Below are 48,456 nucleotides of genomic sequence, written 5' to 3' on the forward strand. Positions count from 1 at the left end.
CTACGAGGAAAGCTCGGCCTCCGCCATGTTTGCCTATGCGCTGATCCGCGCCGCACGCCTTGGGCTCGTCGAACCTGATCGAGCGTCAGAGACAATCGCGGCCGGCCGCCGCGCACTCGACGCTCTGCTCTCTATGCGGCTCATTGCCGACGCCCAGGGCATAACCAGGCTGACGACGATCGTCGGCGTTGCAGGTCTCGGAGGCTTCGAAGGCACGTACAGGGACGGTACGCCCGGCTACTACCTCGCAGAACGGCTGGTGAGCGACGATCCCAAGGGCGTCGGTCCGCTGATGATGGCCTTCGCCGAAAGTGTCAGCAAACGTGTCGATCAGTCGCTCTCACCCGGGACGAGCGTCATGGGCCAGAGGAACCGCGCAGATCTCACCGGGTAAATGTCGGCAAAGGCCGGCATCGTACCAAGCAGGGATTCGGCAAGTGCTATGCCAAGATCGCGTAGGGACAGGCTGAAAGCCGTCAATCGGGGCGACAGGAATTGCGAATGCGGACTTTGACGACCGATGATCGCCATGTCCCGTCCGGGCTTTATGCTGGCTTCCACCAGTCCGCGATAAAGGCCGACAGTGATTGCTTCGTTGATGAGCACAATCGCCGTCGGACGGGTCTCAAGCGCACTCAGTTCCCGGGCGATTTGATACCCTCCCGCTTCGTTCGGGGTTGAGCGGAACACATGACGCTCGTCGAGGTGAAGCCCATGTCGGGCCAGGGTCGCGCGGCACTGATCTTCAAACACATAGCCCAGGTTCATGTCGTCATGCGGCCGCGTAATCGCTATTTGCTTGTGGCCGTGCGCAACCAGCCGATCGATCGATGCCTCAGCCATGCCCTCGAAATCCAGATCAAGCCAGGGTTGACCGACATCTGTCAGGCTACGTCCGAGCGTGATGAACGGGATCTTGCGTTTGGACAACAGCTCGAAGCGGGCATCGTGTCGCCTTGTTGCGGAAAGGATGATGCCGTCGGCAAAACCGCGCGCGACAACGCGCTTCAAGTAGTCGTTCGGATCCTCCTCAGAGGAGCAGAGCAGGGCGACGAGGTCGAGCTTGTGACGAGCAAAGACGGTCTGGACACCGTCGAAGACGCTCATGAAGAATGTGTCCCCCTGGCCGGTGATTTCGGAGCCGGTCTGCATCATGAAGCCGATGACGCCGGTCGCGCCCTTGCGGAGCGCACGGCCCGATTGGTTGGCGACATAACCAAGGGACTCGGCTGCTTCGAGCACCCTTTTTCTGGTCTCTTCGTTGACGTCGGGCTTACCGTTCAGCGCCCGGGATACTGTCCCGATCGAGATATCGAGGTGTTCGGCAAGCTCGCGAATCCCCTTCATTTTTCCGCGTTCCTCCCCAGACCCGCGACTGGTCATTTTCACACCTCTTGACATAAAAACCCTTTGCCGCATAGTATCGTAAACGTTTACGGAAGCCAATTGAGGAGTTGCTGCTTCCGTTTCTTGGAGGAAATCACGTGCGATACAGGGCCGTTTTGTGCGGGTGCGGAGCTATGGCCAAAGGCTGGCTGAGGGCGCTGACGGAGAGCGAACTTCTTCGCGTGAAAGTCGAGATCGTTGGCCTCGTCGATCTCGATCAGGCGACTGCTGAGGCGCTCGCTACCGAATTTAACCTTGGCGGCATCGTTATCGGAACGGACCTGCCGACCGTGCTTCGCGAGAGCCGCGCAGATCTTTTGTTCGACATCGTCGTTCCGGCCGCACGCCGTGCGGTGGTGGCCGCCGGACTTGCGCATGGTTGCCACGTTTTGAGTGAGAAGCCCATGGCCGCCTCGCTCGGCGAGGCACGCGAATTGCGTCGACTTGCTGCAGCGGCCTCGCGGATCCATGCGATCGTTCAAAACCGTCGCTTCATCAGCGGTGTTCGGCGCATACGCCGCCTCATCGAGTCGCTCGTTCTCGGTGAGCTGACGGCGTTGCATTGCGACTTCTTCCTCGGCCCGCATTTCGGAGGATTTCGCGAGCAGATGGACAATGTCTTGCTGCTCGACATGGCCATCCACACCTTCGATGCAGCGCGCTTCATGTCGGGCAAGGACCCGCTCGCGGTCTATTGCCACGAATACAATCCCAAGGGCTCCTGGTATCGCCATGGCGCGGCCGCCAATGCGATCTTCGAGTTCTCCGACAATGTCGCCTTCACCTATCGCGGTTCCTGGTGCGCTGAGGGTGCCAACACCAGTTGGGAGAGCGCGTGGCGCATCACCGGTTCGAAGGGCACCTTGCTTTGGGATGGCGGCGATCGCTTTGACGCCAAAGTCGTTACGGGTCAGGAGGGCTTCATGCGCACCGTTGAACCGGTTGCGGTGCCCGATACCGAAGATCTCGCCGATACGAACGGGCATGCCAGCGTGATCGAGAATTTCATCCGCGCGATCGACGCGGGAACCGTGCCGGAAACCGACGGCAGCGACAACATCAAGAGCCTTGCCATGGTCTTCGGCGCGATCGACAGCGCGCGGGATGGCAAACGCGTCACCATTGCAGCCTAGGGAGCCTATTTTGATCAACCCAAGCAAATCCATCCGTATTGGCACGATGATCTCTGCCACGAAGGGCGGTGCCGACAGGCGTATCGCCCAGATCGCGGGCATGGGCTTCGAGAGTTTCGAGCCCTTCTTCTGGCAAACGACGAATGGCCAGGACCTCGCCGACCTCGGCAAGCGTTGCGTGGCGGCGGTCGGCGATCGTGACATCACCATCTCCACGATCGGCATGTTCGGCAATCCGTTGGAGACGACCGCGATCGACGAAGAGACCTTGCAGGGCTGGCGAGACTGCATCGACAATGCCCACCACTTCGGCGCGACCTGCGTTGCCGGGTTCACCGGCCGCCTTCGCGGCAAGCCTTTGACCGACAGCCTGCCGCGTTACAGGAAAATCTGGTCCGAGCTGTCGAAACGTGCCGCCGACAAGGGCGTAAGGATTGCATTCGAGAACTGTGCCATGGACGGCAACTGGCATACCGGCGATTGGAACATCGCGCATAATCCGGATGCCTGGGAACTGATCTTCAACGAGACGCCAGACGACCACATCGGGCTCGAATGGGAGCCATGCCATCAAATGGTCTATCTGATCGATCCGCTGCCGCAGATCCGCAAATGGGCAAGCAAGATCTTCCACGTGCACGGCAAGGACGCGACCATCCGCTGGGACGTCATCCGTGAACACGGGATCTTCGGCAAAGAGAAATTCGTCTTCATGCGTACGCCCGGCTTTGGCGACACGAACTGGACCGACGTGATCTCCGAACTTCGGCTGGCTGGTTGGTCCGGCTCGATCGATATCGAAGGCTGGCATGACCCGGTCTATCGCGACGATCTGGAGATGACCGGCCAGGTTCACGGCCTGAATTACCTCAAAACGTGCCGGGGCGGCGACTTCGTCATCGATCCGGTCTGAGACGTGCATGTTGGCCGGCATGGAGGATGCCGGCTCGGGGATAATCAAAGGAGGAGAAAATGGCTATCCGCGGATCCGCAATCCTGGGCGCGCTCGCCCTTGCAGGTGTCTCTCTATTCGGCCTCACCGCCAAGGCGGAGGATGTCACGATCAGCGTCTGGTCGCTCGATCGCGATATTCAACCCGCACCGAACTTGATTTCGGACTTCAACAAGCTGAACACTGGCATCAAGGTCGAGTACCGCCAGATCCAGTTTGACGACGTCGTCAGCGAGGCGATGCGCGCCTATTCGACCGGGCAGGCACCCGACATCATCGCTATCGACAATCCTGAGCATGCGCTTTTTTCGTCGCGCGGCGCGTTCCTCGATCTCAGCGATATGATCGCCAAGTCGACGGTGGTCAAGACGTCGACCTATTTCCCTGGCCCGCTTGCCTCCACCATGTGGGATGGCAAGAATTACGGTCTTCCCAAGGCCACGAACACGATTGCGCTCTACTACAACAAGGACATGTTCAAGACGAAGGGCCTCGATCCTTCCAAGCCGCCGCAAACCTGGGACGAACTCGTCGATGCGGCTCGCAAGCTGACGGACCCTGCGGCCAACGTTTATGGGATCGCGTTTTCAGCTAAGGCGAACGAGGAGGGGACCTTCCAGTTTCTCCCCTGGGCCCAAATGGCCGGTGGTGGCTACGAGCACATCAATTCGGATGGCGCCGTCAAGGCGCTCGACATCTGGAAGACCATCATTACGGAGAAGCTGGCGTCGCCGGACACGCTCACCCGCGGACAGTGGGATTCGACCGGTACCTTCAACTCCGGCAACGCCGCCATGGTCATCTCCGGCCCGTGGGAGCTCGACCGGATGGTCAAGGAGGCGAAGTTCGACTGGGGTGTCGCTCTGTTGCCCGTGCCTGAGCTCGGTGCGGAGCGTTCGTCGGCCATGGGCGATTTCAACTGGGCGATATTCTCCAACACGCAACACCCTGCCGAAGCGTTCAAGGTGCTCGAGTACTTCGTCTCGCAGGACGATCGCATGTTCAAGGACTTCGGCCAGCTTCCCGCCCGTTCCGACATCGCTATTCCGGAGACTGGCGTGCCGCTCAAGGACGCGGCCCTTAAGGTCTTCAATGAGCAGTTGAAATACGCAAAGCCGCGCGGCCCGCACCCGGAATGGCCGAAGATCTCAAAGGCAATCCAGGATGCAATCCAGGCAGCGTTGACGGGACAGATGAGCTCGAAGGAAGCACTCGACCAGGCTGCTGAAAAGATAAAGGCAGTCCTGGGCTAAAGTCTTGGCCAAGGCGGCCTAGAGGCATCCCGCCTGAACCGGAGAGCCGGGCCGCCTTCCGCAAGCGCTCGATCGCATTGAGGCGCTGGGACGGAAACCCGCAAAAACCATGCCGGCTATGCCGGCGTGGTTCTGGTTGTCTAGTTTGCAGGCCAAGCTGCGTCAGCCCAAATGCGCTGAGGCCTTGGCGGCGGAGGAGCTCATGAAACGCCTTCTATCCAGCATCATCGACGGCCGCGGCTTCGATATCGGCCTCGTGAGCCTGCCGCTCGCCTTCCTGCTAACCCTGTCCGGCCTGCCACTGCTCTACAACATCGCCATGAGCTTCCAGGAGGTGGACATGTTCAGCCTCGGCAGCTTCTGGCGCCCGTTCGTCGGTCTCAAGAACTACCGCGATCTCTTCGCCCAGCCGGAAACCTGGCCGATCCTGGCCAATACCGCGACTTTCGTCGTCGCCTCGATCGCCGGTCAGTTCCTCGTCGGCTTTGGACTGGCGCTGTTCTTTTGGACAAATTTTCCAGGCGCCTCGTGGGTGCGGGGTCTGTTTCTGGTTTCCTGGGTGATGCCTGGCCTCGTGGTTGGCGCGATCTGGAATTGGATCCTGTCGGGTGATTTTGGCGTGCTCAACTTCATACTGAGGGAAACGGGCCTCATCGACAGTAATATCTTCTGGCGCTCGGATCCCGGTTACTCGCTCTGGGCCGTCATAATCGCGAATATCTGGCTCGGTACCTCCTTCAACATGATCCTGATGTCCGTCGGTCTGTCGGCCATTCCGCGGGACCTTTATGAGGCGTCCGAATTGGATGGTGCCAATGTCTGGCAACGCTTCTGGACGATCACGCTGCCGATGATGCGCTCGTCCATAGGGGCCATCATCGCGCTCGGGCTCATTTTCACGCTGCAGCAGTTCGATCTTTTCGCCTCGATCACCTCCGGAGGGCCGAACAATGCCTCCAACGTCACGCAATACTGGGCCTGGGATCTGTCTTTCCGGCAGTACGATTTCGCCAAGGGCGCGACGATCTCGGTGATCATGATCGTCTTTGTGATGATCGCTTCTGTCGTCTACGTGCGTTCGACACGGCATGAGGTGCGCGGATGAGCAATGTATCCCGGGATCGCCTGCTTCTCGCAATCGCGATCATTCTCGCCGGCCTTTATCTGTTCCCACTCTACTGGATGTACATCACCACGATCAAATCGGGGTCGGAGATGTTTGCCACTCCGCCGACCTTCTGGCCGAGCGATCCCCAGTGGCAAATCTTCGGCAACGTGTGGCAGAGCCGGAACATGGGCCGGTACATCTGGAACTCCTTGGTCATCGCCTGCGGAGCGGTCAGCGTCATCACCGTGCTTGGTGTTGGCTGCGCCTACGTGCTGGCGCGCTATCGCAACATCTGGATCGATATCGGGCTCTTCCTCATCCTCATGTTGCAGGTCCTTCCGGCGTCGCTGATGGTTACGCCGATTTTCGTGGGCTTTTCGCAAGTTGGGTTGCTCAACTATCCGCGGCTTGCCGTCATCCTGGCGATTGCGGCCAAGAGCATGCCGTTCTTCGTCGTCCTGGTGCGCGCGACCTTCATGAGCGTGCCACAGGAACTGGAGGAAGCAGCCCTTGTCGACGGCAACTCCAGGGTCGGCGCATTCTTCAATATCGTCCTGCCGCTCGCACGCAACGGCATCCTCGTCAGTGCGATCCTGATTTTCATGCAGGCCTTTGGCGAGTTCGTCTATTCGAAATCGATGATCCAGGCCGTCGAGCTGCAACCGGCAAGCGTGGGGTTGAACTCCTTCATGGGGCCAAACACCAATGAATGGAACAATATCATGGCCTACGCGGCGATCTACGTGACGCCGATCCTCGCCATTTTCGTCCTCCTGCAACGCCGCATCGTCTCTGGTCTTACCTCGGGAGCGCTCAAATGAATGCCCAGATCGAACTAAGGAACGTCAACAAGTATTATGGTGCCTACCATGCGCTGAAGGACATCGAGCTTTCGATCCGCAAAGGCAGCTTTACAGCTCTCGTCGGTCCGTCAGGTTGCGGGAAGTCGACGTTGTTGCGGTCTCTGGCGGGCCTGGAGAGCATATCGTCCGGTACGCTCAAGATCGCTGGCGAGGTGATGAATGCAGTGCCGCCGCGCAAGCGCGATGTGGCGATGGTGTTCCAGTCCTACGCGCTCTATCCGCACATGACGGTTGAGGAAAACCTGACTTATAGCCTACGCATCAGGGGCGTTGCCAAGGCCGAACGCAAGAAGGCGGCACATGAAGTTGCCGCCGTCACCGGGCTCACGCATCTCCTGGCGCGCTACCCGCGCGAGCTTTCCGGTGGTCAACGGCAGCGCGTGGCGATGAGCCGGGCGATTATCCGGCACCCCAAGGCGTTCCTGTTCGACGAGCCGCTTTCCAATCTTGATGCCGCACTTCGCGTTCATATGCGCAAAGAAATCCGCGCGCTGCACGATCGGCTGGGCGCCACGTCGGTCTATGTCACGCACGATCAGGTGGAAGCGATGACAATGGCGGACCATGTCGTCATCATGCGTGACGGCGTCATCGAACAACAGGGCAGTCCGCTTGAGCTTTATGACCGGCCGGCTAACAAGTTCGTGGCCGGCTTCATTGGATCTCCTGCCATGAATTTCCTGCCCGCGGTCGGCGGTCCGGACGGACGCTCGATCATCCTCGATGTCGGTACCAAACAAACGATCGCCCTTAACCGGACGGTGCAGCCAGGACAGGCCTTGAGCGTCGGCTTGCGTCCGGAGCATATCGAACTTGCGGCAGCCGATGAGGGCATTCTCTCAGCACCAGTGGCAATGATCGAATCGACCGGTGCGACGTGCTTTCTGACAATGGCGACCACGCCCGAGCTGTCGGTGGTCTTCAATGGCCGATCGGTAGCAAGAGCAGGCGACCGGGTCGGACTGAGCTTTGTTCCCGGAAGCATGCATCTTTTTGATGCCGATACCCAGCGCCGCCTTGCTGATTGAAGCCCGAACTATCCAGGCGCGCACCGCCAAAAAAGGAGCCTGTCGACGTCTCGGCCGCGCGTTCCCGGCCAACTCGTCGGTTCTCAGCGGTGGCTCGACCCGCTTCGAGGATCATGCTTTCCCGATCTGAGCGACACGGAGATTATTCGTGCTGCCTTCAGTCGCGAACGGGAGGCCGCTGACGATGACAGTTTGAAGGTCCGTCCGACGCCGGTGAGGAACAACGATTTGAGCGTTTCGGGCGAATTTGAAGCCGGCCCGACCGTCGCAACGATCTTGGCCTTGCGGTTGCTGCGTGGGAGCATGATTTCTATCCGATCAGGATTGCGCGTATGTCATTGACGTTTGTGAGTGTTGGCCCGGTGACGACAAGGTCGCCAATCGCCTTGAATGCGGTGTAGCTGTCATGTTGTGAAAGCGCGGTGCGCGGAGCAATGCCGACCTGCTGCAGACGGGTAAGGGTGTCAGGAGTGACGAAAGCACCCGCAGCGTCCTCGACACCGTCGATACCGTCTGTGTCTCCGGCAATTGCCCAGATCGAATTTGCACCACTCAAGCCAATCGCAAGGCTCAGCAGGAATTCGGTGTTGCGGCCGCCACGTCCGGTCGAGCCTTTCGGCAAGGACACGGACGTTTCTCCGCCCGACAGGAGCACGGCTGGTCCCGCAACCGGTAAGCCCTTGTCGCGCGCGGAGAGCGCGATGCCGGCAAAGACTGTACCGACTTCTCTCGCTTCTCCCTCAAGCGCATCGCCAAGGATCAAGGGGCGGATCCCGTGAGATTGCGCAACTTGTGCCGCCGCATGCAGGGCTGTGGACGGCGAGGCTATCAGCCGCGTTTCTGCGTTGATCGGGGCGCTCACCGCCGCGGAGCCGCCACCGTCGAGAACGGCGATCGCTTCCGGTGGAAGAGCGAGTTTGTAGCGCGCGACGATTTCGCGAGCCTCGACAACGCCCGTATCGTTGGAGACAGTGGGTCCCGAGGCAATTTCGGAAGAGTTGTCGCCCGGCACGTCGGAGATCACGAGCGTGACGACCCTTGCAGGATATGCTGCCTGCGCGAGCCGTCCGCCTTTTATGTTTGAAAGCTGCTTTCGAACGGTGTTCATCTCCGAGATCGTCGCACCGCTGGCAAGCAGCATCCGGTTGACCTCCTTCTTGTCGGCCAACGTCATGTTGCCGGCTGGAGCAACCAGCAAAGCGGAACCGCCGCCTGAAATCAGGGCAATGACCAGATCGTCCGGCCCAAGGTCGCGGACCTTCTCAAGGATACGTGTCGCCGCCTCAACGCTCATCGCGTCGGGGACCGGATGGGCCGCTTCGACGATTTCGATGCGCCCGGCAGGAACTGCATGGCCATACCTCGTCACGACTAGTCCGGAAAGTTCAACGTCGCTCCATGCGGCGTCGAGTGCCGCCGCCATCGCAGCCGAAGCCTTTCCGGCTCCGATCACGATGCAGCGGCCCTTGGGCGGATCGGGTAGGTGGTTTGACACCACTCTAACCGGATCCGCGCTGGTGACCGCTGCGTCGAACATTTGACGCAGCGCATCGCGGGCGGATGTATCGCTAAAGGTCATTCGGCAGCAACGAGGATGTTTGAGCCGGCGATCGCCTCGCAAACGGCATCGGTCACCTGCTGTGTGGTGGCGGTGCCGCCGACATCAGGGGTGAGGATGCCTGCCTCGGTGACGCGTTCGACAGCCGTCATCAGTCTTGTCGCAGCGTCTTTTTCTCCGAGATGTTCGAGCATCTGGGCGGCCGTCCAGAAGGTGGCGATGGGGTTGGCGATGCCCTTGCCGGTGATGTCGAAAGCTGAGCCGTGAATCGGCTCGAACATTGATGGGAAGCGACGCTCCGGGTCGATATTGGCAGTCGGTGCGACGCCGAGGGAACCAGCAAGGGCGCCGGCGAGATCCGACAGGATGTCGGCATGCAGGTTGGTCGCTACAATGGTGTCGAGACTTTCCGGCCTCAGCGTCATGCGCACCGTCATCGCGTCGACTAGCATCTTGTCCCAGGTCACATCCGGGAATTCCTTCGAAACTTCGGCTGCGATCTCGTCCCACATGACCATGCCATGCCGCTGCGCGTTCGACTTGGTGACGACGGTCAAGAGCTTGCGCGGCCGCGACTGGGCGAGTTTGAAGGCGTAGCGCATAATGCGGGTAACGCCGACGCGTGTGAAGATGGCAACCTCGGTGCCAACTTCCTCCGGCAGCCCCTTGTGGGCGCGACCGCCGTGGCCCGAGTATTCGCCTTCGGAATTTTCTCGAACGATGACCCAGTCCAGGTCGCCTGGCCCGCAGTTGCGCAGCGGCGGAGTAATTCCTGGGAGTATCTTGGTCGGTCGGACGTTGGCGTACTGGTCAAAGCCCTGGCAGATTGGAAGACGCAGGCCCCAGAGCGTGATGTGATCGGGGACATCCGGCGCACCAACCGCACCAAAGTAGATTGCGTCGAACTTCTTGAGTGTCTCCAAACCATCGGCCGGCATCATGACGCCATGTTTTTTGTAGTAATCCGAGCCCCAGTCAAAGGTTTCGGAGTGGATCTTGAAGTCGCCGCTACGCTTCTCCAGCGCCTCAAGGACCTGAAGACCCGCTGCGATCACTTCCGGGCCAATTCCGTCGGCCGGTATCGCTGCAATTTTGTACTCGCGCATTGTTGTTCTCCAATCTGGATTTCAATGTTGAATGGAAGCCGTCCGAGTGGCCTCGCGGGAGGCCCCGCGAGCAAGGATCAGAGTGACCACTGCCGAAATCACGAGCAGTGCCGCGACGAAGTAGAGACCACCGGCAAAACTCCCTGTCGTGTCCTTGATCCAGCCGATCATCGAGGGGCCGACGAAGCCGCCGAGGTTGCCCAATGAATTGATGGTGGCGATACCAGCGGCTGCGGCCGGGCCTGAGAGGAACATCGTCGGCATGCTCCACAGCGGCGGCTTGGAGGCGCTGATCCCGATGTTCACAAGCGTCAGGGCGATCATCACGGCAAACACAGTCGTCGCACCGGTTGCAAAGACAAGGCCCGCGGCAGCCAGCAGACAGGCACCGACAACGTGCCAAGTGCGTTCGCCGGTCCTGTCGGAATGGCGTGCCCAGACAATCATGCCGATCACAGCAAAAACAGCTGGAATGGAATTGATCAAACCAACGTGGAAAGACGAAAGGCCAAAGCTCTTGATGATCTGTGGTGCCCAGATTCCGAGCGTGTAGAGACCTGCTGACGTGCCAAAGTAGATGAGCGAAAGTGCAAGGACCCTTACATCAGCGAGCCCTGCCCAGATGCCGTGGCTTGCCTTCACCTTGCCGGCCTGTTCCTGCTCCATGGTCTTCACAAGCCAAGCACGCTCGTCGTCGGTAAGCCACTTTGCCTTTTCCGGTCGGTCCGTCAGGAAAAACAATACGACCACACCGAAGATTACCGCCGGAACAGCTTCGATGATGAACATCCACTGCCAGCCGGCCAGGCCCCAGATGCCGTGCATCTCAAGAAGGGCGCCAGAAATCGGCGACCCGATGGCTGTTGCAAGCGGAGCAGCTGCCATAAACATCGCGGTGACCGCCGCTCGGCGACGCGCAGGAAACCAATAGCTCAGATAAAGAATGATGCCTGGGAAGAACCCAGCTTCGGCCACGCCCAGCAAGAAGCGCAGGGTGTAGAAGCTCGTCGTGCCTTGGACCAGCGCCATCGCACCCGATACCAGGCCCCAAGTAATCATCACCCGGGCAATCCAGATGCGGGCGCCGACTTTGTGGAGAATGAGGTTCGACGGCACCTCGAAAAGAAAGTAGCCGAGAAAAAAGATGCCCGCGCCCACGCCGAAGACGGTCGATGAAAATCCAAGGTCCTGGTTCATCGTCAAAGACGCGAAGCCGATGTTCACGCGATCGATGAACGCGATCAGGTAGAGAACCATGATGAATGGCACGATGCGCCATGTGATTTTGCGCAATACGCGCGTCTCCAGGTCGCTCGTCAAAACAAGCTCCTCCCTATGTTCGAACCCGGCGCGTCCTCTCGCGCTTGTCGGGAAGGTTAGTTTCTCCTTTCCTGCGCATGAAGGTTCATGCAATTATATAATTTATTGATATAATGGAGGGCGTGGGGGTGGAGCTCGAACAGCTCAGGTGTTTTGTCGCGGTCGCCGAAGAACTGCACTTTGGAAGAGCTGCCCAGAAGACGGGCATGCTGCCTGCTTCGCTCGGCCGGCACATCCGGTTACTGGAAGAATCATTGCGAACGCAGTTGTTGAGTAGAACAACCCGAAGCGTGAGCCTGACCGATGACGGCGTGTCGCTTTTGCAAGAAGTGCGGCCGCTCCTGGGGCGGCTTGACGAAGTCGCCGAAAAATTTCGTGCAGCCCGACACAGGCCGTCCGCCATACTGCGCATCGGCGCGATCGATAGTGCTGCCGCCGGTCTCTTACCGTTGCTCTTGCAGGATTTTCGGGAGGCGGCGCCTGATGTCATTACCCAGATCATTGAAGACAAGTCTGTCCGGCTTATTCCGAAACTGCTGGCCGGGCGCCTCGACCTTGTTCTGATCCGTCCTCGCGATGGGATCAGCCGCACTCTGAATGTGCAGTTGCTGTTTCATGAAACGGCAGTTGTTGCGGTACCAATGGGGAGTGCTCTTGCTGGACGGTCCGAAATTACCGTCCAGGATCTGGCGGAAGAGCCATTGATCGTGCCAGAACGCCGCTCGCGACCGCACAGTCATGACCTCACAATGGGATTGTTCGCGGACTTTGACATGCGTCCCCGCGTCGCACAAATAGCCGATGAAAAGCAGACGATAATCAATCTGGTTGCCGCCGGAATCGGGTCCGCCATCGTTCCACGCTGGACCTCGAAACTTGCTGTATCAGGTGTGAGCTACATCCCGCTCGCTCATCCATCGGGATCGCCGATGCATCGACTACCCCTCTCAGCCGCCTGGATGAAAGCGGTGCGAGATCCGTTGCGCGACACGATGCTCGCGTTGTTGCAGCACAATGTCGCGCGATACGCGGAATTTGCGTGAACGCCACGAGCCTTAAAAGGCTGTCACGATCGCGATCCTCGGCCTGACGCTGCGCGGGGGGCCTTAGCCGGTCCACCGCATGGGTAGCTTGTTCACGACGACGTGCGGCGCGCCCTGAGCTCACATGTTGCGCTCTGAATGCGCAATGAGTGCATCGGTGTTCGCTAAAAGTCGCCTTACGGCGTTACGGGCCGCGTTCGGGCGTTGAAGCCGAATGCTTTTCTCGATGTTCTCATGGAGCCTAAGGGCATGGACGAGGGTGCTGTCGTTCCGGGTTACCAGCAGGAAAAGGTGGTTGAGTGCGGATTCGATCAACGTCCCGAGCGGAATGAGGAGGTCATTTCCGGAAGCGCGCAGGATCGCGAGGTGGAAGCGCGTGTCAGCTTGGGTGCGAGCCTGCAGCGTTGTCGCTTGCCCCATGTCTCTCAGTGCCTCGGTGATTTCGGCCATCTGTTCTTCGCTGCGGCGGATCGCTGCAAGGGCGGTGGCTTCCGGTTCGATGATGTGACGAAATTCCTGTACGGTCTTGAGGAACTGGATCCGATCCGGCGAGTGTGCGTACCAACTCAGGACGTCGCGGTCGAGCAGGTTCCAACGCTCCTTCGGCTCCACCCAACTGCCGATTTTTGGACGCGATGCGAGTAGCCCCTTGGCCATCAATATCTTGATCGCCTCCCTGACAGCGGTTCGGCTTACATTGAAGATTTCCGTCCACTGGGCCTCGTTCGGCAGGATCGTTCCCGGAGGATAGTCGCCACGCACGATCCTGAGCCCGATATCTTCGGCGAGCGACATATGAACGCTCGGCCCTGACATGCGCGGCGCGTCGAGCCGCCGGGTCGCACGCGCCGCCTCCGCGGTACCCGAGCCTGCGGAGAGTTTTTCTGGTCGCTGTTCAGCCATTCATCTTTTCTCGTATCTCGAACCCTCTAGCCACGCATTGCGTCACCTGCCGCCAACATAGGTCCGCCAGCTGTGTTGCGGCTGAAAACCGAGCATCGCGCGCGCCTTCCGGTTCGACAGAAGTGTCTCGTATTCGCCAAGCTGTCCTTTGACCGGTACGCCCCGATAGAACCGGTCGATCAGCTCTTGCGTCGGAAGGTCTGAAGACGTCTCGTCGTTCGCTGCATTGAAGATCTGGAACCCGAGACCATCCGTGTCGATGGCCCTGAGGGTGATCTGGCCGAGGTCCCGCGCGTCGATGTAACTCCAGGTGATGCGCTTTCGAAATCCAGGATCGGCAAACCAGCCTGGGAAAAGGTGGTATTCGTTGGGCTCGATCACATTTCCAATGCGCAATGCATAGATGTCGGCTCCGCTTCTGAGCGCAAAGGCGCGCGCGGTCCTTTCGTTCACCACCTTGGAGAGCGCATAGCTGTCCATCGGATCGACGTCATAGTCCTCATCGAGCGGAAAATAGTGCGGGTTTCGTGGCTCATTGGCGAAGACGAGACCGTAGGTCGTTTCGCTGGATGCGATGACGATCTTGCGGATGCCAAGTTTCGTCGCGGCCTCAATGACATTGTAGGTGCCCATCACATTGATGCGAAAGAGTTCATTGTCAGGCGCGATCAGGATGCGCGGGATCGCCGCGAAATGAACAACGGCATCGATCGGTTGCGGCGCAAGCGACGGGTCGAATTCGTGCAGGCCGGTGTAGCTCGACAGTGCATTGAACACTTGGCCGCTGTCGGTAATGTCGGTGATCAGCGTGCGTACTTTCGGGTTATCGAGGGGCTTCGTGTCGAGGTTGAGCACCTGATGGCCCTGCTCGAGGAGGTATTGCACGACATGGCGGCCAGCCTTGCCGCTACCTCCGGTGAAGATGATCCGCTTGGTCATTGCGCTCTCCGTGCTTTGCAAAATTGAGGAATGGTCTTGTCGATGATAGTTCGCCGAAGGGAACTTCCAAGCGGGGTCGTTGCAAGGAGTCGCGGCCGGCCGTCAAGCGTGCTGACCGCGCTCACTGCTCATGGGGCGGAGGCGCCGGAGGCCGTCAAAGGGCGCTCCGGCCACCGTTCCTATTTCTGGATGCAGGTATCGGCCGTATCCTTGGTGCATTCATCGAGACCGGTAAATACCGGATCGTCTACCGGCTTGCCGGCGATCAGGTCGAGCATGACCGATGGCGCCTTGTAGCCCATTTCGAAGGGTCGTTGGCCGACAAGTGCGGTCACGAGACCCTCCTTGGCGATCGCCACTTCCTCTCCGATCGTATCGGCCGCGCCGATGACGAATTCATTCTTCGCAATCTTGTCTGCCATCGGCTTGAACAGATCGCGATAGGGTTGCGGCGCACCGAACAGTGGCCAACCACCCATGATGCCGAAGGCGTCGAGATCGGGATTGGCCGCAAGAATGTCCGTCATCGCCTGCACGCCTTTGGCGCCGTCGTCATTGGTAAAGACCGGGCAGCCAGCAACCTCGGTCCAGCCACCTTCACCCTTTAGCTCGGCCAGCCCGTCCTTGCCGGTCAGCACGTCACGCATCCCTTGAGCACGGCGCAGGATGTTATCAGCGCCAGGGTTCCCTTCGATCGTGCAGATCTTGCCGCCGTTCGGTTTTGCCTTCTTGATGTAGTCCGCGATCCGCGCGCCCATCGTATAGTTGTCGGTACCAAGATAGGTCTTTCGCAGGCCCGCATCTTCCTTGGCAAGGTCGGCGTCAAGCGTCATGACCGGGACTGTCGGGTTTGCCGACTTCAACGTCTGGGCGATCAGCTTGGCGTTGGAAGGCGAAATGGCGATCGCAGCCGTGCTGGGCTTGCCGAGCATGTCCTGGACGATCTGCGCTTCTCCTGCTTCGTCGGAAGTCGACGCAGGGCCGGTATAGAAGCATTCATATTCCGAGCTTGTGTTTTCCTTGTTCCACTTCTGGCAACCCTGATTGATCGCCTCGAAGAAGGGATTGTCGAGACCCTTGACGACGATGACGAGCTGCTTTTTCGTCTGGGCGCCGGCGGGGCCGGCGGCCAGCGCCAGCGCTGCGACTGCAAGCACCAATGCTTTCCTCATTTTATCCTCCCGTTGAAACAAGCGGACACCCTCTGTCCGCGGCACAAATCAACCCGGATACCAGACGATACGAGGGTCACTTGGTGGACGCTCGTATTGAAAGGCCTGGTCGATAAGCTTTTCGAGATCGTATTCCGGTTGCCAGTCCAGCAGGAATTTTGCCTTGCTGTTGTCCAACCAGTTTGAGTGGAAATGGCTTGGAACATCGACCGACGGCAGGCCGCGCGTGCGTTCGAGATAGCTTGCGACCTCGCCGTAATCGACCGGACGATCCATGGCGATGTTGAAACGTTGACGCTCTGCGTGCGGATTGTCGATCGTGCTGAGGATCGCTGACACAAGGTCGCTGACGTGGACGAAGTTGCGCTTGAGCGGTCTTCCGTCGGCATCGCGCAGTAATGGTACGGTTCCGGCCTTTGCGTGGCGTCTGGCTTCATGGGGCGGAAAATACGTCTTCCAGTCCGGTCCACCGAAAACGTCGTCGCCGAAGGAAAGCGAGTGCCTGAAGTCGTCCTTTTCCATGATCCACGGCGCACGCAGGCAGCAGACGTTCATCCCATATTGGACTGAGTACTGCTCGACCATCACCTCCTCGAGGACTTTGGAGAGCGCGTAGCTGCCGGGATAGGCGCGATGCGGTGTCACCTCGGTTATCGGTCCTTCATGGCGATAGAAGAAATGGCCGACCGCGGCGTCGCCGCCGATCAGAATGAACTGCCGGGCTGCTGGGCTCATTCTGAACGATTCGAGCAGCCAAAAGAGACCTTTGACGGTCACATCCATGACGTCGGCGGGCGTTTCCTTGCAGGTCGCCAGATGCACGATATGGGTCGCGCCGGCAATCGCGGCGTCAGCGACCGCGCGATCGGCGATGGAGCCGCGGATAATCTCGAGGCGCTCGCTTGGATTGAGCACGCGGTTGTGGCAGAGCGCGCGAATGCGCGCTTTCGAAAAACGTGGTCGGTCAAGCAGCGTGGATATGAGGTGCTGCCCGACCTTGCCCGTTGCCCCGGTGACAAGGATAAGCATGCTTATCTCCCAGTAGTAGCTAATATATGATTGCGACTTTCGTCAATGTCTAATTGTCATACAAATAAGGTTTATCAGACGAGAGATCATTGACGCGGTTGTGATGATTTGCGTAAATAAGCAATCTCTCACTCAAGGGGCGGGCATATTGTGACGCGCCTTGGTGAAGGCCGCGCGTCTTGGGAGTTTGGAAGGCTGGTCGTGCTGCTAGAACTCAGCAATATTTCCAAGCACTTCGGGGCCATACAGGCCGTCAATGACATTTCGCTGTCGTTAGAGGCAGGCCAGGTTGTCGGATTGATGGGCGACAACGGCGCCGGCAAGTCGACTCTCGTCAAAATGATTGCGGGAAACTTTCGACCGAGCGAAGGCACGATGCGCCTCAATGGCAGCGAAATCGTGCTGCATCGCCCGGTCGAGGCGCGGCACTTCGGAATTGAGATCGTGCACCAGGATCTTGCCCTTTGTGACAATCTCACCGCGGCGGCGAACGTTTTTCTCGGACGCGAACTGAGGCGGGGCATCGGCCCATTGGGCGTGCTCGACTACAAGGCAATGTACCGGAGGGCCGCGGAGATCTTTAAGGAACTCCGTTCCGAGACCAGAGCACGCGACCTCGTGAAACAGATGTCGGGCGGTCAACGCCAGGCGGTGGCGATTGCGCGTACGATGATTTCGGAGGCGAAAATCGTTCTGATGGACGAGCCGACCGCGGCCATTTCCGTGCGCCAGGTCGCTGAAGTGCTCCATCTCATCCGACAACTGCGCGATCGTGGCATTCTGGTTGTGCTTATCAGCCATCGCATGCCCGACGTATTCGATGTCGCCGATCGCGTCGTTGTCATGCGCCGAGGCCGAAAGGTGGCGGACAAGCCAATCATCGAGACCTCTCCGGAAGAGGTGACAGGGCTTATTACTGGCGCCATTGAGGGTGGATAGCGGAAAACGATCTGGGTCTTTTGCGCCGGAGGAACGCGAGGTTAACATGGCAACGACGCTGCACGAGACGATAGCCCATAGGCAGCGCACGCTCGCAGCAACAGTCCTGGGCAGCCAGACCTTCTGGGTACTGGTCGCCGTCATTCTCGCCTGCATCTTCCTGTCATTCGCCACCGACAGTTTCGCAACGGCAAAGAACCTCTACAACATCACCCGCAACGTCACTTTCATCGCAATCATCGCGCTCGGGATGACGCTTGTCATCATCACCGGTGGGATTGATTTATCGGTAGGGTCGGTGCTCTGCCTGTGCAGTATGGTACTTGCAGTCACGATGCATGCGGGATACGGCATGGGGACGGGCATTGCCGTCTCGGTCGCCACGGCATTAGTGATCGGCGCGTTCAATGGCATCTTGATTGCCTATCTCGGCTTTCCGCCCTTTGTCGTAACGCTCGGCATGCTCTCGGTTGCCCGGAGCCTGGCCATGGTCGCGTCCAACAATACTGTCGTCTTCGAATTTGGCCCCGATCATGCCAAGCTGCTGGCGCTGGGCGGTGGGGCGGTCTTCGGTATCGCCAATCCAGTGATCTACATGATCGTGCTGGCGCTCCTGACCGGCTTCGTGCTGCGGTGGACGCGGATCGGCCGCTACATTTACGCCATTGGTGGCAACGAAAAGGCGGCCGTTGCCACGGGCCTTCCCGTACGACCCATCAAGGTCTGCGTCTATATGATCTCGGCGCTCTCGGCTGGCATCGCCGGCATCATTCAGACCGGCTGGCTGGGTGCTGTGACGACCAATATTGGAGCGGGCATGGAGTTGCAGGTCATCGCTGCGGCAGTGATTGGGGGCGCTAATCTCGCTGGCGGCGCAGGTACTGCCTTCGGCGCACTTGTCGGTGCGGCACTCATCGAGGTGATCCGCAATAGCCTCGGACTTCTCGGCATCAATGCGTTCTGGCAGGGGACATTCATCGGCGGCGCGATAATCCTTGCAGTCCTTTTCGATCGCATCCGCAATTTCCGCCAAAGCGAGTAGCGCACACGCCCTGCAGCACGCGATTTTCTCACGCGTTGGTCGCGCACGCCAGTGCGCGCGGTAGTGCGAGTTTGTGTTCTATTCCCGGTGGAGAACGCGCTCATCACCCGCCTACCATTCTTCGAAGGCCGCTTGCGGTCGTGAAGGCTGCTCGGACCTATGCGTCTCACTGGAGAGGAGAGGCATGACGGATCCAGCATGCTGTGGCTCGGGGTGCTCGCTACCCGTAGGCAGACGAGCCAGCGCCTATGGCCATCAGGGACAGGAGACGGGGAGACTTATGACCGAGGGCAAAGAGGTCGAGATTTGGTCGAGGGCAAGCTCGACGGTGTTGCACTTGGTGAGGCAATTTACGGCCAAACCCGCAGCGCCACACTAGCCATTCGGCAGTTCTTTGAGCATTGTCAGTCGGTTTCCAGGCAACAGAGCGATGATTTTGTCCTGTTCAAGAGCGTAGAGCACCTCCAGGATTTCATCCTGCGAGAATCCTGCCGAGGTCAAGGGATCGCCGACTTCAAACACGTTGATGGACATGTCCGGCATAGCCTTCAACGCGCGTAGGCGCTCGATCAATGCGATTTCGGTTTCCGTGAATCTGCTCATACCAACTACATAACGCTCTTCGGGCAGAATTGTCTCATGGCCATTGCACGTCTGCCGTCATCGCAATGACCATGGTCCGCGGATCGAGCTGTTCCAGCGGATCGAGCTCTTCCAGTTGCACGACCTGCGCACGGCCTGGCGGCGGCCCTCGGCTACGCGGTGTTGTCACGAAGCGTTGACGGCGTTGTGAAAAAGCCCCACCTTCGCCGGAGCGATGATGGGGCTCCTACCTTGATCCGGAGGGATCCGAGATCATCAGCAAAGCAAAAACACGAATGTACGGAAAAGGTTCCCGCTTGCTGGGCCGCCTTGGCCGGTTCCGAGAGGGGAAGGCATCGAGGCTTGCCGCCTTTGTGGGCGGTTCGCATTTGATCCGACGTATTGGTCATTTTTCGCAGAGCCTTCGCTCCCCGAAATAGGGTTGGTAGCTGCAGTCCGATGGCCGGAAGGAGCGATAGCTGCGAGAGCAAGCGGTGATGTTGCAGCTCTGAGGCGGAGCGCTGTCGTCAACCAGAACGCCCGCTGCGGGGGTCGCCAACGCTTCCCGCATGAAATCCCGCCAAATCTGCGCTGGCATATCCCCGCCCGTCACGCCTTTCATCGGCGTGTCATCGTCGTTGCCGACCCAGACCCCTGCGACAAGCGGCTCGGTGAACCCGACAAACCAAGCGTCACGATTGTTCTGGCTGGTGCCGGTCTTGCCAGCAGCAAACGCGCCGGGGTCGGCTGCGCGCCCGGTACCGCGTTCCACGACAAGCTGTAGAAGGGAAAGGAGATCGCGCCGATACGGGGCCAGATCCACGCTTGGCGTATCTTTTGCCCCGACTCGAAAAGCCGTTGCTTGGTTCGAAGCCTGAAATTCGATAATTCCCCTGGGTTCAACGGGGGCCTTGCCGAATTGCACGGACGCATAGGCGCTTGTCAGGTCAAGCAAGCTGACCTCGGACGTGCCTAACGCCAGCGAAGGCGTATCGACAAGTGGCGCGTCGATCCCGAGTTCACGCGCGGCACTGATCACCTTGTCAAGGCCGACATGTTGGGCGAGCGCCACTGTTGGCGCGTTGAGAGACCGGGCGAAGGCCTCAGCGATCGTGACCCAGCCGCGATAGCGGCCGCCGGAATTCTCTGGTGACCAGCCGTTGATTTCGATCGGTGCGTCCAGTACCCGGTCGGATAATGAAAGTCCGGCCTTCAGAGCGGCATAGTAAACGAACAGCTTGAAGGTGGAGCCCGGCTGCCGTTTTGCCGTGACGGCACGGTTGAACTGGCTCTCGTTGTAATCGCGGCCGCCGACCATGGCCACAACCGCTCCATCCGGGGTCATTGCCACCAATGCGGCCTGAGATGCACCAACAGTTCTTCCCTCAGTATCCAAGGCCCTCTTGATGACCCTTTCGGCAATCCCCTGAAGCCGGGGAACAAGCGTCGTTCGAACTGTGGTCGAGCCCGGCGAAGTCCCGGCGATTTCGCTCGCCTGCGGTGAGACCCAGTCCGCAAACCAACTGCCGGATCGGGGCGTTGGCGTTGTCGGGTGGAGGGTAGCAAAGCTCGCCTTGATCTGCGCAGCCTTTGACGCGTCGACCTTGCCGTTCGCAACCATCGCGTCGAGGACGACCGATGTGCGCTTTCGGGAACCTTCAAGATTGTCGATCGGGTTCCATAGGCTAGGAGCCCGCAACAATCCCGCCAGAAGCGCCGATTCCGAAAGGTTTAGCGCTCCGATATCCTTGTTGAAATAAATGCGTGCGGCGGCCGGCATGCCCGTTGCGCCAGCGCCAAGATAGGCGCTGTTGAGGTAACGCGTCAGGATTTCCTGCTTTCCGAGTTTCCACTCCAGCCACAGGGCAATCACGAACTCCTGTATCTTTCGTTTTACCGTACGATCGCTGTCGAGATACTGCAACTTGATGAGCTGCTGGGTGATCGTGCTACCACCCTCCACAACCGACCCTGCCTTGAGGTTTCGAAGAAGCGCTCGTCCGATGCCTCTGATATCGATGCCGAAGTGGTCCATGAACCGCCGGTCTTCAACAGACAGTACCGCATCGATCAGTTGTGGCGTGAATTGGTCGAACTGTGCGTAAGGTCCTTGATAAGGTCCTTGTCTGACCAGCGGCTGACCGTCCGCGGTTTCCAACACCACGATAGGCTTTAGTGTACCGTCCCGGATCTCGGCCCAAGGGACATCTTTTAGCGCCCACACCAAGCCCGTTACACCAACCAGAATACAGAAAACGGCGGTCAGCCGCGCCGCCGATTTCCACCTGGCTTTCCTTTGCAAGACAGGCTGGCTAGACCGGCGAAGCGCTCGTCCTGCCTTTTTGGGAGCGTTCGCAAGTGCCCCGCCGAGATTTTTCAGGAGAAATGAAAGAGTTTGCTTATCCGTAGCCTGGACCTTGGTCTTTACGGACGAAGCAGCCGCCCGGACCTTGACCTTGACCGCTGTTGAGATAGCCCGCAAATCGTAGTGAAGCGCACGAAGCAGAGCGTGCGCTGCCTGTCGGGTCTGCTCAAACGGCAGAGGCAGATGTTCGCTCGTTCCAGCTCGTATCAACGGGTCAGCGTCTGCGCTGTGATCCGCCTCTTTTGTTCCCGCGGGTGCTCTCTGGGCGAGCATTTCCGCCTTTTGATGGTCGTCCGACCCAGTGCCACTTCGTGTAGAGACGTGAGGATTGCGGGGCATTTTTTAAGACGCTCAAACACTTAATGACTTAGAGCACTGTGGCGGGTTCTCAACGTACGGCAAAGACGCTGGTTCCAGCCAAAGGAAATACGCCGCCATCATCAGTGCGCGCGTCACGACAGGTGGGACCTAAAAATCCCAACCGTGGCGGGCGCGAGCTTAGGTCTTGAGACTGCCTTTACCAGCCCGCGAACTGCGAAACAACTGTATCCGGAACGTCGGAGACTTCGGCGAAAGCTCGATCCAGAACGTTTAATGCCTGAACGATGTCGGTGTCCGGGACGGTCAGCGGCGGAGTCATCTCCAGAACATTTGCGTTCATCCCGACACAGTAGACGACGAGGCCGAGTTCATAGGCCCGATAGATAAGTTTTGCTGCTTCCGCTCGCGCTGGAGCCCGTGTCTGCCGATCGAGAACGAGGTCGACGCCGCAGGCAAGACCTCGACCGCGGATATCGCCGATCAGTTGATATCGTTCGGCAAGCCTTGCCAGGCCGTCGCGCAGCAGTTTGCCTTTGCGCTCCGCTTCCTGCGCAAGCTCGTCGCGCTCAATGGTTTCAAGAACGGCAAGGCCGGCGGCAGTAGAGATCGGATTGCCGTGGAGCGTCTGCATGGCAAAGGCGCTGGCACAATCGAGGATGCGTGCCGGGCCGATCGCGGCAGAAAGCGGCAGCCCGCCGCCAAGACCCTTGCCGATGGTCAGGATGTCGGGGACGAAATCCTCATGTTCGAAGCAATGCAGGCGGCCGCTGCGGCCAAGCCCGACCTTCACTTCGTCGCAGACGACGAGCACATTGAATTCCCGGCAGATCGCGGAAAAGGCTTTAAAAAAACCGGTTGGCGGAACGATCAGGCCGCCGTCGGACTGGATCGGCTCGATGAAGGCGACCGCGAAACGCTCCGGCGCCGCCTCAAGTCGCTCCCGTAATTCTGCGAGTATCGCACCACCTGTCGGGTCGTCGTGGTAGGGCCGGTAGGGATCGGGGTACGGTAGCAGGAGCAGTCCGTCTGCCTTGGTCGCGCCCGCCTGGACGCTGTGGCCGGAAAAAGCCATCGAGCCCACGGTACAGCCGTGGTAGGCGCCGACGAAGGCGATGACGCCCGACCGTCCCGTCGCCTTGGTGACAGCGCGGAAGACCGCCTCGTTGGCATCGGATCCGGAATGACCGAACCAGACCTTGTTGTCGCCCGATCCGGGAAAGGCCGTGAGGAGTTTTTCGGCAAGGGCCGCCGCCGGTCCATTGGCGGCAGAAAGAACACTGGCGCCGGCGGGATTTGCCGCAGCACCGGAGATTGCCTCAACCAGCGCCGGGTGGCCATAGCCAAGGCTCGCCGCCCCCCATGCCCCGGAGAGGTCGATCAGTTCGCGGCCGTTTTCCTCCGTCAGCCTCGCGCCGCGGCCACCGGTCACTGCAAGCGGGAAGAAGCGCAGCTTCTGCAGGTTGGCGATTGCCGCTTGGTCTCTCTCGTAGAGTGCGGTCACGGGGCTTCCCCTACGCTAGCTCTAAGACACCGGGTGAGACGCTCGCCCCAGGCAGTGACGCCCGCATCCGTATCGATCAGATCGTGGCGCACCTCGACCAGAACGCCCGGAAGCCCACGCGCGTCGGCATGAACCGGCACGGTGTAATCCTCGTCGGGATGGATGTTGTAGGGCTCGTTGTCGCCGATCGTCAGCTGGCTTTCGCTGGCCAGTTCTCGGATCAGCGAACCGGCAAAATCGACGGCGTCGCGATAGAGGATGCCGGCCTGCCAGGGGCGCGGCTTGCCGAAATAGACCGGCGTGAAGCTGTGGATGCCGACGACAAATGGCCGCTTGCCTTCGCCTTCGAGCCGGTCGAGCCGGCGGCTGACCGCTTCAGCGAAGGGCGTGAACAGCGTATCGATCCGCTGCTGCCGCTCGTCGTCGCTCAGGTTTCGGTTGGCGGGGATCTCCGTCGTCTCGCTGATCTCGGGGATCATCGAGGGGGCGGGAAGCGGCCGGTTGCAGTCAATCACCAACCTTGAATAGTTGGTGAAGAACAGTGGTGCATCGAGGCTGAGGCTTAGGTGCTGAGCCAGCGCCATGGCGCCGATATCCCAGGCGATGTGGCGCTGGCGCTCGTGCAGCGGAAGCCCCATATCGCCGAGCGCGCGTGGCATCCGGTTGGAGGCGTGCTCGCATAAGAGCAGGATCGGGGAGGTGCCGTCCGGGTTGAAGACCGCATAGGGCGGCAGTTCGTCGATCGAAAGCAGCGGCGCGCTCGGGTCGTGTCGCGCGCCGGGTTCTAGGCTCTTGATGGCCGTTGTCGAGGTCATGGGTTGCCCATCCGTCAATCAGTAGACCGCCGCATAGCGGGCACAAAGTTCGTCCGGCGAGAGCCCATCGACGATCTCGATCTCCTTGCGCTTCATCGCCATGTAGCAGTCAAGGAAATCTCGAGAGAACCAGCCCGTGACGACCGGATCGGCGGCGAGCGTATCCAGAGCTTCCGGCAGGCTCGCGGGCAGGCGACGAATACCGAGCTTCTCCTGCTCTGCCGGCGAGAAATCGGAGGGGTCGGAATTGATCAAGGGCGGCTGTTCGAGCCCGGCCTTGATGCCTTCGAGGCCGGCCTTCAACAAGACGGCCAGCGACAGGTGCGGGCTGGCGCATGCGTCGGCGGCGCGGTATTCCATGTTGAACTGCCTGGCCGGATTGCTGCCGGGAAGGTCCAGTGTCGGGCAGATCCTGAGCGTCGCTTCGCGGTTCTTTTCGCCAAGGCAGGTGTAAGCGGCGCTCCAATGGTGCGGCACGAGCCGCATGTAGGAAAGCACCGACGGAGCGGTAAAGGCGGTCAGCGCCGGCAGATGCTTGATGACGCCGGCGGCAAAGGCGCCGGCGATCTTGGAGAGCCTGCCGGGGCGCGAGGCGTCAAAGGTCACCGGATTGCCGTCGAGATCGGTGAAGCTCACATGCAGGTGCACGCCGTTGCCGACGCCATTCGAGACCGTCTTCGGGGCAAAACTCGCATTCCAGCCGAAGAGGGCGGCGACTTCCTTGGTGATTGCACGGATGGTAGCGCCGCGATCGGCGGCGGTCAGCGCGTCGGCGGGACGGCAGGTGATTTCGAACTGGTCCTTTCCGTATTCCGGCAGGAACATTTCCGGCTCGGCGCCGGCTTCCTGCAAAGCGGTCATCAGCAGAGACCCGAAGGGTTCGGCACGGCGCTGGGCGCGCAGGCCGAAGGACGGCGCATCCGGCCAGTCGACGCCGAGCAACTGGAACTCCTGCTCGACGGCTGAAATGACTTTGAGGCCGACTTGTTCGTATTCCTTCAGCGTCTGTTTCAGGAAGCTGCGTACGCAGCAGTCCCAGGCATTGCCTTGGAGGTCGGTGATGTCGGCGTGATAGAAATGCAGCGGCGTCTCGTCTGGCAGGCAGGTGACGCGCGCCTTGCTGTCAGGGTCGGCCATCAGCCGGAGGTCGCCGGCCGAGCCCCAGGGATTGTTCTCGGCAATCAGGTCGAAGGGCGTGAGCGCCAGGTTGGCCGGCACCCAGCCGACACCCTTGCGCAGGTAGCTGTCGATCTCGGAAGCCGCAAAACTGCGGCCGCGCGTGATGCCGGCGATGTCGGTCGTGACGAAGGTGGCAAGTTCCGTCAGTGCGGCGGCCGCCTTGCCGTTGTTGGTTTCCGTCATGGGGTTCCCCTCTATTCGTTCATTTTTTAGGCGGCGACTCAGGCTTGGCGCAAAGTGCCGAGGCGGCTGACCACCGTCTCAGTGTCGGTCGTCCAGCAATAGCCGGAGTAGGCACGAAGGGCCGCGTCATGGCGCTGCTCGCTATAGGTGGCGCAGGCGTCGTTGACGACGGTGACAAGGTAACCGCGGTCGGCGGCGTCGCGCACCGCCATGTCGACGCACTGGTCGGTGATGACGCCGGCGATGATCAGGTAGCGGGTGTTGAGGTTGCGCAGGACGTAGTCGATGTTGGTCGAGTTGAAGACGCCCGACGACGTCTTCGGCAGCACGATCTCGTTGTCGATGGGCGAAAGTTCCGGAATGACCTGCCCCTCCGGAGAACCTTTCGGCACGTGCATGTCGGAGAGCTTGTGGTCGAGCGAGCGGTCGCGGCCGTCGAGCGTCAGGCTTTCGATGATCGTGTGCAGCACATCGCAACCGGCCTTTCGCGCCGCCTCCAGAATGCGTACCTGGTTTGGGATGACGGTCTGGCGCAGGCGCCTGTGATAATAGCTCTCGGCGTCCTGCGGGTGGGTCGGGTCGAGGTTCGGCTCGCACCAGATGCGCTGCATGTCGACGAACAGCAGCGAGGTGCGGCCAGCCTCATAGGCGCTGTCGCGCCTCAAGCGATCGTCGCCAACCTTGACAGTGACTGCACTCATTCGAATTCTCCTCGGTTTATTTTGGTTCGCCGGGACGGCGGAAAGGGTCAGCGGTCGTCTTCAACGGCTGGATTGAAGGCGTCCTCCGTGATGGCGTATCCGCGGCGCAGGTCCTCCATGCGCTCGATGCGACCACGTGACTGCGTGGCAAGGCGGGCGGTAAGTGCCGCAATCACCGCCTCCGTCTGGGCAATCGCCGGCACCATCGTGTCGTAGGGCGAGACCGTGTCGACGGGTGCCGTCAGCGTCACTGTCGCGAAATCGGCGATCGGCGAGAGCCAGCGGTCAGTAAAGAGCACGATGCGCGATCCTTGCTCGGCCGCCTGACGAGCAAAGCGGATCGTGTCGTTCTGGTAGCGGCGATAGTCATAGACGAAAAGCACGTCGCGCTTGCCGAGGTCGACAAGCTGATCGACCTGGTCGGCCTGACTGCCGTTGATCCAGCGCGTGTCGCCCCTGAGCTGCTTCATGTGCGACCAGAGGAGGCCCGCGAGAAAGCCGCTGAAGCGGCCGCCGAGGCAATGGATGCGAGCGCTCATGTCGGCCGCCGCATCCACGGCTGCCTCGAAGTCTTCCGAAGGTAGCATTTGCATCGAAGACTCCAGCGCATGGATGCTGGCGCGAAGGAAGTACTGGTAGAAGTTCTCTTGTTCCAGCGACGGGCGGCGCGCGTCGAGCATGGAGAGCGGCGAGCTCATGCGCTCTTGGACTTCACTGAGCAGCGCCTTCTGGAACTCCGGATAACCCTCAAAGCCCAGTGTGTTGGCAAAGCGCACGACGGTCGGATTGCTGACGCCGGCAGCGGCCGCGAGATGCGCGACCGTGTTCAGCCCTGCTGCCGGATAATTCGACAGAAGCTGCCTGACGATCTTCAGTTCCGAGCGCGTGAAGGTAATTGCGCCGTCTGTCAGTCGGTCCCGGATTGCCACGATTTCTGCCTCCCAAAAACGATGGCGTGAATTCCGATTTCTAATTTTTGTTACATAATTGCTAGCAGAGAATGTTTTTTGAAACAAGATTGACATTTGGTCGATCTGCGATAACGTTCATGTCGGGAACGGGCCCGAGCCAAAAAATACGCGGCCGGGCCAAAATCTGGGGGAATGCGGATGGTGCGCATCAGGCGAGAAACCGTCGTTGGTATCCTTGTAGCGTCGCTGCCGCTTTTGGCCGCTGCCGCCATCGCCTCGTTGTTCTTTCCGGGCAGCGGCGAGCGCCTGGTGACGCTTTACATGATCAACGTCATCGCCGTGCTCGGCATCGGCATCTATGCCGGCAATTCCGGTATCGTTTCCTTCGGCCACGTCGGCTTCATGGCGATCGGTGCCTATGCGTCGGGTCTGTTGACGCTAAATCCGATCATCCAAAAGACAGCGTTGCCACATCTGCCGGAATGGCTGGCCGGGATGGGCATGCCCTTCCTTCCGGCACTTGCGATTGCGCTTGTCGTGGTTGCGTTCGTCGCGGTGCTGATCGGCATTCCCGTGGCGCGCCTTGGCGGCTCATCGGCTTCGATCGCGACCCTTGGGTTCCTCGTCATCGTGCATGTTGTGCTCGTCGCCTCGACCGATTTCACCCGCGGCAGCCAGACCTTTTTTGGTATTCCCCGCGCGGTCAATCTCTGGGTGGCGGTGCCCTTTGCTATCGCTGCCGTGGTGGTTGCGCGTCTCTATCGGGATTCGAGTGCTGGCTTGAAGCTTCGGGCGTCGCGCGAAGACGAGATCGCCTCGAGCGCCGTCGGCGTCAATGTCAAACTGCAGCGCTTCTTCGCCTGGGTTCTCGGTGCGGTGCTTGCAGGCGCTGCTGGCGCCTTGCTGGCCCATTTCCTCGGAGCGTTTTCGCCGAAAGACTTCTACTTCAACCTCACCTTCATGCTTTTGGCGATGCTGATCCTCGGCGGTATCACCACCGTCTCGGGTGCCGTCGGCGGCGCTGCCGTAATCATGCTGATTGTCGAACTCCTGCGCAAACTCGAGGGTGGCGTCGATCTCGGCTTCCTCAAGCTGCCGACCGTCTTCGGCCTCACCGACATCGGGATCGGCGTGGCAATCCTCGTCGTGATGTACCGCCTGCAGGATGGCCTCTTCGGTGTGCGCGAACTTGACGAGCGCTTCGGCTGGTTCAAGCGCTCCACAGAGAAGGACGTTGTGCCGGTAAAAAGCGTGCCTGCGTCCGAGGCCGCTGCAGCCGGTCACGGCTCTCTCCGGGTCGAAAATCTCGGCAAGAAATTTGCCGGCCTCGTGGCGCTCGAGAACGCCAATTTCGAGATCAAGCCCGGTATCGTCACTGGCCTTATCGGCCCGAACGGTGCGGGCAAGTCCACGCTGATCAACAGTGTGTCCGGCGTCGTGCCGCCGTCGACGGGCCGCGTGCTGATCGATGGCCAGGATGTGGCGTCGCTTGCCGTTCACGCGGTTCCCGTCGCGGGCCTTGCCCGTACCTTCCAGAACATCCGTCTCTTCAAGAACCTAACGGTCATCGAGAACGTCACGGTCGCGGCGAGCGCCTTGAAGGCGGGCGGTGAGGATCCCGCTGCCCGTGCCTTGACGGTGCTTTCGGAAGTGGGCCTCGCGGAATTTGCCGACCAGCTGGCCGGCACGCTTTCCTACGGTGCGCAGAGGCGGCTAGAAATCGCCCGCGCGCTGGCGCTGAAACCGCGTTACCTGCTGCTCGACGAGCCGGCTGCCGGCATGAACCCGGCCGAGACCGAGGAATTGATGCATGTGCTCGACCGCATCCGCACGAAATACCGCCTCGGCCTGCTCGTCGTCGAGCATGACCTGAAGCTGATCATGCGGCTCTGCGATGTTGTCGTCGTGCTCAACAAGGGCCAGCAGATCGCCATCGGCACACCGGCGGAAATCCAGGCTAACCCTGATGTCATCGAGGCCTACATCGGCCGCCGCCGCTCAACGGCGCAGGCGCGCAACGCGCCCGTCGGGACCCCCGTTCTGCCGTCCGGCGCGCCGGGCCTGCATAAACCAGCATAAATCAAAAGAGGGAGCTTTTCGGATGAAGAAGAACGTCACGGCCCTGTGCCTCACAACCATGCTTGGCGGTATCGCGTTGTCGCCGCTACCCGCATTTGCAGACGATCTGGTTATCGGTCTTGCGACCGCACAGACCGGCGGTCTTGCACCCTATGACCAGCCGTCGCTGAAGGGTCTGGAAATGGCGGTCGAGGAGATCAATGCGGCCGGTGGTGCTGCCGGCAAATTCCCGATCAAGCTCGTCGCCAAGGATACGCGCTCGGATGCGGCGCAGACGGCGCTGGTGGCGCAGGAGCTGGTTGACGAAGGCGTCAAGATCGTGATCACGCCTTGCGATGCCGATCCGTCGATTGCTGCCGGCCAGGTGACGCAGGCAGCCCAGATCCCCGCCTTCTCCTTCTGCGCCACGACGCCGACCATGCCGCTTGCGGTGGGCGACTACATGTTTGGCAATTATCCGGCCGACAACGTCCAGGCCTCTGTTCTTGCGACCTACGCGTTCGAGAAGGGTTACAAGAAGGCCTACATCCTGAAGTCGCCGGATAGCGCCTATACTCTGAAGCTGCCGGAGTATTTCGCCGTTGCGTTCAAAGCCAAGGGCGGCGAACTGCTCGGTGAGGGCACCTACAGCATGGGCCAGCAGGACTTCGGCGCCGAGGTCACCAAGATCAAGGCGATGAACCCGGCGCCCGACGTCATCATGACGGCGGCCTACGAGCCGGATTTCCCAGCCTTCATCCGTCAGCTGCGCGGTGCAGGGGTGGCCACGCCGATCCTCGGCAGCGACGGCATCGATTCGCCCACGACCTTCGGCCTTGGTGCCACCGTCGACGGGGTTGTCTTTACAACCGCAGGCTTTGCCAGCGAAGGCAGCCCGCTTGCTGACTTCAATGTGAAGTACAAGGAAAAATACGGTCAGGTGCCGGATACGGTCTACATCGCCAACGGCTACGACCTTGGCAAGGTGATCGACGCGGCGGTGACGGAGGCAAACAGTATCGATCCGGTTGCCATACGCAACGCGATCGCCTCGCTCGAAAACGTCCAGGGTGTGACCGGCCCGATCAGCTATGCCGGCACGCAAGGGATGCCGATGCGCTCGGTATCGCTGGTGCAGATCGAAAGCGGCAATCGCCAGCTGATCAGTCAGGGCGTTCCGGCGGCCGCCGACGTTCCAGCCCCCTGATCGATCACCTGTGGTGGTCACCGGATTTCCCCGGGGATCGTGCCTGTCTGCGCCGGCGGCGCTTTGCAATCCACGGCAAGGACTTTGCCCGATGATGATGAGTGAAATTCCCGTTCTGAAGCCGCTTCTGGAAGTGAGCGGCCTTAAGGTCGCCTATGGTGCGGTCGAAGCCCTGAAGGGTGTTGATCTCGCCGTCGGCAAAGGGCAGATCGTGACGTTGCTCGGCGCCAACGGCGCTGGCAAGAGCTCGACGCTGAACGCGCTTGTCGGTCTGGCGGGAAAGAAGGCCGGACGTGTGTCTTTCAACGGCCGGGATGTTTCCGGCCTCGCGCCGGAACAGATTGTCCGGCTCGGAATGACCTTGACGCCCGAGGGACGGCGCATCTTCCCGAGCCTCACCGTCGACGAACACCTGCTGCTCGGCGGCGCCATGCACAAGGCGCGTGGCGCGATATCAGAGGTGCGCGAAGACATGCTCTCGCGATTCCCGATCCTGAAAGAACGCCTCACCCAGAAGGCCGGCTCGCTCTCAGGGGGCGAACAGCAGATGCTCGCGATCGCCCGCTCGATGATGTCGTCGCCTGACTTGTTGCTGCTCGACGAGCCCTCGCTCGGCCTGGCGCCGCAGGTGGTGGATCTGATCTTCGACCTGATCGCCGGGCTGAGACAAAAGGGCCTGACGATCCTCCTGGTCGAGCAGAACGTCTCTCTGTCGCTCGAGATTGCTGACGCGGGCTACGTCATGGCCAATGGCCGGGTCGTGCTTTCGGGCACGGCCGCCGAACTGCGCAATTCAACCGAAATCCAGGGCGCCTATCTCGGCGCCTGAGCCGAGCGCGTGGAGGGTCAATTCATGGACATGTTCCTGCAGCAACTCGTCAATGCGCTCAGCCTCGGCGGCACTTATGCGCTTCTGGCGCTTGGCCTTGCGGTCGTCTTCTCGATCATGGGGCTCATCAATTTCGCCCATGGCGAACTGATGACGGCTGCCGGCTACGGCCTCTGCTTTGCCCTGTTGCTGGGCCTGCCGTTTCCGCTCGCTGTCTGTGCGGCTCTTTTGATCGCCATCGTGCTCGCCATGCTGATGGAGCGCATCGCCTTTCGGCCGGTGCGCGGCGCCAGTGGCACGACGCTGCTTCTAACGAGCTTTGCCGTCAGCGCGATCCTGCGCGTGATCTTCCAGAATTTCATTTCCGCCCGTCCGAAGCCGGTGCCGATGCCCGAGAGCTTTTCCGGCACGATCGAGATCGGCGGCCTGCATCTGGGCCTCATTCAGGGAACCTCGATCCTCGTCACGATCATCATGCTGGTCGGCCTGAACCTCTTCCTTCGCACGACCGTGCTCGGTCGTGCCATGCGTGCTGCATCCGAAGATTTCGCTATCGTTCGGCTGATGGGTATCCGCGCCAATGCGGTGGTCGCTACCGCCTTTGCGATCTCCGGCCTGCTTGCCGGCGTCGCCGGCATCCTCTGGGTGGCCCAGCGCGGCAGTGTCGATCCGTTGATGGGCTTCCTGCCAGTGCTCAAAGCCTTTATCGCCGCAATTATCGGTGGGCTCGGCAGCCTCTCCGGCGCTGTCGCCGGCGGCTTTCTGCTCGGCTTCATCGAAGTGTTCTTGCAAGCCTATCTGCCGGAAAGCCTGCTCAGCTACCGCGACGCCTTCACTATCCTGCTCGTCATCGGGGTTCTGCTCTTTGCTCCGCAGGGGTTGCTTGCAAAGAAGACCGTCATCAAGCTTTGATGTTCGCGAAAGCACCTGGTATCGGGATGATAGGGTCAGTGCAGACGCAAGCAATGGCAATGAGTTGGCATTGATCGTCCGCAATCACCTTGTGGGCTCGTCGAGGTCGGCAGGATTTGCGGCTTGCCCTTGGGCCCTGTCGTCTTCCCGTCATGGCACTTGGTATCAACGAATGGAATGGAAATGCCGCACATAGTCGTAAAGATGTTCCCTGGCCGCTCCGAGGAGCAGAAACAGGAATTCGCCGCGAAAGTGGTCGAAGCTGCGAAAACCATCCTAGGCTCAAGCGACGCTTCGCTTTCCGTTTCCATCTTGGAAGTGGATCCGGCGGAGTGGGATGCGAGTGTCTACGACCCGGAAATCGTGGCGAACGAAAGCACGCTCTATAAACGGCCGGGTTACGGGGCTCTCTCACAGTCGTAGGGGGTGATCGCCGAGGGCGTTTTTGAATGAAGCGGGGGTGCCATGCAAACCCCGCTCGCCTCGGCCACACGGCCACTTTGCCCGGCATGCTGACAGGATTGGAGTGTCCAATGTTCATTCATCTGCTGGCGCTGCCAGCGGAAGAGCGCGCTATTCAGGATGGGGTGGCGCACCAGGCACCTGCGCTCGCTCCGTAGGCGCAAACCCCGCGACCCGGATCTACGTCTGCACTTGTGATCGTCAGGCTGAGCTCGGATCCCACGTCGGTTTGTCAACCGTGGTGCAAGGTACAGCCCGCCAATTGGAATGACGAGCATTGAGCAGCGTTGAATTCCCGTCCACCACGAGCCACAGCCCGTTGCCAAGGGCGTGTACAGTGAGGGGTTTTCGCTTCTCCTGCTTGCCGCGCGCCGACGCAAGCATATAGCGGTTCGCGCTGATGATGCCTCGTTCGCGCATTCGCGCGTTAACAAGCTGCTCGAGCGGAATAAGCAGATGTGCTTCTCCAAGATCGAAGTAGAGCGAAGGATCATCCGGCAACCTTTCGAGCGCGGCCGCGATCTCTTGGTTCAACTCCATCTTTCCAACGGCGCCGTCGGCCTGGAGTGCTAGATACTTTCGCGACATTTCATCGGCTTTCATTCAGCGCTACAGCGACGAGCACTTCGCTGGGCCATCCCGGCCAGGACGACCCTGAAACGTGGTGTGCCAATGGGCGTGGGACCGTGCCTTGCTCGTCGGCATTCGGTACCATTATCGCTCATGATTGCTGGGTATCTATGTGAAATCGCACTGTCGGCTGTCCGACCGACAAATTTCAACTGTTCCCCAATGTGCATGCTAATTGTTGGGTCAATCGAAGGCTTTTCTTTCGCCTGCCAGGGGTCCACAGCGTTTGATGTGAAATCGGCCAATGAGCCGTTTTTGCCATCTGAACGCTGCCGATCGCTTGAGCGCCTGCCTAGCTCAAAGGCCTTCGAGGGATCCTCCAGTGTCAGGCACCAATTGCTGCGCCGGTACCATCGAACAGCGAGGACCGGCTCTCGTCGATCCGGATCCCGACGGCTTCGCCAACGCGGAAAGGTGTGTCGGCCGGTGCGCTGACATTGATCAGGCCGAGCCGGCCGGCGCGAACGAAGACGCTCATATTGCCGCCGAGATACTCGCTCGCCTCGATGATGCCGCGGCAATGCCCAGTTTCCGGAGCAACCAGCGTCAAGTGCTCGGGCCTTGCGCCCAGTTTCTCGGGTTCGACCGTCCCTGGCATGGGAAGCGCTAGATCGCCTTCGCCGCTCAGGTCGAGGCGGCCGCCCTGGTCGCGCCGGCATGGCAGGAGGTTCATCTTTGGGCTGCCGATGAACTGCGCGACGAAAAGGTTCGCCGGCTTTTCGTAGAGGTCTCTCGGGCTACCCTGCTGCATGATCCGCCCGTCCTTCATCACGACGATCCGGTCGGCCAGCGTCATCGCCTCCACCTGGTCATGGGTTACATAGATCATGGTGGCGCCAAGCGTGCGATGCAGCTTGGCGATCTCAAGCCGCATATCGACGCGCAGGGCCGCATCGAGGTTTGAAAGCGGCTCGTCAAAGAGAAAGCCCACCGGCTCGCGCACAATTGCCCGCCCGATTGCGACTCGCTGGCGCTGGCCGCCCGAGAGTTCCTTCGGATAGCGGTCCAGAAGGGGCGTGAGCTTCAGCGTTTCCGCCGCTGCCTCGATCTTGGCCCTTGCGGTCGCCGACGGCACTTTGGCGAGCCTCAGGCCGAAGCCCATGTTCTGCCGCACCGTCATGTGCGGATAGAGCGCATAGGACTGGAAGACCATGGCGAGCTGACGATCGACCGGCGAAGCGGACGTCGCATCCCGCCCATTGATCAAAATCTGGCCGTCGGTCGTTGCCTCGAGACCCGCGATCATGCGCAACAGCGTTGACTTGCCGCAGCCGGAGGGCCCGACGATGACGACGAATTCACCGTCGGCGATCTCAAGGTCGAGCTCCCGGATGATCTCAACTGCGCCGTAGCGCTTTCCGGCTTTCCTGAGCGAAATCGTTCCCATGCGTGTCTCCTGGAATATCAACCCTTGACCGCGCCGGCGGTCATCGATCCACTGATCTGGCGGTACATCACGAGGCCGAGCAGCATTGGCGGCAAAGCGCCGACGACCATCACTGCCGATGCTACGCCCCACTGCACACCGCCGCCGCTTGCGGCAAAAAAGAAGGATGCGCCGACCGTGACCGGAACTGCCTTGGAGGTCGTCAGCATCAGGCCGAAGAGGAATTCGTTCCACGCGGTGATGAAGCCGAAGATCAGGCTGGTGACGATCGCCGGCCGGCAGAGCGGCATCACGACCTTGATGAGGATCTGCGTGCGGTTTGCACCATCCATGAGGGCAGCCTCGTCGAGTTCCGCGGGCAGGTCACGGATGGCGTTGACGAGGATGACGAGCGCAAGCGGCAGGTTGACGATCGTCAGGATCAGCCCCAGCCCCAGGCGCGTATCAAGCAGCGCAAGCCACTGGAACATCATGTAGAGCGGGATCGCGAAGATGATCAGCGGCACGGCGCGCAGGTTGACAATAAAGGGCAGGAGTGTGCGTTCGCCAATCTTGCCGCGGGCAATCGCGTAGGCTGCGGGGAGCGCCAGCGCCACGGCAAGTACCGTTCCCATCAGCGCCACAGCAAGGCTGTTGAACAGATAGAGGAAGATGTTCAGCCGATCGGAGACCTCGAACACGGCGCGGTAGTTCTCAAATGTCGGGGCCTGCACCCAGAGGCCGGGGTTTCCGGAAAGCTCGCGCGCACTCTTGAACGAGGTGGAAAGCGTCACCAGCACCGGAAAGTTCAAGCCGATGGCGGCAACAGCGAACACGAACCAACGGAGTACTGACATCATCGCTTGGCTCCTTTCCGCCGGCTGGCGAGAGCATTGAGGCCATAAAGCACGGCGAAGGAGGCGACGAACAGGACGACTGAGGCGGCAACCGCCTTGCCGATGGCGCCCTGCTTGAAGAAGGCCTCATAGATGTAGATCGACAGCGATGCCGTCGATCCGCCGGGACCGCTCCCGGTCAACACATAGACGTTGTCAAAGACCCGGAAGCCGTCGATGAAGCGGATAAGCAACGCGGCCGCGATCGTAGGGCCCATCATCGGCAGTTCGATGAACCACAGGCGCTGCAGGCTTCGCGCCCCGTCCATTGCGGATGCTTCGGCAATCTCGGAAGGGATCGCCTGATAGGCCATGTAGAAAAGCAGCAGCGTGAATGGTGTCCACTGCAACGTCTCAACGACGACCAGGGTCCAGAAGGCGGAGCCGGGCCCAAGGAACGAGATGCTGGCGCCGAAATAGGTCCAGAGATAATAAGGTACCGGCCCGACGAATTCGTGCAAGACAAGGCGGTACATCAGGCCGACCAGTGCCGGCGCGACCATGAGCGGCAGCATCAGGATCGCCATCAGCCAGCTCCGTTTTTCGATGAGCGGCGACAGGAAGATCGCCAGCGACAGCCCGAGCAGGCATTCGAGAATAGCGGTCAAGAGGCCGAAGCGCAGCGAGAACCAGCTTGCCTGCCAGAAAGCCGCATCGCTCCAGACCGAGAGAAAGTTCTTGAGCCCGGTAAACGTCGGCTGGCGCAGCGTCTCGAAGGAGACCTCGGAGACCGAATAGATCAGATTGACGAGGGCCGGGAAGCCCAGGAAAACGAGCAGGAAGAGGACGAGCGGCGTGGCGAGCAGCCGGAACTCAGGGGCATTGGATTGCGGTCTGGCTATCGTCATGGCACCGATCTGTGTCTGTTGTCGGTCGGGCAAGGGGACGCAAGGTGTTTCCTCGGTCCACTTGCCTGTTACAGGAGATCTAGCCAGCCCAAATCCTTGAGCTGGATGGCTCTTTGGCACCGCGGACGCGGCGCACCTGGATCCCGTGTGGAGCACTGGCAAGTGGGGTGGAGAAAGATTCCCCGGTACCCGCTTGTCGTTGAGAGCTGCGGCCTCCTGGTGGACGCCGCAACCCTTTCACTTACTTCAGCAGGTCTGCCATGCCCTTTTCGGTGTTAGCGAGCGCATCCTCGATCGATTGCTGGCCGGACCAGTAGCCGGTGAACTCCTTGGCCTGCAGTTCGTAGACCGACAGCGCCTTGGCTGACGTAGCACCGTTCATGACGTAACCGTACTTGCCGGCGAATTCGCCGAGCTTGACGAGATCAGGCCGGGAATCGGCGACCTCAACGACCACTTCCGGCGTCAGGGCTGGTGCGCCGTTGTTTTTGGCGTAGATCAGCGCGGCTTCCTTGGAAGACAGCCACTTCACGAACTTGGCCGCACCCTCCTTGTTTTCGGCATTCTTGTTGAGGCCGAAACCGAGGCCGTGGATATGGGTGAAGCGCCCTTGAGGACCTGCAGGTGGTGCGACCGTTTCGGTCACGTCTGCCACAGCAGGGGATTTCTCCTTGCTCGTCAGGTCGCCGGCTGCCGCATTCCATTGCAGCATTGCGGCCACTTGGCCAGACGCAAAGGCGGCATTCGCCTCGGCAAATTCGTAAGACAGTGAGTCCTTCGGTGATGCGCCATTGTCGTAGAGCAGCTTGTAGATCTCGAGGCCCTTTCGATAGGCATCGGAGTTCACGGTGATCTTGCCGCTGTCGTCCATCCAGTTCGCACCATAGGCGCGTGGTACCGACTGCCAGACCATGATGTTGAAGAGAAGGTTCTTGAGCTGCAGCACCGTGCCGTAGCGGGTCGGGCTGTCCGGGTTGACCGCCTGAGTGAAGTAGAGCGCGGTGGCGGCGTAATCGTCCCAGGTCCACTCGTCCGGGATCTTGGGCTCCAGCTTCTTGCCGAGATACTTCTCCGAGATCTCGGCATATTTCGCCTTGCCGGCGTCATCTTTCAGCAGGGCCTCGATCAGGTCCTTGCGGAAATACATGAAGTGAAGCGAGAGATCGGTTGGCACTCCATATTGCTTGCCCTGGTACTGCATGGTCGACAGTACGGAATCGCCATAGACCGCCTTGGCTTCGCCCGAAAGTTCGACCGGCTCCATGAACGGCGCGTAACGGCCGATCGAATAGGTAGCGAGCAGGTTGAGGTCGAAGGCCTTCGAGCCAGCGGCGAGATCGGCCTGCAGTTTGTCCCAGAAGCCGTCTCGGTTGAAGAACAGAAGTTCGACCTTGTCGTTCTCGGCAACGTCTGACTTGGCGTTGTAGGCGTCGGCGGCGGCCCGCAGTGCCGTTTCTTCCGGGCCGCCCGGCCAGCCGAGCACCGTTACTTCCGCAAGGGCCGGCGTGGCCGCCAGCAGGCTCGCAATACCCGCTGCGGCGAGCAGCGCACGTCTTTTCGTTGTCGCAAATGTCATTTTTGGTTCTCCCTCAAGTTTTGTTGACGCTCTGCAAGATCAGCAACGCCGATCACCCCTGCATTCTCCCCAAGGGCGGCGGCGTGTAGCGATGGTCGAAGGCGTGGTGGCTCCGGTTCCAGTGCGCGTTCGACGGCGGCGAGATAGCCTTCGGCCAGGCCGATGCTGCCACCGATGACGATGCGTTTCGGGTCCAGCGTGAGCTGGATGTTGCGGCAGAGCAGCGCGGTTCGCCCCGCGGATGTTTCGATGATGCGCCTGGCCCAGTCATCGGCATTTCGGGCCGCGGCAAAGACGTCGCGCGCGGTGGCGCCGGATTGGTGGGGGGATGCCTCCCTGGCGATCCAGTGGCCGGACACGCGATCTTCGAGCACATCATCAGCCCATTCGGCACTACGCGATTGGCCGAAGTGTCCGGCGAGGCCCTCGAGCAGACGCCCGTTCAGGACGATGCCGCCGCCGATGCCGGTGGAGATCGTCAGGAAGACCATGTCTTCGCGGTTGCCTGCGCCAAAGGCGTATTCACCCCAGGCGGCCGCATGGGCGTCGTTTGCAGCCAGTACCGGCACGTCAGCAAGTCGTTCGATCGTCGCTGTCAGCGGAAACCGATCAGGTATGGCGAGTGTGTTGCGGTTGAGCGCTGACCATTGGCCGTTATCGACAATGCCAGTGACCGCGGCGCCGACCGAGCCGTACGCACCGCGCCAGGACGCGATCGCACCGAAGAGTGCGGCGAGCCACTGGGTCGGGTCGCCTTCGCGGGGCGTCGGCATCCGGTGCGTGTCGACGATCTCTGTTCCCCGGATAAGGGCAGCCAGCATCTTCGTGCCGCCGACATCGATCGAAAGAACGGTCCGGGGCTCAGTCATGATCAAGCCTCGCTTCCGGCAAGCGTTTGATCGAGCGCCTGCCGGAACCACGCCGTCACATGTTCGGGACGCGTGATCGCGGAACCGACGACGACAGTGAAGGCCCCCGCCTGCAGCGCCTGAGCAGCCTGTTCGGGCGTGCGCACACAGCCTTCGGCAACCACGTGAGGGGTGAGGCCACGCATGGCGGCGATGAGCGCGAAGTCCGGCTCCGTCGGCTCGACCGGTCCGGTGTAGCCAGCAAGGGTTGAGCCGACGATCTCGGCACCTTCGGCAAGTGCGCGCTCGGCGTCGGCGAAAACAGAGCAATCCGCCATGGCGATCTTGCCGCCGGCGTGAATGCGTTCGATCAGCGTCCTGGTCGCAACCGGCCGTTCGCGAGCAGTGGCATCATAGGCGATGATATCGGCGCCGGCTGCCGCCAGAGCATCGACGTCCTCGACAAAGGGGGTGATACGGATCGGCGACGTCTCCAGGTCGCGTTTGACGAGGCCGATAATTGGCCGATCGGTCGCCCGGCGCACGGCGCGAACATAGTCTGCAGATTCGATGCGAAGGGCGGTTGCGCCGCCGTCGAGCGCGGCCAAGGCGAAACCGACAACCATGGCGGCATTGTCCATGACGCCGCCTTTCACCGGTTGGCAAGAAACGATCAGACCGTGCTTGAGGCTATGGATGTCGAAGGTCACGCAGGCTCTCCCAATGGAGGCCTCACGGTAACAGTGTAAGACCAGATTGCAACAGGAATTATACTGGTATTACCTCATCAGCTCGATAACGAAGTCGTAGACGTCACCCCGGTACTTGGTCTGGGTGAATTCGACAATTTGCCCATCGGCCAGGAAACAGCGCCGCTCCATGACGAGCAGGCTCGTGTCTTCGGGCGTTGCGAGCAGGCGTCGCTCTTCATCGCTTGCAGGCTTTGCCTGCATGCGCTGCAGTGCCCGGACAGGCAAAGCGCCGTGGGCTGCGAGATATTCGTACAATGACGCGCCGATGGCGTCCGGATCCGGCACAAAGCGGGCGGGAAGCGATGCCGTTTCGATCGCGATCGGCGTGTCGTTGGCCGTCCTCAATCGTCTAAGGCGTACGATTTTTTCTCCCGCCGGAATGCCAAGCGCCATCATTTCAGCGGGTGACGGGCGACTGATTTCACGTGAGATCCAGGTGCAACCGGGTTCCAGCCCGCGCGAGCGCATATCTTCGGAGAAGCTCGTCATCGTGGCCAGGGATTTCTCGACACGTGATGAAACAACGGTCTTTGCCCCCTGGCGGCGGTCAAGCAGGCCATCGGCGACGAGCCCTTCGATCGCCTTGCGCACCGTCACGCGCGAAATCGAAAGGCCCTCGCTCAAGTCCCGCTCGCTGGGGATGACCGAACCGCGGCGGAGTGTCGAGGCGCTGATGGCCTGTTTGATCGCCTCTTCAAGGCGGCGATAGAGCGGCTCGCCGCTGTCGCCCGACATTTGGCTGGCAAGAAACTCGAGCGTTGTCTGATCGTTCATGGGGATCACCTTTCCGGATGACCCCTTATGCAAAATTTTTCATAGGTTTTAAACTGGTATTGTCGAAATCGGCCTCAGCCACACATGCCGGGCCAATGTGCGCCGCCGATCCGTGGCGGCAAACGGCGTCCTGCACGAGCCTAAAGCAGTGCCACTATCGCTGCGATGAACAGCATTGCGAGCACCGCGAGTGCAAGGTGGAGTAGGTTCGCCAGGTGGCTTTGGCTTCTAAAAGTTCGCGCCATGTTCTTTACCTCACCATCTGACATGTAACGCACAGCTCTCATGATGGTTCATGGCCATCGCTGCTGAACCGCCGGCTGGCGACCGCCTATGCATTTCCCACATGGGAGCGCTGAGTTTTGAGCGCTGCAACTCACGGAAAGCCTGAGCTATAAGGTGTTCATCGAAGCGAAACGAGGCGCCACGGACTGGCAGCCAGGCTTCGAAAGCCCATTGAAAGGGGGATCAAATGAACATCGCACGCTCCATCAACAACTGGCGCAAGTATCGTCAGACGGTCACCGAGCTGGGCCGCATGTCGAACCGCGAACTTCGCGACCTCGGCATCGAACGCGCCGACATCGACCGCGTCGCACGTACGGCCTTCGCCCGCTAAGGCGATCTTAAAGACTGAAGTATTGCCAAGCGCCTGCATCTCCTGCGGGCGCTTTTGCTTTTGAGGTCATGGAGTTTGTTGGGGCGAAGGGAACACCATATGTTCCAGGCCGGCGCGCCCCGCAAAATCGTCCAAAAAAATCCCGCCGGGGAAGGCGGGGCAAGGCTCGCGCCCAGTTGGCTCTGGGACGCGGGGAAGAAACTCCATCAGAAGACTGACACGCGCACATAGCGAAGAATGAAGCAGGGTGGGAAGGTATTGCCGATGAGCTGCCTGATGACCGTTCGCCCTTAAGGCGAGTGCTGCGGCACTGGCGAAGGCACGCCGAGTCTTATCGCTTTTGAGAAATTTGGCGACAACCCGTCGTCCCGAGCACGTTGGTCGATATGACTGGCATTTCTGAGTTCTGCGAGCGACACTGACGTATCGACCGCCCCCCGATCATAAGCGTAGTCGGGAAGATACCCGTTGACGATGAGACGCCAGTCGAACGGGATCGAGTCTCCTACAACGCGCATCATCTTGACAACCGTCGTCGTGCAGTTGGTCGTAAGCGAGTTGTAGAAGAGCGGCGTTGTGGCAAGAGCGTTGGCGTCTGTAACATACTCGCGCAGAAGCGCACGTGCCTGGTCAGGTGACGCCTTCAGGCGATAGATTTGAACATCCTCGCTGCGGAAATTTGACCGGACGCCCACCACGTCCCGTTCGTCGGCTGCGATGATCACCAAAGGATTGCTCTTGAACAAATCTGCGAGCGGCGAGAACGCGCCGCCAACCCGCCGACGGACTTCGACCGACCACGGAAGCTGCTCGCCGCCTTCAAATCCAAAGCTGAATATTACATGGGCAATCTCTGGCCCCGCCCAATAGGACATGAACAGGTCGACTGTTCGGAGCTTCCTCATATCGTAGGTCCGCGTGGTCCACCGTTCGACGAATTCCGTGCTGCTGTGCCATTCGAAGTTGCGAACATTGGTTAGTGTCAGCAGGTCGCCGTGAAATTCGCCTGTAACCTGTCGTGCAACATCAGGTGCCCACGAACCGTCTTCGACGGGTTTGATCGTCCTCCACCAAATCAAGACAACTGCGAATGCAACTGCAAATACCAGGAGAGCTTTCAGACGCCAGCGGCCAAACAGCGCGGCGACCGTCAAAAGCCCGACAAGTGCAAAGAGCCCGGCGATAAAACCTCTTGTGAATTCGGAAACGGGAAGACGATACCACAATGCAAGCGAGGCCCATGCGGCTGCCACGGCTAGCAGAATCGCCGGCGGAACAGTCAGAACAACCAGAGCCCAGCGACTCCAGCCACTCCTTTGCTTGTTCCAACCTGGATTACTCAACACTTCAGGTCCCGCGTAGTTTGCCAGCCGCTTTGTTTGGGCTGCCGCTTGCTCATGTTTGACTCCTCTCGTCACATTCTCGATTGGCCCATTTCAAGAGCCGCTTAAACCACACAGTATTTCCCCAGGTTCGCTCTTCGTCAGCATTATGTCGAATATCTCGTACTACTGAAGAACGTAACGGTTACATTCCGCACGAGCGCGTTGCGGCCGGGGTGAGGCGGGAACCGTCAATTATTGACGGGGAAGACCTCCGGAAATCGTCAACTGCCGCCAACCGTAGACTGGCTCGGCATCTTCGCGCGACCGATGCGGTTTACTAAACTGCCTTGGTGCCTGGAGGCAGACCGCGCTATTCGTCCGGTGCAGCAGCATCTTCGGGCGAATCTCCCTAAAAATTTACGGAGCGCTGGACACGGCGCGATAACTTGACTAGCACACTCATGAAAAGGAACTTGGTCCGAACCTACCGGCCTTGCGATGGAGCGTACATGTCAAGCCGCCTCAAGACATTCACTGCACTGGTACTGTCCCTATCGGCGCTTCTGCCGGCCGCGGCGTCGGCCGAAACGGCCTTTCTCGACCACCGCGGCAAGAAGGTCATGTTTGCAAAACCGCCGGAACGCGTCGTGACGATCGTTCGCTCGGCGCCGATCATCTATCGTGCCGTGGACGAAAAGGCCGATCGCATCGTCGGCATGAACAAGGACTCGCTGGTGAGGTACTTTACCAGCGGCATCTATGCCGAGATGCTCCCGGAAATGGCCAAAATCAATGCCAGTGCCGCCCAGGATGGCTTCGTACCGAATGTCGAGGCGATCCTTGCGGAAAAACCCGACGCGGTGATCCAGTGGACCCATGACGAGAAGCTTATCGAACCGCTGGAGCGGGTGGGGCTCACTGTCGTCGGCTGGCAATGCTGCTCCGAGCAGGACCGGCTCGACTATGTCACGCTCAGTGGCTACATGACCGGCCGCAACGACCGCGCCCAGGCAATCCTGAAAGCACAGTCCGAAACGTTGAAGGCCCTCAATGAAAAGGTTGCCAAGCTCGACAAGTCGGCGCTTCCGTCTGTCCTTCACATCGACAAGGTCGCCGACCAGATCCAGGTCATCGCCAATGGCTCGCAGGATCTTTCCCTCAGCGGTGTCACCAACCCGGCGGCGGATAGAACCGGTGAATGGTGGCGAACCGTCGATTTTGAACAGTTGCTCGTCTGGAACCCGGACATCATCATCATTCCCGCCTATGCAACCGACCTCAACCCCAAGGATTTCTTCAACAACCCGGTCCTTGCCAGCCTGAAGGCCGTGAAGGAGAAGCGCGTCTACAAGCAGCCGGTCTTTGCCCGCACCCCCGATGCGCCGGAAATCTTCCTGACATCGGAATGGCTGGCGGCGGTCGCCCATGGGGCCGATTTTGCTCCCACCTTCAAGAAGCAGATCCTCGACAACTACAAGCTCATTTACGGCGCCGAACTGAAAGACGACCAGGTCGCTGCGATCCTTGAAACTGAAAGCAATGCGCCTGCGAGCAAATATGCCGAGCTCTTCCAGTAAGGTATTGGCGAGCGTGAAAGACGGATCGGGACGGAAACTCGCTTCCGTCTCCGTCCTGCCGGTCCTCGTAGCTCTTCTGGTGGCAGTCGTCCTCTATTCGGTGACGATCGGGCGCTACGACCTGTCCGTGCGGGACGTGGGTTACATTTTGATCGATAACGTTCACCCGTTGGTCGTTCCCTATTGGGATCCGGTCCAGGAGGTGGTGGTCGAGCAGGTTCGCCTGCCGCGTATCATGGCAGCGGTCATCATCGGCTTCGGCCTGTCCGTGTCCGGGGCCGCGTTGCAGGGGCTCTTCCGCAATCCTTTGGTGGACCCGGGGATCATAGGTGTCACATCTGGTGCCGGTTTTGGCGGAACACTCGCGATCCTTCTTGGATGGCAAGGCTACGCGCTGCTGACCATGGCGTTCCTCTTCGGCATAGGCAGCGTCTTCCTCGTCAAGTTGTTGTCCACCGTGCGCGGGCGCACCAGCATGCTGACGCTGGTCCTGGCGGGCGTTGTCATTTCCGCTTTCTTTTCGGCAGCGATTTCCATTGCCAAGCTGCTGGCCGATCCGTTTCAGAAGCTGCCCGCCATCACCTACTGGCTCATGGGAAGCATCGCTTCGACCAACTATCTTGATGTTTTGCTGCTCGCGGTCGCCGTGGGCCCCTCCGCCATCGCAATCTACCTGCTGCGCTTCCAGATCAACATCCTGTCGCTCGGCGAGGAGAAAGCCCGTGCGCTCGGTACGAAAGTGGTGTTGGTGCAATGGATCATCCTCATTGCCTCCGCATTGATTTCGGCTGGGGTGGTGGCGTCCTCCGGCATCATCGGCTGGGTCGGTCTCGTGGTTCCGCACATCGCGCGCGCGTTCGTCGGCGCCGATCATCGGCGCATCTTGCCGGTGGCGGGGGTGATTGGCGCGATCTACCTGCTGCTGGTCGACGATCTGGCTCGGACGGTCACCACGGCGGAAATCCCGCTCGGCATCATCACCGCTCTGATCGGCGTTCCCGTCTTTGCCGTCATCCTTCGCCGCCTGCATGCAAAGGGAGGCTGGAGCAGTGATTGAGGCACGAGATCTGACCGTTGAACGCGGGGGCAGGACCATTCTGTCCAATTACAGCCTTCACCTTGGGCGCGGGCATGTGCTTGCCGTGCTTGGGGCCAACGGTGTTGGCAAGACGACGCTCATCAACACGCTGATCGGTGTCATCAAGCCGAAATCCGGCCGGCTTTCCGTCAGCGGGCAGGTGGGTTTCGTGCCGCAACTGTTCGAGGCGCCCTTCGCCTATTCGGCCTTCGACATCGCACTCATGGGACGCGCGCGTCACCTTGGTCTTTTCGGTGCACCGGGCAAGAAAGACTACGAGATCGTCCGGCATTATTTCCGCCTGCTCGGTATCGAACATTTCGAGGGGCAGTCGTTCAATTCCTTAAGCGGCGGCCAACGTCAGCTGGTGATGATCGCCCAGGCTCTGTCGTCTGAATGTGATCTTCTGGTGCTCGACGAGCCCTGTGCGGCGCTCGACTACAAGAACCAGGACAAGGTCCTCCGTCTGCTCGAACACCTCAACGAGCAGCACGGTATGACGATCGTATTTTCGACCCACATGCCGCAGCACGCAGTCGAGATCGCCAGCGACGTCCTTTTGATGACAAGTGGAAGTAAATATGTCCGCGGGCCGATGGCTGAGGCGCTGAGCGCCGAGAACCTGACCGCGCTCTATGACCTGCCGATTGCGCGGGCCGATTTCGATGGGCTCCCCAAGCATACCTATGCCCCTGTCTTTCGACATGATGGAGCTCGTTTTGATGGCTGACGTGACGCCCAACGGCGCAAAGCGGATCGCCTATATCCACTGGGGCAACAGTTGGCAGCTGCGAAGCTTCCAGGACTTCAACCACTACGTCGACGACCTCATCTATATCCACGATCTGCCTCGGTTCGATCTTTCGGCCTACGCCGCAGTGATTATGCCGGATGCGATGGATGCGGCCGCGCCGCTCCCGCACCGACAGCAGCTGAATGCCTATCTGAAGGATGGCGGCTTTCTCGTCGTCAGCCTGCAGGGGCATGCCGACTGGCTCGACATTCCGGGCCTTGAATGGACGCCGGGAAACTGCCGCGACTGGTTGTGGTGGACCAAAGGGGAACAGCTGGAGGTGAGCTTCACACAGCCCCTTCATCCGATCACCGACAGTATTCCGCTGTCGCATATGAGCTGGCATTGGGGCGGATCTTACAACGTACCGGAAGGCGCGCGTTCGATACTCGAGATCGATGGCGGACGCGGCAGCCTGTTTCTCGACTTTCCGTCGCTGCCGGGTGGCGGGCGGCTGCTGCTTTCAACGCTCGATCCTCACTCCCACAACGGCCAGCGCTTCATGCCGGCGACCACGCGGTTCCTTCAGTCCTTCTATCCTTGGCTCAACCGTGAACTCGGCATCGACCGCCCTTTGAACAATCGCTTTACCTACCTGCAATGTTCGCATGTGCCCTCGGAGTGGCATCCTGCTTGGATCGAGGAAAGTCTCGAACGTGCCGGTTTCAAGACCTCATTCGCGCCCCTCTACCAACTCGGCCCCGAACTCCTGGAAAAGACGGACACGCTCTATATCCCGAGCAGCCACGACGAGTTCTTCCTGAAGTCCCGGTCTGACGAACTCCTTGCGTTCCTCGCCCGTGGCGGAAATCTGGTCATCTGTGCCGAGCCGTGCCAGCCGTGGCTGCCTTTCATGGCGCCGTTCCATGCAGTCTCGCCGCGTCCGTTCACCAACATCAAGGTGCGGGTGCGCAACGACCGGTTCGGCATCTTTGCCGATCTGGGCGAAGACTTCGATGGCTGGGAAGGCATCTTCGGCCAGTATGCAAGAGGCTGGAGCGATCCGCCCCCCGGAGCAATCTGGCTGACCGACGTCGGGCCCGAAGGCGACCCGAAGCCTGCGGACTGGATCTGGCAGTACACGACGACGACGACGGGGCGCGGCGGCTACGTCTTCATGCACAATGGCGACAACATGACCCGTTACCCAGACCGTGGCCCTAAAAAGGAGGCGCTTGTCGCCAATGTCTGCCTCGCGCTTCGCAGGCTCTCCATGGGTGAACTGCTGATTTAAAGGACCAAGACGCGGTCCCTGTTGGCGCACGTACCCAAAAGTGCAGGTGGCTCACGGCCAGGCCGCGTAGTTCGTGTTGACGTCGTTCCTCTTCAGGGCGGCGCCGGCGCGATGGGCGCGGGGCGACACGCCGGCGATGCGCTTGAAGAACCGGCTGAAATAGGCTGCGTCTTTGAAACCGAGCACTTCCGCGACTTCGGAAACCTGCAGGCCGGAGTTGTCGAGTAGGATTGAGGCCTCCGTCATCAGCAACGCAAGGGTGAGTTTGCCCTGGAGTGGCTGCGGCCATTTTGGCCTTCAATCCTAAGCGACCGACCCCGAGCCCGCTTATAGTGATTTGCCTTTTGGGGAGGCCGCTACAGATTGCTAATGTTCTATTGCCCGAAAGTTGTTGAGAGCACACATGCAAACACCAGCAATCGTCACGGATCTTGCCTCTATTGTCCAAACTGCTCTGGCGCCGGTATTTCTCCTTGCTGGTACGGCCGGTTTCGTCGGTGTCTACGAGATCCGTCTTGGCAGGGTTTCCGATCGGCTCAACGCGATACAGGAGAAAGGTGAGCGAGCGGGAGGGCGACGCACGCAGTTGGACTATCTGCGCCGCCGTACGCTTGCCCTGGAAATAGCCGTCGCACTCGGGACGTTCGCCGCGATCTGCACTGGATGGGCGATCCTCAATCTACTCGCCGGCGCGCTTCAGTTCGGGTTTCGTGAAGAAAATCTCTTCTGGTTCTTCGGCGGTGCGATCCTGTCTCTTATCGGATCGCTTGTGGCATTCCTTGTCGAGATGCTTATCGCTGGGGGAAGCATGTTGCGCCAGATACGGATGGACGAGACCACCCCAAAACGCGATTGATCGGACAGTCCAAAGGTTCCTTTGCAGCCAGATCGCGGAGGCGCGCAGGCGACCGGAGCGTTTAAGGTTTCGATCGCCTCTGGTTTCTTCCGCAGAGGCGCAGTTCACTACAAGAGACTGAAGGCCGCTCCCGGATAAAGGCCATCAAGCAGTTTCCTCCAGGAATGCATGAACGGTCACAACGAGCCTAAAATGTTCTTTGTTCTGGCGGTTATCGCGACGTTTTCATGTTAGTATTACTATATAACAAATAATGTCTTGTAACGGGTGGGCATGTGTGTATTCTCGCTTAAATAGCGATGAGCGCTTAGTCTGATTTTGTCCCGATTACCACGTTTTGGGGATGTTATTATGATCGACTGGTTCGTAAGCACGCTTCGCACATATCCTGAAATTGCAATCTTTCTCTCATTGGCGCTGGGATACTACTTCGGTTCATTCACCTACAAAGGCCTTGGCCTCGGTGCGGTGACTGCGACGCTGA

46 protein-coding genes (1 of these 46 only partly in view) are annotated in these 48,456 nt (G+C 60.1%); 21 read left to right on the top strand and 25 right to left on the bottom strand.

Annotated features, from left to right (window positions below; genetic code table 11):
* Positions 1 to 394, top strand: the final stretch of a protein-coding gene (locus IB277_RS30635; RefSeq protein WP_192372454.1) for a glycoside hydrolase family 105 protein. It extends 767 nt beyond the left edge of the window; the window shows 394 of its 1,161 coding nt (coding positions 768-1,161); its start codon lies beyond the left edge, outside the window; its stop codon occupies positions 392 to 394.
* On the opposite strand, the gene IB277_RS30640 is transcribed toward IB277_RS30635, so the two are convergent.
* A complete protein-coding gene (locus IB277_RS30640; protein ID WP_060516773.1) occupies positions 331 to 1,347 on the bottom strand; it encodes a LacI family DNA-binding transcriptional regulator in 1,017 nt (338 codons plus the stop codon). The genes IB277_RS30635 and IB277_RS30640 overlap by 64 nt on opposite strands.
* Positions 1,348 to 1,484: 137 nt before the next feature.
* Here IB277_RS30640 and IB277_RS30645 point away from each other — a divergent pair, with 137 nt between their 5' ends.
* The 6 genes from IB277_RS30645 to IB277_RS30670 all read left to right on the top strand — a co-directional run bounded on the left by IB277_RS30645 (position 1,485) and on the right by IB277_RS30670 (position 7,723).
* Positions 1,485 to 2,519, top strand: a complete 1,035-nt coding sequence (locus IB277_RS30645; RefSeq protein ID WP_082936614.1) for a Gfo/Idh/MocA family protein — start codon at positions 1,485 to 1,487, stop codon at positions 2,517 to 2,519.
* A gap of 10 nt (positions 2,520 to 2,529) precedes the next feature.
* Positions 2,530 to 3,432 (top strand): sugar phosphate isomerase/epimerase, encoded by a 903-nt coding sequence (locus IB277_RS30650; protein ID WP_034798673.1) that lies wholly within the window; start codon positions 2,530 to 2,532, stop codon positions 3,430 to 3,432.
* A gap of 59 nt (positions 3,433 to 3,491) precedes the next feature.
* Positions 3,492 to 4,724 (top strand): sugar ABC transporter substrate-binding protein, encoded by a 1,233-nt coding sequence (locus IB277_RS30655; RefSeq protein ID WP_192372456.1) that lies wholly within the window; start codon positions 3,492 to 3,494, stop codon positions 4,722 to 4,724.
* Between the two features lie 202 nt (positions 4,725 to 4,926).
* Complete coding sequence (locus IB277_RS30660) at positions 4,927 to 5,829, top strand: carbohydrate ABC transporter permease (protein ID WP_060584395.1); 903 nt, start codon at positions 4,927 to 4,929, stop codon at positions 5,827 to 5,829.
* Positions 5,826 to 6,653 carry a carbohydrate ABC transporter permease gene (locus IB277_RS30665; protein ID WP_034798680.1) on the top strand — a complete coding sequence of 276 codons (828 nt, stop codon included), beginning with the start codon at positions 5,826 to 5,828 and terminating at the stop codon, positions 6,651 to 6,653. Before IB277_RS30660 ends, IB277_RS30665 begins: the two co-directional genes overlap by 4 nt.
* Complete coding sequence (locus tag IB277_RS30670) at positions 6,650 to 7,723, top strand: ABC transporter ATP-binding protein (RefSeq protein ID WP_060644523.1); 1,074 nt, start codon at positions 6,650 to 6,652, stop codon at positions 7,721 to 7,723. The genes IB277_RS30665 and IB277_RS30670 overlap by 4 nt, the downstream gene beginning before the upstream one ends.
* A gap of 310 nt (positions 7,724 to 8,033) precedes the next feature.
* Here the strand turns inward: IB277_RS30670 and IB277_RS30675 are convergent, their stop codons facing one another.
* Genes IB277_RS30675 through IB277_RS30685 form a run of 3 tightly spaced genes read right to left on the bottom strand, consistent with a single transcriptional unit; the run spans position 8,034 to position 11,707 of the window.
* Entirely contained in the window at positions 8,034 to 9,302 is a 1,269-nt protein-coding gene (locus IB277_RS30675) for a glycerate kinase (RefSeq protein WP_192372458.1), read from the bottom strand.
* Entirely contained in the window at positions 9,299 to 10,387 is a 1,089-nt protein-coding gene (locus tag IB277_RS30680) for a tartrate dehydrogenase (protein WP_034798686.1), read from the bottom strand. The genes IB277_RS30675 and IB277_RS30680 overlap by 4 nt, the downstream gene beginning before the upstream one ends.
* 21 nt (positions 10,388 to 10,408) lie before the next feature.
* Positions 10,409 to 11,707 carry an MFS transporter gene (locus IB277_RS30685; RefSeq protein WP_192372460.1) on the bottom strand — a complete coding sequence of 433 codons (1,299 nt, stop codon included), beginning with the start codon at positions 11,705 to 11,707 and terminating at the stop codon, positions 10,409 to 10,411.
* 128 nt (positions 11,708 to 11,835) lie between these two features.
* Between IB277_RS30685 and IB277_RS30690 the strand changes: the two genes are divergently transcribed.
* On the top strand, positions 11,836 to 12,750 hold the full coding sequence (locus tag IB277_RS30690) for a LysR family transcriptional regulator (protein ID WP_034798776.1): 915 nt from the start codon (positions 11,836 to 11,838) through the stop codon (positions 12,748 to 12,750).
* Between the two features lie 120 nt (positions 12,751 to 12,870).
* On the opposite strand, the gene IB277_RS30695 is transcribed toward IB277_RS30690, so the two are convergent.
* The 4 genes from IB277_RS30695 to IB277_RS30710 all read right to left on the bottom strand — a co-directional run bounded on the left by IB277_RS30695 (position 12,871) and on the right by IB277_RS30710 (position 16,793).
* On the bottom strand, positions 12,871 to 13,653 hold the full coding sequence (locus IB277_RS30695) for a FadR/GntR family transcriptional regulator (RefSeq protein WP_060584407.1): 783 nt from the start codon (positions 13,651 to 13,653) through the stop codon (positions 12,871 to 12,873).
* A 42-nt stretch (positions 13,654 to 13,695) separates the two neighbouring features.
* The gene (locus tag IB277_RS30700; RefSeq protein ID WP_192372462.1) at positions 13,696 to 14,592 is read right to left on the bottom strand and encodes an NAD(P)-dependent oxidoreductase; all 897 of its coding nucleotides are present in this window, start codon (positions 14,590 to 14,592) and stop codon (positions 13,696 to 13,698) included.
* A gap of 179 nt (positions 14,593 to 14,771) precedes the next feature.
* Positions 14,772 to 15,764: a sugar-binding protein gene (locus IB277_RS30705; RefSeq protein WP_060516756.1), complete on the bottom strand. Its 993-nt coding sequence runs from the start codon at positions 15,762 to 15,764 to the stop codon at positions 14,772 to 14,774.
* A 48-nt stretch (positions 15,765 to 15,812) separates the two neighbouring features.
* A complete protein-coding gene (locus IB277_RS30710) occupies positions 15,813 to 16,793 on the bottom strand; it encodes an NAD(P)-dependent oxidoreductase (protein ID WP_110819357.1) in 981 nt (326 codons plus the stop codon).
* Between the two features lie 147 nt (positions 16,794 to 16,940).
* Between IB277_RS30710 and IB277_RS30715 the strand changes: the two genes are divergently transcribed.
* The gene (locus IB277_RS30715) at positions 16,941 to 17,732 is read left to right on the top strand and encodes an ATP-binding cassette domain-containing protein (RefSeq protein WP_226020917.1); all 792 of its coding nucleotides are present in this window, start codon (positions 16,941 to 16,943) and stop codon (positions 17,730 to 17,732) included.
* 46 nt (positions 17,733 to 17,778) lie between these two features.
* Positions 17,779 to 18,774 carry an ABC transporter permease gene (locus tag IB277_RS30720; protein ID WP_112976234.1) on the top strand — a complete coding sequence of 332 codons (996 nt, stop codon included), beginning with the start codon at positions 17,779 to 17,781 and terminating at the stop codon, positions 18,772 to 18,774.
* A gap of 375 nt (positions 18,775 to 19,149) precedes the next feature.
* Here the strand turns inward: IB277_RS30720 and IB277_RS30725 are convergent, their stop codons facing one another.
* The 7 genes from IB277_RS30725 to IB277_RS30755 all read right to left on the bottom strand — a co-directional run bounded on the left by IB277_RS30725 (position 19,150) and on the right by IB277_RS30755 (position 27,350).
* The gene (locus tag IB277_RS30725; RefSeq protein ID WP_060516749.1) at positions 19,150 to 19,377 is read right to left on the bottom strand and encodes a hypothetical protein; all 228 of its coding nucleotides are present in this window, start codon (positions 19,375 to 19,377) and stop codon (positions 19,150 to 19,152) included.
* A gap of 385 nt (positions 19,378 to 19,762) precedes the next feature.
* On the bottom strand, positions 19,763 to 22,060 hold the full coding sequence (locus IB277_RS30730; protein ID WP_192372464.1) for a PBP1A family penicillin-binding protein: 2,298 nt from the start codon (positions 22,058 to 22,060) through the stop codon (positions 19,763 to 19,765).
* A gap of 178 nt (positions 22,061 to 22,238) precedes the next feature.
* Positions 22,239 to 23,543 (bottom strand): aspartate aminotransferase family protein, encoded by a 1,305-nt coding sequence (locus IB277_RS30735; RefSeq protein ID WP_060644492.1) that lies wholly within the window; start codon positions 23,541 to 23,543, stop codon positions 22,239 to 22,241.
* Positions 23,540 to 24,358 carry an N-formylglutamate amidohydrolase gene (locus IB277_RS30740; RefSeq protein WP_192372466.1) on the bottom strand — a complete coding sequence of 273 codons (819 nt, stop codon included), beginning with the start codon at positions 24,356 to 24,358 and terminating at the stop codon, positions 23,540 to 23,542. Before IB277_RS30740 ends, IB277_RS30735 begins: the two co-directional genes overlap by 4 nt.
* A gap of 18 nt (positions 24,359 to 24,376) precedes the next feature.
* On the bottom strand, positions 24,377 to 25,720 hold the full coding sequence (locus tag IB277_RS30745) for a glutamine synthetase family protein (RefSeq protein WP_112976237.1): 1,344 nt from the start codon (positions 25,718 to 25,720) through the stop codon (positions 24,377 to 24,379).
* Between the two features lie 38 nt (positions 25,721 to 25,758).
* The gene (locus tag IB277_RS30750; protein ID WP_082566430.1) at positions 25,759 to 26,421 is read right to left on the bottom strand and encodes an isochorismatase family cysteine hydrolase; all 663 of its coding nucleotides are present in this window, start codon (positions 26,419 to 26,421) and stop codon (positions 25,759 to 25,761) included.
* A gap of 47 nt (positions 26,422 to 26,468) precedes the next feature.
* Positions 26,469 to 27,350 carry a MurR/RpiR family transcriptional regulator gene (locus tag IB277_RS30755; protein WP_034798710.1) on the bottom strand — a complete coding sequence of 294 codons (882 nt, stop codon included), beginning with the start codon at positions 27,348 to 27,350 and terminating at the stop codon, positions 26,469 to 26,471.
* Between the two features lie 180 nt (positions 27,351 to 27,530).
* Between IB277_RS30755 and IB277_RS30760 the strand changes: the two genes are divergently transcribed.
* The 5 genes from IB277_RS30760 to IB277_RS30780 all read left to right on the top strand — a co-directional run bounded on the left by IB277_RS30760 (position 27,531) and on the right by IB277_RS30780 (position 32,761).
* The gene (locus tag IB277_RS30760) at positions 27,531 to 29,411 is read left to right on the top strand and encodes an ATP-binding cassette domain-containing protein (RefSeq protein ID WP_192372467.1); all 1,881 of its coding nucleotides are present in this window, start codon (positions 27,531 to 27,533) and stop codon (positions 29,409 to 29,411) included.
* Positions 29,412 to 29,433: 22 nt separating this feature from the next.
* Positions 29,434 to 30,597, top strand: coding sequence for an ABC transporter substrate-binding protein (locus tag IB277_RS30765; RefSeq protein ID WP_051659459.1), 1,164 nt, complete (start codon positions 29,434 to 29,436; stop codon positions 30,595 to 30,597).
* A gap of 91 nt (positions 30,598 to 30,688) precedes the next feature.
* On the top strand, positions 30,689 to 31,426 hold the full coding sequence (locus IB277_RS30770; RefSeq protein ID WP_226020830.1) for an ABC transporter ATP-binding protein: 738 nt from the start codon (positions 30,689 to 30,691) through the stop codon (positions 31,424 to 31,426).
* 24 nt (positions 31,427 to 31,450) lie between these two features.
* Positions 31,451 to 32,338 (top strand): branched-chain amino acid ABC transporter permease, encoded by an 888-nt coding sequence (locus IB277_RS30775; protein WP_176960447.1) that lies wholly within the window; start codon positions 31,451 to 31,453, stop codon positions 32,336 to 32,338.
* Between the two features lie 183 nt (positions 32,339 to 32,521).
* Complete coding sequence (locus tag IB277_RS30780) at positions 32,522 to 32,761, top strand: tautomerase family protein (protein WP_060529747.1); 240 nt, start codon at positions 32,522 to 32,524, stop codon at positions 32,759 to 32,761.
* 240 nt (positions 32,762 to 33,001) lie between these two features.
* On the opposite strand, the gene IB277_RS30785 is transcribed toward IB277_RS30780, so the two are convergent.
* The 8 genes from IB277_RS30785 to IB277_RS30820 all read right to left on the bottom strand — a co-directional run bounded on the left by IB277_RS30785 (position 33,002) and on the right by IB277_RS30820 (position 40,490).
* Entirely contained in the window at positions 33,002 to 33,403 is a 402-nt protein-coding gene (locus IB277_RS30785; protein ID WP_060516733.1) for a hypothetical protein, read from the bottom strand.
* Positions 33,404 to 33,755: 352 nt separating this feature from the next.
* Complete coding sequence (locus IB277_RS30790) at positions 33,756 to 34,817, bottom strand: ABC transporter ATP-binding protein (protein WP_060584413.1); 1,062 nt, start codon at positions 34,815 to 34,817, stop codon at positions 33,756 to 33,758.
* 17 nt (positions 34,818 to 34,834) lie between these two features.
* The gene (locus IB277_RS30795) at positions 34,835 to 35,656 is read right to left on the bottom strand and encodes a carbohydrate ABC transporter permease (RefSeq protein WP_034798718.1); all 822 of its coding nucleotides are present in this window, start codon (positions 35,654 to 35,656) and stop codon (positions 34,835 to 34,837) included.
* Positions 35,653 to 36,540, bottom strand: a complete 888-nt coding sequence (locus IB277_RS30800) for a carbohydrate ABC transporter permease (RefSeq protein ID WP_051659465.1) — start codon at positions 36,538 to 36,540, stop codon at positions 35,653 to 35,655. Before IB277_RS30800 ends, IB277_RS30795 begins: the two co-directional genes overlap by 4 nt.
* A 241-nt stretch (positions 36,541 to 36,781) precedes the next feature.
* Positions 36,782 to 38,116: an extracellular solute-binding protein gene (locus IB277_RS30805; protein ID WP_060530556.1), complete on the bottom strand. Its 1,335-nt coding sequence runs from the start codon at positions 38,114 to 38,116 to the stop codon at positions 36,782 to 36,784.
* Positions 38,113 to 38,985, bottom strand: coding sequence for an ROK family protein (locus IB277_RS38330; RefSeq protein WP_192372469.1), 873 nt, complete (start codon positions 38,983 to 38,985; stop codon positions 38,113 to 38,115). The genes IB277_RS30805 and IB277_RS38330 overlap by 4 nt, the downstream gene beginning before the upstream one ends.
* A gap of 2 nt (positions 38,986 to 38,987) precedes the next feature.
* Positions 38,988 to 39,674, bottom strand: coding sequence for an N-acetylmannosamine-6-phosphate 2-epimerase (locus IB277_RS38335; RefSeq protein WP_371813715.1), 687 nt, complete (start codon positions 39,672 to 39,674; stop codon positions 38,988 to 38,990).
* Between the two features lie 69 nt (positions 39,675 to 39,743).
* Positions 39,744 to 40,490 (bottom strand): GntR family transcriptional regulator, encoded by a 747-nt coding sequence (locus tag IB277_RS30820; RefSeq protein ID WP_034798725.1) that lies wholly within the window; start codon positions 40,488 to 40,490, stop codon positions 39,744 to 39,746.
* A gap of 472 nt (positions 40,491 to 40,962) precedes the next feature.
* Here IB277_RS30820 and IB277_RS30825 point away from each other — a divergent pair, with 472 nt between their 5' ends.
* Positions 40,963 to 41,109 (top strand): DUF1127 domain-containing protein, encoded by a 147-nt coding sequence (locus tag IB277_RS30825; RefSeq protein ID WP_064817045.1) that lies wholly within the window; start codon positions 40,963 to 40,965, stop codon positions 41,107 to 41,109.
* A 290-nt stretch (positions 41,110 to 41,399) separates the two neighbouring features.
* On the opposite strand, the gene IB277_RS30830 is transcribed toward IB277_RS30825, so the two are convergent.
* A complete protein-coding gene (locus IB277_RS30830) occupies positions 41,400 to 42,401 on the bottom strand; it encodes a DUF4105 domain-containing protein (protein ID WP_060581425.1) in 1,002 nt (333 codons plus the stop codon).
* Between the two features lie 542 nt (positions 42,402 to 42,943).
* Between IB277_RS30830 and IB277_RS30835 the strand changes: the two genes are divergently transcribed.
* The 4 genes from IB277_RS30835 to IB277_RS30850 are packed head-to-tail and all read left to right on the top strand — an operon-like array spanning position 42,944 to position 47,116.
* Positions 42,944 to 44,011 carry an ABC transporter substrate-binding protein gene (locus IB277_RS30835; RefSeq protein ID WP_060581317.1) on the top strand — a complete coding sequence of 356 codons (1,068 nt, stop codon included), beginning with the start codon at positions 42,944 to 42,946 and terminating at the stop codon, positions 44,009 to 44,011.
* The gene (locus IB277_RS30840; RefSeq protein WP_246812856.1) at positions 43,959 to 45,068 is read left to right on the top strand and encodes an iron ABC transporter permease; all 1,110 of its coding nucleotides are present in this window, start codon (positions 43,959 to 43,961) and stop codon (positions 45,066 to 45,068) included. Before IB277_RS30835 ends, IB277_RS30840 begins: the two co-directional genes overlap by 53 nt.
* Positions 45,061 to 45,819, top strand: a complete 759-nt coding sequence (locus IB277_RS30845) for an ABC transporter ATP-binding protein (RefSeq protein ID WP_192372471.1) — start codon at positions 45,061 to 45,063, stop codon at positions 45,817 to 45,819. Before IB277_RS30840 ends, IB277_RS30845 begins: the two co-directional genes overlap by 8 nt.
* Positions 45,812 to 47,116, top strand: coding sequence for a hypothetical protein (locus IB277_RS30850; RefSeq protein WP_192372473.1), 1,305 nt, complete (start codon positions 45,812 to 45,814; stop codon positions 47,114 to 47,116). The genes IB277_RS30845 and IB277_RS30850 overlap by 8 nt, the downstream gene beginning before the upstream one ends.
* Before the next feature lie 51 nt (positions 47,117 to 47,167).
* Here IB277_RS30850 and IB277_RS30855 read toward each other — a convergent pair whose 3' ends face one another.
* Positions 47,168 to 47,362, bottom strand: a complete 195-nt coding sequence (locus tag IB277_RS30855; protein ID WP_192372475.1) for an AraC family transcriptional regulator — start codon at positions 47,360 to 47,362, stop codon at positions 47,168 to 47,170.
* 157 nt (positions 47,363 to 47,519) lie between these two features.
* On the opposite strand from IB277_RS30855, the gene IB277_RS30860 reads away from it, so the two are divergent.
* A complete protein-coding gene (locus IB277_RS30860; protein ID WP_060581321.1) occupies positions 47,520 to 47,972 on the top strand; it encodes a DUF2721 domain-containing protein in 453 nt (150 codons plus the stop codon).
* Positions 47,973 to 48,456 lie beyond the last annotated feature (484 nt).

Source organism: Ensifer sp. ENS07 (genome assembly GCF_014852185.1).
Taxonomy (GTDB): Bacteria; Pseudomonadota; Alphaproteobacteria; order Rhizobiales; family Rhizobiaceae; genus Ensifer; species Ensifer adhaerens.

What these genes read in the sequence shown, in the direction of transcription:
- IB277_RS30705 (WP_060516756.1), bottom strand. Translation starts at nt 15,764, where the DNA reads ATGAGGAAAGCATTGGTGCTTGCAGTCGCAGCGCTGGCGCTGGCCGCC.
- IB277_RS30765 (WP_051659459.1), top strand. Translation starts at nt 29,434, where the DNA reads ATGAAGAAGAACGTCACGGCCCTGTGCCTCACAACCATGCTTGGCGGT.
- IB277_RS30655 (WP_192372456.1), top strand. Translation starts at nt 3,492, where the DNA reads ATGGCTATCCGCGGATCCGCAATCCTGGGCGCGCTCGCCCTTGCAGGT.
- IB277_RS30665 (WP_034798680.1), top strand. Translation starts at nt 5,826, where the DNA reads ATGAGCAATGTATCCCGGGATCGCCTGCTTCTCGCAATCGCGATCATT.
- IB277_RS30760 (WP_192372467.1), top strand. Translation starts at nt 27,531, where the DNA reads ATGGTGCGCATCAGGCGAGAAACCGTCGTTGGTATCCTTGTAGCGTCG.
- IB277_RS30805 (WP_060530556.1), bottom strand. Translation starts at nt 38,116, where the DNA reads ATGACATTTGCGACAACGAAAAGACGTGCGCTGCTCGCCGCAGCGGGT.
- IB277_RS30775 (WP_176960447.1), top strand. Translation starts at nt 31,451, where the DNA reads ATGGACATGTTCCTGCAGCAACTCGTCAATGCGCTCAGCCTCGGCGGC.
- IB277_RS30820 (WP_034798725.1), bottom strand. Translation starts at nt 40,490, where the DNA reads ATGAACGATCAGACAACGCTCGAGTTTCTTGCCAGCCAAATGTCGGGC.
- IB277_RS30640 (WP_060516773.1), bottom strand. Translation starts at nt 1,347, where the DNA reads ATGAAGGGGATTCGCGAGCTTGCCGAACACCTCGATATCTCGATCGGG.
- IB277_RS30835 (WP_060581317.1), top strand. Translation starts at nt 42,944, where the DNA reads ATGTCAAGCCGCCTCAAGACATTCACTGCACTGGTACTGTCCCTATCG.
- IB277_RS30680 (WP_034798686.1), bottom strand. Translation starts at nt 10,387, where the DNA reads ATGCGCGAGTACAAAATTGCAGCGATACCGGCCGACGGAATTGGCCCG.
- IB277_RS30710 (WP_110819357.1), bottom strand. Translation starts at nt 16,793, where the DNA reads ATGCTTATCCTTGTCACCGGGGCAACGGGCAAGGTCGGGCAGCACCTC.
- IB277_RS30795 (WP_034798718.1), bottom strand. Translation starts at nt 35,656, where the DNA reads ATGATGTCAGTACTCCGTTGGTTCGTGTTCGCTGTTGCCGCCATCGGC.
- IB277_RS30695 (WP_060584407.1), bottom strand. Translation starts at nt 13,653, where the DNA reads ATGGCTGAACAGCGACCAGAAAAACTCTCCGCAGGCTCGGGTACCGCG.
- IB277_RS30660 (WP_060584395.1), top strand. Translation starts at nt 4,927, where the DNA reads ATGAAACGCCTTCTATCCAGCATCATCGACGGCCGCGGCTTCGATATC.
- IB277_RS30850 (WP_192372473.1), top strand. Translation starts at nt 45,812, where the DNA reads ATGGCTGACGTGACGCCCAACGGCGCAAAGCGGATCGCCTATATCCAC.
- IB277_RS30790 (WP_060584413.1), bottom strand. Translation starts at nt 34,817, where the DNA reads ATGGGAACGATTTCGCTCAGGAAAGCCGGAAAGCGCTACGGCGCAGTT.
- IB277_RS30855 (WP_192372475.1), bottom strand. Translation starts at nt 47,362, where the DNA reads ATGACGGAGGCCTCAATCCTACTCGACAACTCCGGCCTGCAGGTTTCC.
- IB277_RS30770 (WP_226020830.1), top strand. Translation starts at nt 30,689, where the DNA reads ATGATGATGAGTGAAATTCCCGTTCTGAAGCCGCTTCTGGAAGTGAGC.
- IB277_RS30670 (WP_060644523.1), top strand. Translation starts at nt 6,650, where the DNA reads ATGAATGCCCAGATCGAACTAAGGAACGTCAACAAGTATTATGGTGCC.
- IB277_RS30745 (WP_112976237.1), bottom strand. Translation starts at nt 25,720, where the DNA reads ATGACGGAAACCAACAACGGCAAGGCGGCCGCCGCACTGACGGAACTT.
- IB277_RS30720 (WP_112976234.1), top strand. Translation starts at nt 17,779, where the DNA reads ATGGCAACGACGCTGCACGAGACGATAGCCCATAGGCAGCGCACGCTC.
- IB277_RS38330 (WP_192372469.1), bottom strand. Translation starts at nt 38,985, where the DNA reads ATGACTGAGCCCCGGACCGTTCTTTCGATCGATGTCGGCGGCACGAAG.
- IB277_RS30825 (WP_064817045.1), top strand. Translation starts at nt 40,963, where the DNA reads ATGAACATCGCACGCTCCATCAACAACTGGCGCAAGTATCGTCAGACG.
- IB277_RS30700 (WP_192372462.1), bottom strand. Translation starts at nt 14,592, where the DNA reads ATGACCAAGCGGATCATCTTCACCGGAGGTAGCGGCAAGGCTGGCCGC.
- IB277_RS30800 (WP_051659465.1), bottom strand. Translation starts at nt 36,540, where the DNA reads ATGACGATAGCCAGACCGCAATCCAATGCCCCTGAGTTCCGGCTGCTC.
- IB277_RS30675 (WP_192372458.1), bottom strand. Translation starts at nt 9,302, where the DNA reads ATGACCTTTAGCGATACATCCGCCCGCGATGCGCTGCGTCAAATGTTC.
- IB277_RS30750 (WP_082566430.1), bottom strand. Translation starts at nt 26,421, where the DNA reads ATGAGTGCAGTCACTGTCAAGGTTGGCGACGATCGCTTGAGGCGCGAC.
- IB277_RS30780 (WP_060529747.1), top strand. Translation starts at nt 32,522, where the DNA reads ATGCCGCACATAGTCGTAAAGATGTTCCCTGGCCGCTCCGAGGAGCAG.
- IB277_RS30740 (WP_192372466.1), bottom strand. Translation starts at nt 24,358, where the DNA reads ATGACCTCGACAACGGCCATCAAGAGCCTAGAACCCGGCGCGCGACAC.
- IB277_RS30785 (WP_060516733.1), bottom strand. Translation starts at nt 33,403, where the DNA reads ATGAAAGCCGATGAAATGTCGCGAAAGTATCTAGCACTCCAGGCCGAC.
- IB277_RS30860 (WP_060581321.1), top strand. Translation starts at nt 47,520, where the DNA reads ATGCAAACACCAGCAATCGTCACGGATCTTGCCTCTATTGTCCAAACT.
- IB277_RS30725 (WP_060516749.1), bottom strand. Translation starts at nt 19,377, where the DNA reads ATGAGCAGATTCACGGAAACCGAAATCGCATTGATCGAGCGCCTACGC.
- IB277_RS30730 (WP_192372464.1), bottom strand. Translation starts at nt 22,060, where the DNA reads ATGCCCCGCAATCCTCACGTCTCTACACGAAGTGGCACTGGGTCGGAC.